55 protein-coding genes (2 of these 55 cut by a window edge) are annotated in these 54,824 nt (G+C 68.7%); 35 read left to right on the forward strand and 20 right to left on the reverse strand.

The window, feature by feature from the left end; genetic code table 11:
* The 3 genes from GT347_RS05265 to GT347_RS05275 all read right to left on the reverse strand — a co-directional run.
* Positions 1-1,884, reverse strand: the 5' portion of a protein-coding gene (locus tag GT347_RS05265) for an ATP-binding protein (RefSeq protein ID WP_160550963.1). The gene continues 468 nt to the left of window position 1, outside the view; only the first 1,884 of its 2,352 coding nucleotides appear in the window; its start codon is at positions 1,882-1,884; its stop codon lies beyond the left edge, outside the window.
* A 132-nt stretch (positions 1,885-2,016) separates the two neighbouring features.
* Positions 2,017-3,294, reverse strand: a complete 1,278-nt coding sequence (locus GT347_RS05270) for a D-amino acid dehydrogenase (protein WP_160550964.1) — start codon at positions 3,292-3,294, stop codon at positions 2,017-2,019.
* 100 nt (positions 3,295-3,394) lie between these two features.
* Positions 3,395-4,321 carry a LysR family transcriptional regulator gene (locus tag GT347_RS05275; protein WP_160550965.1) on the reverse strand — a complete coding sequence of 309 codons (927 nt, stop codon included), beginning with the start codon at positions 4,319-4,321 and terminating at the stop codon, positions 3,395-3,397.
* Positions 4,322-4,495: 174 nt separating this feature from the next.
* Here GT347_RS05275 and GT347_RS05280 point away from each other — a divergent pair, with 174 nt between their 5' ends.
* The gene (locus GT347_RS05280; RefSeq protein WP_160550966.1) at positions 4,496-5,407 is read left to right on the forward strand and encodes a Bug family tripartite tricarboxylate transporter substrate binding protein; all 912 of its coding nucleotides are present in this window, start codon (positions 4,496-4,498) and stop codon (positions 5,405-5,407) included.
* Between the two features lie 59 nt (positions 5,408-5,466).
* On the forward strand, positions 5,467-6,366 hold the full coding sequence (locus GT347_RS05285; RefSeq protein ID WP_160550967.1) for a LysR substrate-binding domain-containing protein: 900 nt from the start codon (positions 5,467-5,469) through the stop codon (positions 6,364-6,366).
* Between the two features lie 4 nt (positions 6,367-6,370).
* Here GT347_RS05285 and GT347_RS05290 read toward each other — a convergent pair whose 3' ends face one another.
* The 4 genes from GT347_RS05290 to GT347_RS05305 form a co-directional block, all read right to left on the reverse strand.
* Entirely contained in the window at positions 6,371-7,267 is an 897-nt protein-coding gene (locus GT347_RS05290) for an NAD(P)-dependent oxidoreductase (RefSeq protein ID WP_160550968.1), read from the reverse strand.
* A gap of 41 nt (positions 7,268-7,308) precedes the next feature.
* A complete protein-coding gene (locus GT347_RS05295; protein WP_160550969.1) occupies positions 7,309-8,307 on the reverse strand; it encodes a Bug family tripartite tricarboxylate transporter substrate binding protein in 999 nt (332 codons plus the stop codon).
* 26 nt (positions 8,308-8,333) lie between these two features.
* Positions 8,334-9,812, reverse strand: a complete 1,479-nt coding sequence (locus GT347_RS05300; RefSeq protein ID WP_160550970.1) for an aldehyde dehydrogenase — start codon at positions 9,810-9,812, stop codon at positions 8,334-8,336.
* Positions 9,813-9,906: 94 nt separating this feature from the next.
* Positions 9,907-11,013, reverse strand: coding sequence for a flavin reductase (locus GT347_RS05305; RefSeq protein ID WP_160550971.1), 1,107 nt, complete (start codon positions 11,011-11,013; stop codon positions 9,907-9,909).
* Between the two features lie 285 nt (positions 11,014-11,298).
* Between GT347_RS05305 and GT347_RS05310 the strand changes: the two genes are divergently transcribed.
* The 17 genes from GT347_RS05310 to GT347_RS05390 all read left to right on the forward strand — a co-directional run bounded on the left by GT347_RS05310 (position 11,299) and on the right by GT347_RS05390 (position 27,869).
* Positions 11,299-12,660, forward strand: coding sequence for an LLM class flavin-dependent oxidoreductase (locus tag GT347_RS05310; protein ID WP_160550972.1), 1,362 nt, complete (start codon positions 11,299-11,301; stop codon positions 12,658-12,660).
* On the forward strand, positions 12,660-14,042 hold the full coding sequence (locus GT347_RS05315; RefSeq protein WP_229722717.1) for an acyclic terpene utilization AtuA family protein: 1,383 nt from the start codon (positions 12,660-12,662) through the stop codon (positions 14,040-14,042). The genes GT347_RS05310 and GT347_RS05315 overlap by 1 nt, the downstream gene beginning before the upstream one ends.
* On the forward strand, positions 14,039-14,350 hold the full coding sequence (locus tag GT347_RS05320) for a DUF4387 domain-containing protein (protein ID WP_160550973.1): 312 nt from the start codon (positions 14,039-14,041) through the stop codon (positions 14,348-14,350). The genes GT347_RS05315 and GT347_RS05320 overlap by 4 nt, the downstream gene beginning before the upstream one ends.
* Before the next feature lie 10 nt (positions 14,351-14,360).
* Positions 14,361-15,332 carry a Bug family tripartite tricarboxylate transporter substrate binding protein gene (locus GT347_RS05325; RefSeq protein ID WP_160550974.1) on the forward strand — a complete coding sequence of 324 codons (972 nt, stop codon included), beginning with the start codon at positions 14,361-14,363 and terminating at the stop codon, positions 15,330-15,332.
* Between the two features lie 34 nt (positions 15,333-15,366).
* Positions 15,367-16,776, forward strand: a complete 1,410-nt coding sequence (locus GT347_RS05330) for an MmgE/PrpD family protein (RefSeq protein WP_160550975.1) — start codon at positions 15,367-15,369, stop codon at positions 16,774-16,776.
* A 70-nt stretch (positions 16,777-16,846) separates the two neighbouring features.
* Positions 16,847-17,800, forward strand: coding sequence for a LysR family transcriptional regulator (locus GT347_RS05335; RefSeq protein ID WP_229722719.1), 954 nt, complete (start codon positions 16,847-16,849; stop codon positions 17,798-17,800).
* A 150-nt stretch (positions 17,801-17,950) separates the two neighbouring features.
* Positions 17,951-18,607 (forward strand): helix-turn-helix domain-containing protein, encoded by a 657-nt coding sequence (locus GT347_RS05340; RefSeq protein WP_160550976.1) that lies wholly within the window; start codon positions 17,951-17,953, stop codon positions 18,605-18,607.
* 61 nt (positions 18,608-18,668) lie between these two features.
* A complete protein-coding gene (locus GT347_RS05345) occupies positions 18,669-19,424 on the forward strand; it encodes an ABC transporter substrate-binding protein (RefSeq protein WP_160550977.1) in 756 nt (251 codons plus the stop codon).
* 47 nt (positions 19,425-19,471) lie between these two features.
* Positions 19,472-20,125 (forward strand): amino acid ABC transporter permease, encoded by a 654-nt coding sequence (locus GT347_RS05350; protein ID WP_160550978.1) that lies wholly within the window; start codon positions 19,472-19,474, stop codon positions 20,123-20,125.
* The gene (locus GT347_RS05355) at positions 20,122-20,853 is read left to right on the forward strand and encodes an amino acid ABC transporter ATP-binding protein (protein WP_160550979.1); all 732 of its coding nucleotides are present in this window, start codon (positions 20,122-20,124) and stop codon (positions 20,851-20,853) included. Before GT347_RS05350 ends, GT347_RS05355 begins: the two co-directional genes overlap by 4 nt.
* Positions 20,854-20,864: 11 nt before the next feature.
* Positions 20,865-22,160, forward strand: coding sequence for an NAD(P)/FAD-dependent oxidoreductase (locus GT347_RS05360; RefSeq protein WP_160550980.1), 1,296 nt, complete (start codon positions 20,865-20,867; stop codon positions 22,158-22,160).
* A 136-nt stretch (positions 22,161-22,296) separates the two neighbouring features.
* Positions 22,297-23,472, forward strand: coding sequence for an ABC transporter substrate-binding protein (locus GT347_RS05365; RefSeq protein WP_160550981.1), 1,176 nt, complete (start codon positions 22,297-22,299; stop codon positions 23,470-23,472).
* Positions 23,473-23,489: 17 nt separating this feature from the next.
* Positions 23,490-24,359, forward strand: coding sequence for a branched-chain amino acid ABC transporter permease (locus GT347_RS05370; RefSeq protein WP_160550982.1), 870 nt, complete (start codon positions 23,490-23,492; stop codon positions 24,357-24,359).
* Between the two features lies 1 nt (position 24,360).
* Positions 24,361-25,338 carry a branched-chain amino acid ABC transporter permease gene (locus GT347_RS05375; RefSeq protein ID WP_160550983.1) on the forward strand — a complete coding sequence of 326 codons (978 nt, stop codon included), beginning with the start codon at positions 24,361-24,363 and terminating at the stop codon, positions 25,336-25,338.
* Positions 25,335-26,114: an ABC transporter ATP-binding protein gene (locus GT347_RS05380; protein WP_160550984.1), complete on the forward strand. Its 780-nt coding sequence runs from the start codon at positions 25,335-25,337 to the stop codon at positions 26,112-26,114. Before GT347_RS05375 ends, GT347_RS05380 begins: the two co-directional genes overlap by 4 nt.
* On the forward strand, positions 26,101-26,808 hold the full coding sequence (locus GT347_RS05385) for an ABC transporter ATP-binding protein (RefSeq protein ID WP_160550985.1): 708 nt from the start codon (positions 26,101-26,103) through the stop codon (positions 26,806-26,808). The genes GT347_RS05380 and GT347_RS05385 overlap by 14 nt, the downstream gene beginning before the upstream one ends.
* A 2-nt stretch (positions 26,809-26,810) precedes the next feature.
* On the forward strand, positions 26,811-27,869 hold the full coding sequence (locus GT347_RS05390) for an amidohydrolase family protein (protein ID WP_160550986.1): 1,059 nt from the start codon (positions 26,811-26,813) through the stop codon (positions 27,867-27,869).
* Here the strand turns inward: GT347_RS05390 and GT347_RS05395 are convergent.
* Positions 27,830-28,585: an IclR family transcriptional regulator gene (locus tag GT347_RS05395; RefSeq protein ID WP_160550987.1), complete on the reverse strand. Its 756-nt coding sequence runs from the start codon at positions 28,583-28,585 to the stop codon at positions 27,830-27,832. The genes GT347_RS05390 and GT347_RS05395 overlap by 40 nt on opposite strands.
* Positions 28,586-28,723: 138 nt before the next feature.
* Between GT347_RS05395 and GT347_RS05400 the strand changes: the two genes are divergently transcribed.
* Genes GT347_RS05400 through GT347_RS05430 form a run of 7 tightly spaced genes read left to right on the forward strand, consistent with a single transcriptional unit; the run spans position 28,724 to position 36,665 of the window.
* A complete protein-coding gene (locus tag GT347_RS05400; RefSeq protein ID WP_160550988.1) occupies positions 28,724-29,956 on the forward strand; it encodes a CaiB/BaiF CoA transferase family protein in 1,233 nt (410 codons plus the stop codon).
* Complete coding sequence (locus GT347_RS05405) at positions 29,953-30,819, forward strand: HpcH/HpaI aldolase/citrate lyase family protein (protein WP_160550989.1); 867 nt, start codon at positions 29,953-29,955, stop codon at positions 30,817-30,819. Before GT347_RS05400 ends, GT347_RS05405 begins: the two co-directional genes overlap by 4 nt.
* Position 30,820: 1 nt before the next feature.
* On the forward strand, positions 30,821-32,089 hold the full coding sequence (locus GT347_RS05410; protein WP_160550990.1) for an acetyl-CoA hydrolase/transferase family protein: 1,269 nt from the start codon (positions 30,821-30,823) through the stop codon (positions 32,087-32,089).
* Positions 32,086-32,859: an enoyl-CoA hydratase/isomerase family protein gene (locus tag GT347_RS05415; protein ID WP_160550991.1), complete on the forward strand. Its 774-nt coding sequence runs from the start codon at positions 32,086-32,088 to the stop codon at positions 32,857-32,859. Before GT347_RS05410 ends, GT347_RS05415 begins: the two co-directional genes overlap by 4 nt.
* Before the next feature lie 40 nt (positions 32,860-32,899).
* Entirely contained in the window at positions 32,900-34,072 is a 1,173-nt protein-coding gene (locus GT347_RS05420) for an acyl-CoA dehydrogenase family protein (RefSeq protein WP_160550992.1), read from the forward strand.
* Between the two features lie 23 nt (positions 34,073-34,095).
* Entirely contained in the window at positions 34,096-35,106 is a 1,011-nt protein-coding gene (locus tag GT347_RS05425) for a Bug family tripartite tricarboxylate transporter substrate binding protein (RefSeq protein ID WP_160550993.1), read from the forward strand.
* Positions 35,107-35,135: 29 nt separating this feature from the next.
* Positions 35,136-36,665: a class I adenylate-forming enzyme family protein gene (locus GT347_RS05430; RefSeq protein ID WP_160550994.1), complete on the forward strand. Its 1,530-nt coding sequence runs from the start codon at positions 35,136-35,138 to the stop codon at positions 36,663-36,665.
* A 12-nt stretch (positions 36,666-36,677) separates the two neighbouring features.
* Here the strand turns inward: GT347_RS05430 and GT347_RS05435 are convergent, their stop codons facing one another.
* The gene (locus tag GT347_RS05435; protein ID WP_160550995.1) at positions 36,678-37,490 is read right to left on the reverse strand and encodes a GntR family transcriptional regulator; all 813 of its coding nucleotides are present in this window, start codon (positions 37,488-37,490) and stop codon (positions 36,678-36,680) included.
* A 258-nt stretch (positions 37,491-37,748) separates the two neighbouring features.
* Here GT347_RS05435 and GT347_RS05440 point away from each other — a divergent pair, with 258 nt between their 5' ends.
* Genes GT347_RS05440 through GT347_RS05450 form a run of 3 tightly spaced genes read left to right on the forward strand, consistent with a single transcriptional unit; the run spans position 37,749 to position 40,176 of the window.
* Positions 37,749-38,264, forward strand: a complete 516-nt coding sequence (locus GT347_RS05440) for a cupin domain-containing protein (RefSeq protein WP_160550996.1) — start codon at positions 37,749-37,751, stop codon at positions 38,262-38,264.
* Positions 38,265-38,282: 18 nt separating this feature from the next.
* Entirely contained in the window at positions 38,283-39,248 is a 966-nt protein-coding gene (locus GT347_RS05445; protein ID WP_160550997.1) for a Bug family tripartite tricarboxylate transporter substrate binding protein, read from the forward strand.
* A gap of 13 nt (positions 39,249-39,261) precedes the next feature.
* Complete coding sequence (locus tag GT347_RS05450; RefSeq protein ID WP_160550998.1) at positions 39,262-40,176, forward strand: amidohydrolase family protein; 915 nt, start codon at positions 39,262-39,264, stop codon at positions 40,174-40,176.
* 144 nt (positions 40,177-40,320) lie between these two features.
* Here GT347_RS05450 and GT347_RS05455 read toward each other — a convergent pair whose 3' ends face one another.
* From GT347_RS05455 to GT347_RS05470, 4 genes are all read right to left on the reverse strand, one after another.
* Positions 40,321-41,286 carry a ferritin-like domain-containing protein gene (locus GT347_RS05455; RefSeq protein WP_160550999.1) on the reverse strand — a complete coding sequence of 322 codons (966 nt, stop codon included), beginning with the start codon at positions 41,284-41,286 and terminating at the stop codon, positions 40,321-40,323.
* 252 nt (positions 41,287-41,538) lie between these two features.
* Positions 41,539-43,059, reverse strand: coding sequence for an FAD-dependent monooxygenase (locus GT347_RS05460; protein ID WP_160555229.1), 1,521 nt, complete (start codon positions 43,057-43,059; stop codon positions 41,539-41,541).
* Between the two features lie 225 nt (positions 43,060-43,284).
* Positions 43,285-43,992 carry an SDR family NAD(P)-dependent oxidoreductase gene (locus GT347_RS05465; protein ID WP_160551000.1) on the reverse strand — a complete coding sequence of 236 codons (708 nt, stop codon included), beginning with the start codon at positions 43,990-43,992 and terminating at the stop codon, positions 43,285-43,287.
* Between the two features lie 13 nt (positions 43,993-44,005).
* Positions 44,006-44,767, reverse strand: coding sequence for an SDR family NAD(P)-dependent oxidoreductase (locus tag GT347_RS05470; protein WP_195812400.1), 762 nt, complete (start codon positions 44,765-44,767; stop codon positions 44,006-44,008).
* A gap of 106 nt (positions 44,768-44,873) precedes the next feature.
* Between GT347_RS05470 and GT347_RS05475 the strand changes: the two genes are divergently transcribed.
* The gene (locus GT347_RS05475; RefSeq protein ID WP_160551001.1) at positions 44,874-45,785 is read left to right on the forward strand and encodes a LysR family transcriptional regulator; all 912 of its coding nucleotides are present in this window, start codon (positions 44,874-44,876) and stop codon (positions 45,783-45,785) included.
* A 157-nt stretch (positions 45,786-45,942) separates the two neighbouring features.
* Here the strand turns inward: GT347_RS05475 and GT347_RS27410 are convergent, their stop codons facing one another.
* The 3 genes from GT347_RS27410 to GT347_RS05485 all read right to left on the reverse strand — a co-directional run bounded on the left by GT347_RS27410 (position 45,943) and on the right by GT347_RS05485 (position 47,529).
* Positions 45,943-46,593, reverse strand: coding sequence for an MFS transporter (locus tag GT347_RS27410; RefSeq protein ID WP_229722964.1), 651 nt, complete (start codon positions 46,591-46,593; stop codon positions 45,943-45,945).
* Positions 46,565-46,888: an MFS transporter gene (locus GT347_RS27415; protein ID WP_229722886.1), complete on the reverse strand. Its 324-nt coding sequence runs from the start codon at positions 46,886-46,888 to the stop codon at positions 46,565-46,567. Before GT347_RS27415 ends, GT347_RS27410 begins: the two co-directional genes overlap by 29 nt.
* 101 nt (positions 46,889-46,989) lie before the next feature.
* On the reverse strand, positions 46,990-47,529 hold the full coding sequence (locus GT347_RS05485; RefSeq protein WP_160551002.1) for a GNAT family N-acetyltransferase: 540 nt from the start codon (positions 47,527-47,529) through the stop codon (positions 46,990-46,992).
* A 69-nt stretch (positions 47,530-47,598) separates the two neighbouring features.
* On the opposite strand from GT347_RS05485, the gene GT347_RS05490 reads away from it, so the two are divergent.
* Entirely contained in the window at positions 47,599-48,489 is an 891-nt protein-coding gene (locus tag GT347_RS05490) for a LysR family transcriptional regulator (RefSeq protein ID WP_160551003.1), read from the forward strand.
* 133 nt (positions 48,490-48,622) lie between these two features.
* Here GT347_RS05490 and GT347_RS05495 read toward each other — a convergent pair whose 3' ends face one another.
* On the reverse strand, positions 48,623-49,561 hold the full coding sequence (locus GT347_RS05495; protein ID WP_160551004.1) for a GlxA family transcriptional regulator: 939 nt from the start codon (positions 49,559-49,561) through the stop codon (positions 48,623-48,625).
* 173 nt (positions 49,562-49,734) lie between these two features.
* Between GT347_RS05495 and GT347_RS05500 the strand changes: the two genes are divergently transcribed.
* On the forward strand, positions 49,735-50,535 hold the full coding sequence (locus GT347_RS05500; protein ID WP_160551005.1) for an SDR family NAD(P)-dependent oxidoreductase: 801 nt from the start codon (positions 49,735-49,737) through the stop codon (positions 50,533-50,535).
* 32 nt (positions 50,536-50,567) lie between these two features.
* On the forward strand, positions 50,568-50,963 hold the full coding sequence (locus GT347_RS05505) for a tautomerase family protein (protein WP_160551006.1): 396 nt from the start codon (positions 50,568-50,570) through the stop codon (positions 50,961-50,963).
* 264 nt (positions 50,964-51,227) lie between these two features.
* On the opposite strand, the gene GT347_RS05510 is transcribed toward GT347_RS05505, so the two are convergent.
* Positions 51,228-52,121: a LysR family transcriptional regulator gene (locus GT347_RS05510; protein WP_160551007.1), complete on the reverse strand. Its 894-nt coding sequence runs from the start codon at positions 52,119-52,121 to the stop codon at positions 51,228-51,230.
* A 259-nt stretch (positions 52,122-52,380) separates the two neighbouring features.
* Between GT347_RS05510 and GT347_RS05515 the strand changes: the two genes are divergently transcribed.
* Both GT347_RS05515 and GT347_RS05520 read left to right on the forward strand, forming a co-directional pair.
* Entirely contained in the window at positions 52,381-53,151 is a 771-nt protein-coding gene (locus GT347_RS05515; protein ID WP_160551008.1) for an enoyl-CoA hydratase/isomerase family protein, read from the forward strand.
* A 30-nt stretch (positions 53,152-53,181) separates the two neighbouring features.
* The gene (locus tag GT347_RS05520; RefSeq protein WP_160551009.1) at positions 53,182-53,868 is read left to right on the forward strand and encodes a peroxiredoxin-like family protein; all 687 of its coding nucleotides are present in this window, start codon (positions 53,182-53,184) and stop codon (positions 53,866-53,868) included.
* Between the two features lie 41 nt (positions 53,869-53,909).
* Here the strand turns inward: GT347_RS05520 and sugE are convergent, their stop codons facing one another.
* Both sugE and GT347_RS05530 read right to left on the reverse strand, forming a co-directional pair.
* On the reverse strand, positions 53,910-54,230 hold the full coding sequence (sugE, locus tag GT347_RS05525) for a quaternary ammonium compound efflux SMR transporter SugE (RefSeq protein WP_160551010.1): 321 nt from the start codon (positions 54,228-54,230) through the stop codon (positions 53,910-53,912).
* A gap of 198 nt (positions 54,231-54,428) precedes the next feature.
* Positions 54,429-54,824, reverse strand: the 3' end of a protein-coding gene (locus GT347_RS05530; RefSeq protein WP_160551011.1) for a LysR family transcriptional regulator. It continues 510 nt past the right edge of the window; only the last 396 of its 906 coding nucleotides appear in the window; the start codon falls outside the window, past its right edge; the stop codon is at positions 54,429-54,431.

Genomic DNA, 54,824 nt, shown 5'->3' on the forward strand with positions numbered 1-54,824 from the left:
ATTACGCAGCGGGCCGGCGAACTGGGTGTGGATACGCAGGCCGTGGTCGTCGATGGCCAGCTGCGGCGGCTCCTTGCCCAGCTCGTGCGCCAGGGCGGGCAGCGAATCGGTCACGCCCTGCAGCAGCTGGGCCAGGCGTTCGGTGCCGGCGGCGCGCAGGGTCTCGCGCACCTCGTGCACCGCATCGCCCAGGGCCGGCTGGCCGGCGGCTTCGCCGCTGTCCAGGCGTTCCAGCATGGCCTGCACATCGTGGCGGGCGACCATCACGAACTTCTCGGCATCGCCGCGCCGGCCGGGGCCGGTGCGGCCCAGCTTCACCGCGTTGATCTGGGTGTATTCCTCCAGCACCGAGCGCACGGCGGCGATGTCCAGCAGCAGCTCCTCGGTGGACCACTGGGCCTGGCCGCTGCGCAGCGCGTCGTAATGCTGCTCGCTGTGATGCACCACGTCGGTCAGCTGGCGCAGGCCGTAGGTGCGGGCATTGCCCTTGATGGTGTGCATGTTGCGGAACAGCAGCTTGACCGTGTCGCCGCGCTCGTGCGCCTGGGCCCGGTGGGCATGGTCGATGGCGGCTTCGTTCTCGGCCAGGAAGCTGGTCGAGCCTTCGATGAAGGCATGGAACTTCTCGTGCTGCACCGCCAGGATCTCGCCGATGATTTCCAGCTCGCGCTTCTGCGCGCTGGCCGCGCGCGCCAGGGCCCGCAGCTCGGTCACGTCGCGCAGGCAGAGCATCAGGCGCTGGATGTTGCCGTGTTCGTCGGTGATCGGCGCCCAGCTCAGGTCCAGGATCTTGCGGCGGCCGTCGGCCATGGCCAGACTGACCTCGGCCGGCAGCAGGTGGGCGTTGAACTCGAAGTTCATCTCGTCCTCGCCGATGCAGGCCTGCAGCGCCGCCTCGATCTGCGAGAGCGCGTCGGCGCCCAGTTCGGTCTGCTCGAACACCAGGGTCATCACCGGGCGGCGGGCGATGTCTTCGGTCTCCAGGATGGCGCGCAGGTGGTCCGAATACTCGGGATGCACCAGGCCTTCGGCCTCCACCGTCAGGATGCCCTGCGGGATGTACTGCAGCATGGCGTGGATGTCGGCCGCCTTCTGCTTGACCAGGGCGGTGCTCTCCTCGATCTTCTCGACCATGGCGTTGAAGGCCAGCATGGAGCGGCCGATCTCGTCACGGCGCGTCACCGACAGGCGGTGGGTGAAGTCCTGGCTGGTGGCGATCTCGGTCATCTTGCCTTCCATCTCGGCGATGGGAAACACGATCTGGCGATACAGCAGCCAGCCGATCACGCCCAGGCCCAGCACGGCCAGCAGGCTGATCGCGGTGAGGGTGGCGCTGGTGCTGGTCAGGCGCTGGTTGAGGCTGGCGATGGCGGCATCCTTGCTGCGGCGCTTCTCCACCTGCACCGCCTCGATCATCTGGCCCTGCTCGCGCAGGTACTGCTCCACCGTCGCGCCCATGTTGGCCTCGGCCATCTCCTTCTGGCCGGCGAGCTTGAACTTGGCGGTGTCGTTGATCGAGTCGAAGTAGTTGCGCAGGCTTTCCTGGGCTTCCTTGATCAGGCCGCGCTGGGCATCGCTGTCGGCCTGCTGCAGCTGGTCGGCGAAGAGCTTCTGCAGCACCTCTTTCTTGCCGTTGAGTTCGCCGAGCAGCTGCTGGGTGGTGTCGGCATCGGGCGCCGCCACCAGGCCCAGGGCGGCGATCTGCACTTCCTGCAGCCGCACCATGAGTTCGGTGGACTTGAGGGTGCTCGGCACGACCTGTTCGGTGACCACCCGCACTTCGGCGGAGTTGCTGCGGGACTGGTAGACGGCGTAGCCGCCGATCAGGGCGAGGGCCCCGAAGACGAGGGCGATGAGCAGGATGATGCGCTGGCGGATATTCATGGCGGGACAATCGTGGAGCCGGGCGCCCGGGTGGGTCCGGGCGTGGCGCGATTGTTCAAGCCCAAAAAGTCGGCCTCATTACCGACTTGTAAATCGGGATTTCCCTAGGCCGCCAGCCTCACGCTCCGCTGCTCAAAAAGCATCGGCCAGCCGGCGTGCGGTGCCGAAAGCCAGCGTCAGGCCGAGCGCGCCATGGCCGACGTTGAGGAAGAGGTTTTCGACGCCGCCGGACCGGCCGACGATGGGCAGCGAGGTCGGCGTGGCCGGCCGCAGCCCCGCCCAGGGCACGGCGGCGCCGATGTCCACCGCGCCGCCGAAGGCCTCCTGCGTGCAGGCCTGGAGCTGTTCGATGCGGCGCGGATCGACGGCGCCGTCCCGCGCGCCGATCTCCACGAAACCGGCCACCCGCAGGCGGTCGCCGATGCGGGCATAGACCACCTTGCGTTTGGCATCGGTCACGCTGACCGAGGGCACGGCCGCCGGGTCCCGCACCGGCACGGTGATGCTGTAGCCCTTCAGGGGATAGACCGGCACCCGCAGTCCAGCGCTGGCCGCCAGGGCGGCGCTGCCGGCGCCGCCGGCCAGCACCAGCGCATCCACCGGGCGATCGCCCGCCGAGCTGAGCAGGCGCGACACCCGCGCGCCTTCGCGGCGCAGGCCATGCACCGTCACGCCGTATTCGAAGACCACGCCGCGGGAACGCAGCACCTCTTCGGTGTTGCGGCACAAGGCCAGGCCATCGATGGCGCATTCGTCGGGCGTGTAGATCGATCCGGCCACCGCACCGCGGAACGAAGCCAGTGCCGGCTCGTGGGCCAGGAATCCATCGCCGGGCAGGGCCGATTGCAAAGGCCCGTGCGGCGCCTGCAGCTCGGCCTGGCGGCGGCCCGCGTCGAACGAAGACTGCGTGGCGTACAGCACCAGTTTGCCGCTGCGCGAGAAGGACAGCGCCTCGGCCGAGGCGCCGGCGATCCATTGCTCCGTCTCCTGACGGCTCAACGCGCCCAGCGCCAGCAGCTCCAGGGTGGAGCGCTGTGCGACCGGGGCGCTGCAGGCACGCAGGAACTCCCACATCCAGCGCCATTGCCGCACATCGGCCCGGGGCGTGATGTGCAGGGGGCCGTGGCGGCTCAACATCAGGCCCGGCACGTCGAAGGGCAGGCCGGGCTGCGCCAGCGGCGCCACATAGCCGTAGCTCAGCTGGCAGCCATTGCCGCCGCTGGCGCCCTGCCCGGCGGCAGCGGCCCGGTCGATGACCGTGACCTGGTGGCCGGCGCGGCTCAGGGCGGCGGCCGAGGCCAGGCCGACGATGCCGGCGCCGATGACCGTCACCTGCCGGGGCCTGGCGGAGGCAGTGGTGGCGGACCAGTAGTCGGCGGTCGGCGGCGCCGAATCCGGGAAGCTCGTCATGGCGCGTGCGGCTCGTGCGGTGGATGCGGCCCCATGGCCGAGCACCGCAGTATTGGGGCTGGGCGGCCCGGGCGCTACTGAAGAAAAGCGGGTCGACCATTCATTTTGGAATGGCCGCAGCGGCGGGCTCCTGCCGCAGCCGCCCGCCCACTGCCTCCAGGAACAGCACCAGCGCCTCCGAACGCTGCGCCGTGGCCTCCTGCAGGGCCACCACCGCCACCGAAACTTCCGGCGTCACCGGCCGGATGCGCAGGGCCGAGCCCATCGCCGCGGCGGTGAACTCATCGACCAGGGCGAAGCCCAGGCCCTGCGCCGCCAGCGCGCAGGCCACGGCGTAGGTGCGGGTTTCCAGGGCGGCGATGGGTTCGGGCGCATCGTCCGTGGCGTCGGTGGCCACCCAGGCTTCGCGGATGCGCTGGGCGAACGGGTCGCTGCCGCCGATGCCGATCCAGCGCGCGCGGTCGAGCGTCGCCAGGACCACCGCGGCTTCCGCCTCGCCCTGCGCCGCCGGAGCGCCGGCTTCCAGGTGCACCGCCCGCGCCGCCCCGATGGTGGTGCTGCGCAGCCGGCTGCTCACCGGCTGCTCGAAGACCAGGGCGATGTCGATGTCCAGGCTCAGGCACTGCTCGGCCAGTTCCACGCCGTTGCCGGTGGTGATGTCCACCGACACCCCCGGGCAACGCTGCCGGAAGTCGGCGATGGCCCCCGGCATCAGGCCGATGCCCAGGCTCGGCAGGCAGCCGATGCGCAGATGGCCGCCCGGCGTGCGGCGCAGGTTGCGGGCCATTCGCTGCACCGTGTCGGCCTGGGCGAACAGCAGCGAGGTCTGGCCGAACAGCTGCTCGGCCTCGCGTGTGGCGATCAGCCGTCCGCGCACCCGCTCGAACAGGGTCAGGCCCAGCGCATGCTCGGCCTGCGCCAGGGCCTTGCTGGCGGCGGACTGCGAAAGATGCAGCCATTCGGCGGCGCCGCTGACCGAGCCGGTGCGCATCACGGCGTGGAAGATCTCGATGTTTCGCAGGCGCATGGCGGTCGGGTCAAAGACAAGCGTAAGGGTTTGCCGACTTTAAAGCCGGTGCCACTACACTCTGTTTGGGCACGTGTTCATGACCTTGGTGGGCATGGCCTGAAAGAGGAATCCATGCACCCGTTTCCGCCGAGTCGGCGCGCTGCCATCGCGGCTTTGCTGAGTCCTGCCTGCATGTCGGTGAGCGCGCAGCCGGCGCTGCGGCAGGTGCGCCCGACCGAACTCATCGTGCCCGCGGGCCGGGGCGGGCCGCTGGACGTCACCGCCAACATCCTGGCCGAGGCCATGGGCCGGCAATGGCGCCAGCGGGTGTCGCTGCAGCACACGGCGGGCGCGGTGCCCGGTGCGCTGGCGGTGGCGCGCAGCAATCCGGACGGCAGCCGCATCGGACTGGCCTCGCCGGCGCTGTGCATCAACGCCGCCCTGCGCGATTCGCTGCCCTACTCCACCCTGGCCGACCTGGCGCCAGTCTGCCAGCTGGGCAATTTCGAGTACGGCATCTTCGTCAACCCGGCGCTGCCGGTGCGTGACGTGGCGGAGTTGATCGCCTATGTGCAGCGCGCCAGGCAGCCGGTGCGTTACGCCAGCCCGGGCGTGGGCACGGGATCGCATCTGGCGGCGGAATCCCTGGCGCATGAAGCCGGCCTGAAGCTGGAGCATGTGCCCTTCCCCACTAACGGCGCGGCCGAGAAGGCGGTGGCCGACGGCCAGATCGGCATCCTGTTCAACGGCCTGGTCGCCTCGGTCTCCGAGACCCGCAAGCTGCCGGTGCGCCTGGTCGCCCTGATGGGCGAACGCCGGGTGGCCGATGCGGCCGGCGTCTCCTCGGTGGCGCAGGTGCTGCCCGGTTTCGAATTCACCGGCACGCTGGGCGTGATCGCGCCGCGCGGCCTGCCCTTCGGCCTGCTCAGGCGCCTGGGGCAGGACATCACCGAGATGGTCAACGAGCCCGGCATCCGCCGCCGCCTGGCCGAGGTCGGCACGGAGGTGGTCGCCTCCTCGCCGGACGAATACGAAAGCCGGCTGCGGGCCGACATCGCGCGCTGGCGCCTGGTGGGCCGCATCACCCAGGTGCGGCTGCGCTGAGGCATGTTCGCGGGTTCTGCCGATCCGGCCTTCGCCGGCTCCGGCGTACCCTGCTGCCCATGGACCTCAAGCAACTGCGCTATTTCGTCGCCGTGGCCGAAGAACTCAACTTCAGCCGCGCGGCCGACCGGCTGCACATCTCCCAGCCGCCGCTGTCCCAGCAGATCAAGGTGCTGGAAGAAGAAATGGGCGTGCAGCTGCTCGCCCGCAATTCGCGCGGCGTGCGGCTGACCGATGCGGGCGCGGTCTTCCTGCGCGAGAGCCGGCTGCTGCTGGAGCAGTTCGGCGCCGCCATCCAGGCCACCCGCCATGCCAGCCGCAGCAATGCCGGCACCATCCGCCTGGGCGTGGCCACCTCGGGCCTGTTCAGCGTGATCCCCGGGCTGATGGCGCAGATGCGGGCCGACTTCCCCCATGTGGAGCTGCGGGTGCGCGACATGCAGTCCGACGAGCAGGTGCTGGCCGTGGCCCAGGGCGCGCTGGACCTGGGCATCGTGCATGTGAAGCCCGAACGCATGAACGTGGGCCGGCAGGCGCTCTACAGCGAGCCCTTCGCCCTGGTGCTGCCGGCGGACCATGCCGGCGCGAGCGGGCCGATGCGGCCGCTGGCGCACTGGGCCGAGGAGCCCATGGTCGCCCTGTCACGGGAGCATGCGCCCACCGTGTTCGACGCGGTCATCGCCTGCTGCTCGGCCGCGGGTTTCAGCCCCGACATCCGGCATACCGCACGCAATCCGATGACCATCTTCCAGATGGTGCGCAGCGGCTTCGGCATCGCCCTGGTGCCGCGCAGCTACCGGGAGAGCGCCTATCCGGGTGTCGTCTTCCGCGAGCTCGAAAGCAGCGCAGGCCAGGTAAGGCTGGAGATCATCTGGAGCGAACGCAATGCCTCGGAGCTGGCGCAGAAGATCGTGCGCGAGCTGGTGCCGCGCCTGGCCGCGGCGCTGCAGGCGCGCTGAGGCCTCAAGCAGGCTGCGCAGCCACACGGCCGTCCACCAGCCGGATCATGGCGGGGTGGTAGTTCTTGGAGAAACCCGCGTCCCGCGTCCGGCACAGCAGCCCGTGGGTGTACTGCGCGATATGCGGCTCGAAGCCGCCCTCGGCCGCCAGGGCCAGGGCCAGCGAGGCATCCTTGATCGCATAGTCCACCGGGAAGACCTTCTCCGGAAAGCTGTCCGGCACCAGCGACTTCATGCCGTGGTTGCGCAGCGCGAAGCTGTCGGCCGAGCCCTGGGACAGGGCCTCGAACAGCTCCTTGCCGTCCATGCCGGCGCGCCGGCCGATGGTGAGCACCTCCGACAGCGCGTTCACCGTCATGAACACCATGATGTTGTTGAGGATCTTCACGATCTGGCCGCAGCCGGTGCCTCCGCAGTGCAGCACATCGCTGCCCATGCAGCCCAGCAGGGGGCGCAGGCGTTCGAACTGGTCCGCGCTGCCGCCCACCGTGATGAACAGCGTGCCGCTGGCCGCCGCCGCCGCGGTGCGGGCCACCGGCGCATCGACGAACTCGATGCCGGCCGCGGCGAGCTTGCTGGCCAGGGCGCGGCTGCGGGCCACCTCGCTGGTGCTCATGTCCACGATCATCCGGGGCGCGGGCGAGGCCTGCATCAGGGTGGCGCATACCGTCTCGACCTGGGCGATGGACGGCAGGGACAGGAAGACGATGTCCGAGGCCTGCGCCAGCGCTTCGAGCGAGGGCTCGGCGATGCCGCCCTTGGCCGCGAGGCGCTCGACCGGCGCGGCGCTCTGGTCGTACACATGCACCGGCAGGCCCGACTTGCCGATCAGGTTGGCGCACATGGGCTCGCCCATCACGCCGAGGCCTACGAATCCGATGTTTTCGATCTGGGTGGTCATGGATCTGGTTTCCTTTGAAAGGGATGGAAGGACGGGTCCGCTCACTCGTTCAGGCGGATCTGCGCGGCACTGACCAGCTCCTGGTCCAGCGCCGCCTCGCGTGCGATGAAGGTGCTGAATTCCGAGGGCGAGGACGCCACCGTCTGGAAGAACATGGAGGACAGGCGCGACACCACGGCCGGCGCCTGCATCACCGCCTTGAACTCGCTGTTGAGCCGGCCGACGATGTCCGCGGGCGTGCCGGCCGGTGTCCAGATGCCGTACCAGCTGGGCATGTCGAAATCGGGAAAACCGCTCTCGGCCACCGTCGGCAGCTCCGGCAGCTGCGGCAGCCGCTTGGGTGTGGTCACCGCCAGCGCCCGCAGGCTGCCGCCCTTGACCTGCGGATAGGCCGATGCCATGGGCTCGACCATGGCCGCCACATGCATGCCGATCAGGTCGTTGATCGCCGGCGCGCCGCCCTTGTAGGGCACGATGGGCATGTCGACCCTGGCCTTGACTTTCAGCAGCTCGGCCGCCAGGTGCCCCGCCGCGCCATAGGCCGCCGTGGCCCACTGCACCTCGCCCGGCCGCTGGCGGGCATCGGCCAGCAGCTGCTGCAGGGTGGTGTAGGGGCTGTGGGCCGACACGATCACCAGCTGCGGCAGGGCGCCGAGATAGGTGACCGGCGTGAAATCCTTCTGCGTGTCGTAGGTGGTGGTGCCCACCATGATCAGCGGGTTGACCACCTGCAGCGAGGCATTGAGCAGCAGCGTGTAGCCGTCCGGCGCCGAGCGTTTCACATGCTGCGCGCCCAGCACGCTGTTGGCGCCCGGCCGGTTCTCGATGACGACCGGCTGGCCCAACTGCGCCTGCAGCTGCGGCGCGATGACACGGGCCACCGTGTCCACCGAGCCGCCCGGCGGAAAGGGCACGACCAGCTTGATCGCCCGGTTGGGATACGCCTGCGCCCAGGCATTGGCGCCGCTGGCCGCCGCGGCCAGGCCGGCGCCGGCCAGCAGCAGGCCGCGCCGGCCTGGCGGGAAGAGAGTCTTTCGCATGTCTTGTCTCCGGTGGTGGCTGTTGTTCAGCTCTTGATGGCGAAGGGATCGCGCTCGGCATCCGAGTAATCGATCATCACGTTGCGGGTCGTCATGTACTCCAGCAGCCCGGCCTCGCCGCGCTCCCGGCCTATGCCCGATTCCTTGAAGCCGCCGAAGGGCGCCTGCGCGGCCACCGCCCGGTAGGTGTTGACCCAGACGCTGCCGGCCTGCATCGCGCCGCTGACCCGCATCACCCGGCCGATGTCCCGGGACCAGATGCCGGCCGCCAGCCCGTAGCGGCTGTCGTTGGCCATGGCGACGGCCTCGGCCTCGGTATCGAAGGGGATGGCGGCCAGCACCGGGCCGAAGATCTCCTCCTGCGCCAGGTGGCTGCGGTTGTCCACGTCGGCGAAGACGGTGGGCTGCACGAAGTAGCCGCTGTCCAGGCCCGGCCCGGTGGCGCGGGCGCCGCCGGTCATCAGCCGGGCGCCGGAGGCCCTGGCGCCCTCGATGGCGGAGAGGATGCGGCGGAACTGCGGCTCGTTGGCCACCGTGCCCATCTCGGTCTGCGGATCGACCGGATCGCCCATACGGATCTTCGCGGCCCGCTCGGCCACCCGCTGCACCACCTCCTCGTACACCGGCCGCTGCACCAGCAGGCGCGAGCCGGCCACGCAGGTCTGGCCGGTGGCGCCGAAGATGCCGGCCAGGGCGCCGACCACCGCCTTGTCGAGGTCGGCGTCGTCGAAGACGATGTTGGGCGACTTGCCGCCCAGCTCCAGCGTCACCGGCACCAGCCGGCGGCCGGCCGCCGCGGCGATCTCCCGGCCCACGCCCGGGCTGCCGGTGAAACTCACCCGCATCACCCCGGGCGCCTCCACCAGCGCGCGGCCGGCATCGGCACCGCCGGTGATCACGTTGAAGACGCCGGGCGGAAAGCCCGCCTCCTCGACCAGCGCCGCGAATTCCAGCGTGGACACGGACGCATGCTCCGAAGGCTTCACCACCACGCAGTTGCCCGCCGCCAGGGCCGGCGCCAGCTTGTTGGCCAGCAGCGCCAGCGGCGAGTTCCAGGCGGTGATCAGCGCCACCACGCCGTAGGGCTCGCGCACCAGGTAGTCGAGCACCTGGGCCTGGTCCAGCGGGATCTGCTGGCCGAAAAGCTTGTCGGCATAACCGGCGAAGAAACGCAGCTGGCGGCCCACCCATTTCATCTGCGGCTGGGTCTCGCGCACGATCTTGCCGTTGTCGCTGCTCTCCAGAATGGACATGCGCTCGGCGGCGGCCTCGATCAGCTGCGCCAGCTTCAGCATCAGCGCCGCGCGGGCGATGCCGGGGGTGTGGCGCCAGGTGTCCCGATAGGCGCGCTGCGCGGCCTCCACGGCGGCGGCCACGTCGGCTGCATCGGCATCGGGTATTTCCGCCCACACCTGGCCGGTGTAGGGGTTCACGCTGGGCAGCATGCGGCCGGACAGGGGCGCGACATATCGGCCGGCTATATACAGCTGGTACTTGCGGGTCATCGAGTCTCCTTTTTCTTCAAACTGCCGGTCTGCGCCGGAGCGGCACAGACTCTAGGAGCGGCGCCGCGGCCGCGTCCAATACGAAAAACGTCTTTCAACTATTCGAAAGACAGGGGGGCTGGGCCGCCGCCTGCTCCGGCTTCCAGCCCAGGCGCAGGGACAGCATGCGGGCCGCCGCCGCGAGCGCCGCCGGCACCGCGCCGTCCCAGTCCGCGGGCAGGCGCTCGGCCTCGCAGGTGGTGGACAGGGCCAGCACCATCTGCCCGGCCGCACCGAACACCGGCGCGCTGAAGGCATTGACGGTGACCTGGTGCCGCTGCGAGGGCGCAGCGCCCACCGAACGGGCGATGCCGTGCTGGCGCGCCTCTTGCAGCCGCTGTTCGAAGCAGCCCTGGTCGGCATTGGCCGCGGCGGCGCGTGCGCCCAGTTCACGCTCCACCGCCGCCTGCACCGTCTGGCCGCACATGAAGGCGGCGAAGGCCAGGCCGGTGGCCGACTGGGTCAGGCTCACCAGCACGCCGGTCTGCAGATAGGGGCTGACCGGATGGCTCGACGGCTCCCAGCGCACGATGGTCGGCCCGTGGCTGCCCCACACCGCCAGGCCCAGGGTGCGCTGGCCGATGTCCTCGCAGATCTGCGGCATGGCCGCCGCGGCCAGGCGTGCGGCCTCTACCGCCGGCAGCGTGGTCACCCCGGCCTGCGCGCCCACATGGCCGCCCAGGTCGTGCGCGAAGGTGACCATGTAGCGCCCGTCGCCGAAGGCCAGCGACTTGCGCGGCAGCCGTTCGATGTGTTCCACCTGGCCGATGAAGACGATATGGTCGCCGCCCGGATAGGCCGCCACCTTGCGGCATTCCAGCGTGGCCGCACAGCCCTCGATCACCGGCACGCCGCCCAGCCCCGTGCGCACCGCGATCTCGGCGAACTTGTCGCCGCCGGATTTGGCGAAACGGTTGGCCACATGCACCTGGTCGTCGGCCATGATGTTGACCACGAAACGCTCCGCATCGCGGAAGGCCGCATGGCTGCTCGATGTGAGCGCCTGGCTCCAGAGGATCAGCGGCGGATCCAGCGAGACCGAGCTGAAGGAATTGGCGGTGACGCCGTAGGGCACGCCCTCCGCATCCACCGTGGTGACCACCGTCACCCCGGTGGGAAAGGCGCCCAGCGCCTGGCGCAGTTGCCGGCTGTCGAAGTTCATGCGGCCACCTCCGCCGCATCGCAATGGCAAAAGCAAAAGAGATCCACGAGCACTCCATCCATGAACGATGGGCCAGTGTCGAAGCCCCGCGTTCCACGGACAAATCGCCAGATGCAATGGACTCATGGAGCAAACCAATAAATCGCGGCGGCGGCCTGCGGATCGATTCATTGGCGGCGGCTATAGCTTCATTGCAGACCGGAAATTGCCCCCGGCGCCCCGATTGGCAAACATGCCGCACCTGCCCAGAACGGCATGGACCCTTGCCCAAACGAAAGCCGACCGATGACCCAAGCACAACGTCAGATGACGCTCATCGCCTTCATGCAGGCGCAGAACTGCACCAACTACGCAGGCTCCTGGCGCCACCCGGCCAGCATGACCGACTACCTCTCGCCGGAGTACTACCAGCGCGTGGCCCGCACCCTGGAGGAAGGCAAGTTCGACATGGCCTTCTTCGATGACCGCCTGGCCATGCCCGACATCTACGGCCACAGCCACGAGGAGACGGTGCGCAGCGGCGTGCGCGCCATCAAGCTGGAGCCCACCTCGGTGCTGATGGCCATGGCCATGGTCACCAGCCGGCTCGGCCTGGGCGCCACCTACTCCACCACCTATTACGAGCCCTTCCACGTGGCCCGGCTCTTCGCCACCCTGGACCTGATGACCAAGGGCCGCGTGGCCTGGAACGTGGTCACCTCGATGAACGATTCCGAGGCCGCCAATTTCGGCCAGGACGAACACCTGGAACACGACCTGCGCTACGACCGCGCCGACGAGTTCATGGAAGTCGTCATGGGCCACTGGGACACCTGGCAGGAAGGCGCCATCCTGGCCGACAAGGAGAGCGGCACCTTCGCCGATCCCGCCAAGGTGCACCGGCTGGACCACCAGGGCCGCTTCTTCAGCTCGCGCGGCCCGCTGTCGGTGCCACGTTCGCAGCAGGGCCATCCGGTCATCCTGCAGGCCGGCCAGAGCGGGCGCGGCCTGGCCTTCGCCTCGCGCTGGGCCGAGCTGGTGTTCGCCAAGTACCCGACGCTGGAGAACGGCAGGAAGCAGTACAAGGCGCTCAAGGACGGCATCGCCAATGCCGGCCGCGACCCCGCCTCGGTACGCATCGCGCCGGAGCTGAAGATCATCGTCGCCGAGACCGAGAGCCTGGCCCGCGAGAAGCGCGACGAGATCGCCAGCACCTCGCGCCCCATCGACGGCCTGACCATGATCGGCGAGACGCTCAACATCGACTTCTCCGGCCGCCCCTACGACGAGCCCTTCACCGATGCCGAGCTGGCCGCCGTCTCCTGGCAGAGCCTGCGCGACAAGGTGGTGCAGGTCAGCGGCAAGAAGAACCCCTCGGTGCGCGACTTCGTCGAATCCTCCGGCCGCGGCACGCTCAACGACGGGCCCTGTTTCGTCGGCACCGGCAAGCAGGTGGCCGACCAGATGGAGGAATGGTTCAAGACCGCCTGCGACGGCTTCGTGCTCTCCGGCACCACCGTGCCCGGCACCTACGAGGACATCGTGCGCCTGGTCGTGCCCGAGCTGCAGAAGCGCGGCCTGTTCCGCAAGGAATACCAGGGCACGACCCTGCGCGACACGCTGGGCGTGCCACGGCCGAATGCCGGCGACTGGAAGAAGGTGGCGTGATGACGGGGCCGAAGAAGACGGTGACCATGATGTCGGCCAGCGGCATCCTGGGCTATGGCTTTCCCGAGGCCTCGCTGGAGGCCGCCCTGGCCCGCAAGCCCGACATGATCGGCGTGGACGGCGGCAGCTCCGACCCCGGCCCGCACTACCTGGGTTCGGGCAAGACACTCAACTCGCGCCTGGCGATGAAACGCGACCTCTCGCTGCTGCTGCGCGGCGCGATCCGCAACGGCATCCCGATGATGGTCGGCACCTGCGGCGGCGCGGGCGGAAAGCCGCATCTGGAAGCCTGCGCGGACATCATCCGCGAGGTGGCGCGCGAGCACGGGCTGAGCTTCAGGATGGCGCTGATCCACGCCGAGCAGGACGCTGCATTCATCGTCGAGCAGCTCGAAGCCGGCAAGGTGCGCCCGCTCAACAATGCGCCGCAGATAGGCGCAGAGGACATCCGCGGCGCGGAACGCATCGTCGGCATGATGGGCCCCGAGCCCTACCGGGCGGCGCTCGCCGCCGGGGCCCAGGTGATCCTGGGCGGACGCGGCACCGATCCCGCGCCCTGGGTGGCCCTGGCCATGCACCACGGCCTGCCGCCGGCGCCCGCCTGGTACGCCGGCAAGATGCTGGAGTGCGCCTGCAACGCGGCCATCCCCAAGAAACACGACTGCCTGCTGGTGACCGTGGGCGAGGACTTCGTCGAGGCCGAGCCGCTGAACCCGGAGCTGCGCTGCACGCCGCTGTCGGTGGCGGTGCAGGCCCTGCACGAGAACGCCAGCCCGGTGATCCGCCATGAGCCCGGCGGCATCGTGGATTCCACCGACTGCCGCATCGAGGCGGTCACCGAGCGCATCGTGCGCATCACCGGCATGCGCTGGAAACCCATGCCCTACAGCATCAAGCTCGAAGGCGCGCGGATGGTGGGCTACAGCGCCATCGCCATCGCCGCCACGCGCGATCCGGGGCTGATCGGGCAGATCGACAGCTTTCTGGACTTCGTGCGCGGCTCCACCGCCACCAAGGTCACGGCGCTGGGCATCTCGCCGGCCGACTACCAGCTGGTCATCCGCGCCTATGGCCGCGACGGCGTGATGGGCGCCTGGGAGCCGCACGCCGAGCTGGCGCCGGTGGAGCTGGCGCTGATCGCGGAGGTGGTCGCCAAAAACCAGGAGACGGCCAACGCCGCCCTCTCGCTGGCGCGGGTGACGCTGCTGCATTCGGACTTCCCCGGCCGCATGTGCCGCGAGGGAAACATGGCCTTCCCCTTCTCGCCCTCGGACATCGAACGCGGCGCGATCTACGAATTCATGCTGCAGCACGTGGTCGAGATCGAAGACCCGCTGCGCATGTTCCCCATCAGCTACGAAGACGTCGGAGCAAGCGCATGACCCGCCTGAAGGACATCGCCAAGGCCTGCAAGAGCAAGAACGCCGGGCCCTTCCACATCACGCTGGACATCATGTTCGACCAGCCCGCGCTGTTCGAGCGGGTGCGCGCCTCGGGCGTGGTCAGCGCGGAACTCATCGCCCGCCTGTACGGCGTGCCGGTGGGCGAGGTGCTGTTCACCGAATACCCGCCGGCCCTGGCCTGGAAGGCGACCATCCCGCGCCGCATCGCCTCCGGCGCGGTGGGCGACACCGACGTCTACGGCGCGCAGCAGCATGCGCCGCTGCTGGACATCGAGATACCGGACTGAAGGCCGCGCCATGACCCTGCATCGCAGAACCCTGTGCGCCGCCTCCCTCGGCCTGCTGGCCGCCCGCCCGTCCTGGGCGCAGGATGGCTACCCCAGCAAGCCGATCCGCATCGTCGTGCCCTTCGCCCCCGGCGGCGGCACCGACTTCTCGGCCCGCGTCTTCAGCGCCAAACTCGGCGAACGGCTCGGACAGCCGGTCACCGTGGAGAACCGCCCCGGCGCCGCCTCCACCCTGGGCACCGCCTATGCGGTGAAGTCGCCGCCGGACGGCTACACCCTGCTGGTCATCTCCGGCAGCTATGTGGTCAACCCCAGCCTCTACAAGCTGGGCTTCGATCCGGTCAACGACGTGGAGCCCATCATCCAGCTGACCGAAAGCGGCTATGTGCTGGTGATCAACCCCAGGGTGCCGGCGCAGAACCTGGCCGATCTGCTGGAGCTGATGCGCCGGCGCCCGGGCGAGCTGACCTATGCCTCCAGCGGCCAGGGCGGCCATCTGCAGGTGGTGACCGAATACATGCTGGGCCTGGCCAGGGTGCAGGCCAAACACATCCCCTACCGCGGCACCGGCCCGGCCGTGGCCGATGTGCTGGCCGGCACGGTGGACATGATGTTCGGCGGCACCGAAGCCCTGATGCAGTACGTGGCCGCCGGCAAGCTGCGCGCCATCGCCGTCGGCACACCGAAGCGGCTGGCCGCGTATCCGGACCTGCCGACGGTGGCGGAAGCGGGAGTTCCCGGATACGAGGTCGTGGCCTGGCACGGCATGCTGGCGCCCAAGGGCACGCCGCCGCAGATCGTCGCCCTGCTCAACCGCCACATGAACGCGGTGGTGCACGACAAGGCGATCAACGAAAAGATCGCGCCCCAGGGCGTGGACGGCGCGGGCGGCACACCCGAACAGTTCCGCGCCCTGCTCAAGACCGAGATCGAACGCTACGCCCAGGTGGTGCGCGACGCCCACATCAAGGCCGGCGAATGACACACCCTGCTGGAACCCAAGGAGACCGGACACCATGAAGAACGAGACAGCCCAGCTGGCCGCGGCCACGCCCAATATCGCCGCCGCCATCGCCCGCTTCGCGGCCGCGCTGCAGCCGGCGGACATCCCGGCCGAGGTCTGGAGCAAGTCGGTGCACCACATCATGGATGCCGTCGGCCTGGCTTTCGCCTCCCACCATTTCCCCTTCGCCGCGCCAGGCCTGGCCGGCATCGCCGCGGCCGGATCGCCCGGCGCCGCCACCGTCGTCGGCAGCCCGCTGCGCCTGGCGCCGCGCGACGCCGCCCTGGCCAACGGCTACCTGATGCATGCGCTGGATTTCGACGACACCCATCCCGGCGCCATCGTCCATCCCACCGTGGCCTGCCTGCCCACCGCGCTGGCGCTGTGCGAGGACCTGGACCTGAACTGGGGCCAGCTCGTCGCCGCCTACGTGGCCGGCATGGAGACCAGCATCCGCATCGGCCGGGCGGTCAAGGGGGGCTTCCACCATGCGGGCTTCCATGCGACCGGGCTGGTCTCGCATTTCAGCGCGGCGGTGATCGCCGGCAAGCTGATGGGCCTGGACGCCGCCCAGCTCACCGGCGCGCAGGGCATCGCGGCCAGCACGGCTTCGGGCGTGCAGGTCTTCCTGGAGACCGGCGCCTGGACCAAACGCCTGCATCCCGGCTGGGGCGCCATGGCCGGCATCACCGCCGCCACGCTGGTGCGCCACGGCTTCGATGCGCCGGTGCGACCCTACGAGGGCCGCTTCGGTTTCTTCGAGACCCATATGCAGACGCATATGCAGGGCGTGGACCTGGCCTCCATGGCCGCCGGCCTGGGCAGCGAGTGGACGCTGCTGGACACCGCCATCAAGCCCTACCCGGTCTGCCATTTCATCCACGGCGCCGCCGAGGCCGCGCTGCAGCTGCACGGCACGCTGCAGCCCGGCGAGCAGATCCGCCACATCCGCATCGAACTGCCCGCCGACACCCTGCCCATCGTCGCCGAGCCGCATGCCGCCAAGGCGGTGCCGCGCACCGACTACGAAGCCAAGTTCAGCGCCCACTTCGTGGTGGCCACCTGCCTGCTGCGCGGCCGTTTCGGCCTGGCCGAGCTGGAGGCGGCGAGCCTGGCCGATCCGGAGATCCTGGCCCTGTGCCAGCAAGTGGAATGCGTGGCCGAAGAGGGTTCGACCTTCCCCAAGCACTTCTCCGGCGCGGTGACCTTGACCCTGGCCTCGGGCGAGACGCGCAGCTGCCGCATCCCGGTCAACCTCGGCAGCGGCGAGCGGGCGCTGGGCCGGGACGACATCGTCGCCAAGTTCCGCGGCACCGCCGGCGTGCGCCTGTCGCCCAAACGCACCGACGCCGTGCTGCAGGCCCTGCTCACGGCCACGCCCGCGACGCCGGTGCGCGCGATTACCGCCGTGCTGGGGGCCTAGTCAAGCGTGAATACGACGCCCCGCGGACGGCGTGGTCGCGGCATTTCGCGGGAGCGGCTGGATTAAGCTCATGGCGAGTGTCTTTCCCGATTCCGCCAATGCCGAGGGTGCCGTGAACCCATTGCCGCAGCTGCGCTTCCACCTGCCCGAGCTGGAGACTTTTCTGGTGGTGCTGGAGGAGCGCAGTTTCAGCCGGGCGGCCGAGCGCCTGTGCATCTCGCAGCCCTCGGTGTCCAACCGGGTCAAGCGGCTGGAGAACGTGCTGCGGGTCAAGCTCATCACCCGCACCACCCGCAGCGTGGAAGCGACCACCGACGGCACCCTGCTGCGCGTGGCGGCCGAGGAAGCGCTGGCCGGGCTGTACGCGGTGCTGCAGCAGTTCCGCGACCGCTCGGAGGCGGCGCGCAACCGGGTGGTGATCGCGGCCACGCCGATGATCGCGGCCACCTTCATGCCGCACATCATCCATTCCTATTCGGCGACCTTTCCGGATGTGCAGGTGGTGCTGCGCGACATGCCTTTCGAGACCTTGCTCAAGACCATAGGCGACGGCTCGGCGGACATCGGCGTGACCGCGCTGGACGGCGACTACGACAACCTGCTGTTCCAGCCCCTGGCCGAGGAGCCGGTGGTGCTGGTCGTCACCGCCCGGCATCCGCTGGCCCGCCAGCGGGAGGTGTCGCTGGAGACGGTGCTGCCCTATCGCATGATCTTCCTGGAGCGCTACACCGGCCTGCGGGAGCGGCTGTCCTCGGCCTTCTCGGGCTTCGGCGCGGCCTTCGAGGCTTCCACCGCCGCCACCCTGCCGGCCCTGATGGGGCTGATCGACACCGGCAGCTGCGTGACCTTCCTGCCCCGCTCCATGGCGCAGACCAATGCGCGGGAATCGCGCGCCATCGTGGAGCTGTCGGACTTCTGCGCGGTGCGCAGCTACGGCAGCATCGTCGCCCGCAAGGCGGTGCTGACCACCGCCGTGCAGAGTTTCCGCGACCATCTGCACAGAGACTTTCAGCCGCTCTTCTAGGCGCGCGGCCCGTCGCGGCCATCCTGCCCGCCGCACCATCGGCGTGCGTGTTCCGGCTTCGACAGGGCAAGGGTGTACCCCGATGGCTGGCCTGGTAATTGCTGTGCAAATTACACAGCCAGATAAGTTTCACACCAGACCACCGCCTTCGTGAAAAGCAACCCCCAGCCACCCTCCGTCGACATCGGCGCCCCCGCGGCCCAGCCGCGGCGCATCCATTCGGTGGTGGACCTGTGGCTGGGCGAACAGCTGCGCCACCAGCGCAAGACCCTGGGCCTGCCGCTGCAGCAGCTGGCCGACAAGTGCGGCATCTCGGTCAGCCTGCTCAGCCAGATCGAGCGCGGCCTGCGCTCCATCTCCATGCGCACCCTGGTGGCCCTGGCCGCCGAGCTGCGGCTGCCGATGGAGACCCTGATCCGCAACAGCCAGCACGGCCAGGCGGATGCCGACGACGAGCAGGCCGGCGGCTTCGTGGTGCGCGCCGGCCAGCACCAGCGCGTCGACCTGGGCAACAAGGGCATCCACAAGGAGAACCTCACGCCGCCGGCCGCCAGCGGCGGAGTCGAGCTCTACCGCGCCACCATCGAGCCCGGCGGCTCCACCGGCGACGCCCTGTATTTCACCCAGCAGGGCGAGCAGATCGGCCATGTCATCCAGGGCCAGCTCGAACTCTTCGTGCGCGACCGGCTGTACCAGCTGCGGGTCGGCGACAGCTTCTGCTACGACGCCACCGCGCCGCGCCGCTGGCGCAACCCCGGCAACACCCCCACGGTGGTGCTGTGGGCCATCACCCGCCTGGCCCGGTGAACCCGTTTTTTCCCCGTCCCGCTCCACCCTGTCTTTCATCCACCCCCAAAAGGAACGCACCATGAAACTTCCCGTGATCGTCGCTTCCCTGATCGCCGCCTTCGCGCTGTCCGTCGCCGCGCCGGCCTCCGCCCAGCCCGTGCTCAAGGTGGCGTCCACGCCCACCGGCAGCCCCTTCACCTTCCTCGACACCAAGACCAACACCATCGACGGCGTGATGGTCGACATCGTCAACGCGGTCGGCAAGGAAGCCGGCTTCGGCGTGCAGATCGAGCCGATGCAGTTCTCGGCGCTGATCGCCTCGCTCACCTCCAAGCGGGTGGACCTGATCTCGGCGGCCATGTTCATCACGCCCACCCGCCTGGAAGTGGTGGACTTCTCGCAGCCCATCTACAGCTACGGCGAAGGCATCGTGGTGCCGGTCGGCGACAAGACCGCCTATGTCAACCTGGCCGACCTCAAGGGCAAGCGCATCGGCGTGCAGGTGGGCACCGCCTTCGTCGATCCGGTGCAAAAGAGCGGCCTGTTCAGCGAAGTCAAGCTCTACGACACCACCGCCGACCTGATGCGCGACGCCAACGCCGGCCGCATCGACGCCGGCATGCTCGACTACCCGATCGCCGCCTTCGCGGTCGGCCGCGGCACCTTCCCCAACCTGCGCATGGTCACCACCTTCAAGCCGACCATGGTCAACAGCATCGGCATCGCCGCGCGCAAGGGCGAGACCGAGACCATGGACAAGGTCAATGCCGCCGTCACCAAACTCAAGGCCAACGGCGCCATCGACGCCATCCTGAAGAAGTGGGGCCTGATCTGATCCGCGCCGCCGCAGCAGCAGCGCAACGCGCCTGAGGAAAAGCCTCCATGCTCCAGTTCTTCCACCATGCGCAGGAATTCCTGCCGATCCTGCTCAAGGGCGCCTGGCTCACCATCCTGGTGACGCTGGGCTCGCTGGCCCTGTCCACGGTGCTCGGCCTGGTCTGGGCGGTGATGCGGGTCTCGGGAATCCCCTTCCTGATGTACCTGAGCGCCTGCATCATCAACCTGCTGCGCGGGCTGCCGATCATCGTGCTGCTCTTCGTGCTGTATTTCGTGATGCCGGACATCGGCATCTCGCTGTCGGCACTGCAGGCCGGCATCCTGGGCCTGGGCATCGCCTACTCGGCCTACCAGGCGGAGAACTTCCGCGCCGGCATCGAGGCGGTGGACCACGGCCAGATCGAGGCGGCGCGCGCCATGGGCATGGGCTGGGGGCTGATGATGCGGCGGGTGATCCTGCCGCAGGCGGTCAAGATCGTGCTGCCGCCCTACGGCAACATCATGATCATGATGCTCAAGGACTCCTCGCAGGCCTCCACCATCACCGTGGCCGAACTGGCGCTGCAGGGCCGGCTGATCGCCACCTCCACCTTCCAGAACGCCACCGTGTTCACCCTGGTCGCGCTGATCTACCTGGTCATGTGCGTGCCGCTGATCCTGCTGGTGCGCCACCTGGAAAAACGAGGGAGCAAGAAATGATCGAGATCCGCGGACTGCAGAAGTCCTACGGCCAGAACCAGGTGCTCAAAGGCATAGACGCCACCGTGTCCAAGGGCGAGGTGGTCTGCATCGTCGGGCCCTCGGGCTCGGGCAAGTCGACCATCCTGCGCTGCATCAACGGCCTGGAGAGCTACAACGGCGGCAGCATCACCATCCATGGCCAGAAGGTGGACAACCAGTCGCCCACCATCAAGGCGATACGCACCGAAGTGGCCATGGTGTTCCAGCGCTTCAACCTGTTCCCGCACCGCACCGTGCTGGAGAACGTGACCGAGGGCCCGATCTTCGTCAAGGGCGAGGACCGGGCCACCGCCACCGCCCGCGCCCGCGAGCTGCTGGCCAGCGTGGGCCTGGCCGACAAGGAGAACGCCCATCCGCCGCAGCTCTCCGGCGGCCAGCAGCAGCGGGTGGCCATCGCCCGCGCGCTGGCCATGCAGCCCGAGGCCATCCTGTTCGACGAACCCACCTCGGCGCTGGACCCCGAACTGGTCGGCGATGTGCTGGGCGTGATGCGGAAACTCGCCGAGGCCGGCATGACCATGGTGGTCGTCACCCACGAGATGCAGTTCGCCCGCGAGGTGGCCGACCGGGTGATGTTCATCGACCGCGGCGTCATCGTCGAACAGGGGCCTGCCCGCGAGGTCCTGAACAACCCGCAGAACCCGCGCACGCAGGATTTCCTGCGGCGTGTCCTTCATCCGATGTGAGGCCTGACGGCATGTCCCAAGCATTCTTCCCCCTGAGCCCCTCGCTCTGGGCCGCCACCGCCGCCCCGGCGCCCGAAACCGTTGCGCTGCAGGAGGACAAGAAAGCCGACGTGGTCATCGTCGGCGCCGGCTTCTGCGGCCTGAGCACCGCCCTGCACCTGGCCGAGCGCGGCGTGCGGGTGGTGGTGCTGGAGGCCGAGGAGATCGGCTTCGGCGGCTCCGGCCGCAACGGCGGCCAGGTGATCCCCGGCCTGAAGTACGACCCCAGCGAGCTGCTCGCCAAGTTCGGCCCCGAGAAGGGCCAGCGCCTGGTCGACTTCGCCGGCAGCACCGCCGACGCGGTGTTCGACCTGATCGCCAAACACAAGATGGACGTGCCCCATGTGCGCCAGGGCTGGATCCAGGGCTCGCACAACCCCGAGGCCCTGAAGATGGCCGAGCGCCGCAGCCGCGACTGGAGCGCCCAGGGCGTGGCCGCGCGCCTGCTCGACAAGGCCGAGACCGCCCGCCTGCTGGGCACCGACAAATACCTGGGCGGCTGGGAAGACCCGCGCGGCGGCGGCGTGCAGCCGCTGAGTTATGTGCGTGGACTGGCGCGCGCGGCGATGGCCGCCGGCGTCGTCATCCACACCCGCAGCCCGGTCAAGCAGCTGGCGCAGGTGAAAGGCGGCTGGCAGGCCGTGACCGCCGGCGGCGCCCGGGTGAGCGCCGAGCGGGTGGTGCTGTGCACCAACGGCTATACCGACGGGCTCTGGCCGCAGTTGAAGAAGACCATCATCAACGCCAACTCCTTCCAGATCGCCACCGAGCCGCTGCCCGAATCGGTGCGCCGCGCCATCCTGCCGGGCGGCCAGGTGTCCTCCGATGCGCGCAACCTGCTGCTGTACTACCGCATCGACCACACCGGCCGGCTGCTGATGGGCGGACGCGGCTCCTTCGCCGAGCCGGACCCGGCCGACCGGGGCGCCTGGGCGCACCTCGAAGGTGCCGTGGCCAAGCTGTTCCCGCAGGCGGCGAAGGTGCCCATCGCCTACCGCTGGTGCGGCCATGTCGCCGTCACCCGCGACTACCTGCCGCACCTGCACGAGCCGGCGCCGGGCCTCTTGATCGACATCGGCTGCATGGGCCGCGGCGTGGGCCTGCAGACCCGCATGGGCCAGGCGCTGGCGGCCTATGTGGCGACCGGCGACAAGACCGCCCTGCCGGTGGCGCCGTCGGTCATCAAGCCCTTTCCCTTCTTCGGGCTGCGGCTGGCCTATGTCTCGGCGGTGATCGCCTGGTACCGCATGACCGACGGCGGCGTCTGAGCCGGGCGCGGCCCTGCCGCGCTTATTGCCGGGCTGAATAAATGCATACGCATAAGCCATTTCTGTTGTGCATCGGCGGCCAACAGAATGCTCCGGAGCGCCTCCCGACAGGCGCCCAACACCCCGGAGACAAAACATGCGAAAAGCCACCCGTGCCGCCCTGGCAGCCCTGCCCCTGGCCTTCCTGGCAAGCCAGGCCTGGGCCCAGCAGGAAACCCTGAAGATCGGCGCCATCGTCACCCTCTCCGGCCCCGGCGCTGCCTGGGGCCAGGCGATGAAGAACGCGGCCGAGCTGGCCGCCGACAAGGCCAACGGCGCGGGCGGCCTGGAGGTGGGCGGCAGGAAGTACAAGGTCGAGGTCGTCGCCTACGACGACAAGTACCAGGCCGGCGAGGCCGTCACCGTGGCCAACCGGCTGGTGTTCGAGGACAAGGTCAAGTTCATCATCGGCCCCACCGGCTCCGCCCCCACGCTGGCGGTGCAGCCCACCACCGAGAAGAACGGCGTGATGACCAGCACCCTGGGCTTCACCGACAAGGCCCTGGCCGCCGCCAAGCCGCTGAGCTTCCGCCCGGTGATCACCACCATGGAATTCGCCGAACCGCAGATCGCCTGGATGATCAGGAACCAGGGCGTGAAGAAGGCCGGCGGCCTGTTCCCCAACGACGAGTCCGGCCAGGTCATCGCACGCGACCTGGACGCGGCCTACAAACGCCACGGCGGCGAGCTGGCCGCCAAGGAATTCTTCGAGCGCGAACGGGTGGACTTCACCCCCCTGCTCACCCGCATGCTGGCGCGCGGCATCGACACCATCGAACTCGACGGCAACTCGCCCGCCACCGCCGGCCTGATCACCAAGCAGGCGCGGGAACTGGGCTTCAAGGGCAAGATCGTGCGCACCGGCGGCCCCGCCACGGCCGAGCTGGTGACGGTGGCCGGCAAGGACGCCGCCGAGGGCATGATCGTGCACGCCGCCATAGACCCCAGCCTGCCCTCTACCCGCGCATATCTCGACCAGTACACCGCCAAGTACAAGGTGGCGCCCAACGGCTTCAGCCCGGCTTTCTACGACTTCGCCACCATGCTGTTCGAGGCCATGCGCCGCGCCGGCACCACCACCGACGCCACGAAGGTGGCCGGCGAGATGGAAAAGATGCGCGACTTCCCCGGCGTGCTCGGCAAGCTCAACTGGACCGGCAAGGCCAGCTACGGCATAGACCGGCAGATGGCCGTGCCCTTCTATGTCGCCGAGATCAAGGGCGGCACCGAGACCATCCTGGCCCGCTGCACCGTCGCCGACGGCTGCAAGTAAGCACCGGCGCGCGCGACATGGACTGGCACCTGCTGCTGGGCCAGGCGACCGTCAACGGACTGGTCGTCGGCCTGCTCTACCTGCTGATGGCCGTGGGTTTCACCCTGGTCTTCGGCGTGATGCGCATGGTGAACTTCGCCCACGGCGAGTTCTACATGCTGGGCGCCTTCTGCGCCTACTACCTGACGGTGAAGGCCGGCCTGCCCTTCCTGGTCGCGGTGGCGGCCAGCTTCGTGCTGGTGGGCCTGGGCGGCTGCCTGATCGAGGCGGTGATCCTGAAGCCCTTCCGCCACGACGAACTCAACGGGATGATCGTCACCATCGGCCTGGCGCTGATCGTGCAGAACCTGGCGCTGATCGCCTTCGGGCCGGATCCGGTGTCGTTGCCCTCGATCACCTCCGGCTCCTCCAGCGTGCTGGGGGTGAACGTGCCCAACTCGCGGCTCTACGTGGTGGGCTGCGCGGTGGCGGTGCTGGCCCTGCTCTACGGCTTTCTCAAGCATTCGCGCGCCGGGCGTGGCCTGCGCGCGGTGGTGGAAGACCCGCAGACGGCTTCCATCCAGGGCGTGCGGGCGCGGCTCTACTACCCGCTGGGCTTCGGCATCGGCGTGGGCCTGGCGGCAGTGGGCGGGGCGCTGATGGCGCCGCTGTTCTCGGTCTCGCCCTTCATGGGGCAGGCGCCGCTGCTGAAGGCCTTCATGGTGGTGATCCTGGGCGGTCTGGGCAGCATCCCCGGAGCGGCCATCGCCGGCCTGCTGCTGGGGCTGCTGGAGAGCTATTCCTCGCTGTTCCTCAGCAGCAGCACCGGCGACATGCTGATCTTCGTGCTGGTGGTGCTGGGCATGCTGGCCTTTCCGCGCGGCGTGATCGGCCGGGGGGAGGCCTGAGATGAACACCTCCACCCTGAAGGCCGCAGCCATGCCCGCCACGCCCCGTACCCTGCCGCTGAAGATCGTGCTCGGCCTGGCGCTGGCGGCCCTGGCGCTCTGGCCCTGGAGCGCCGGGCAGTTCGTGCTGCACCTGGCGGCGCTGGCCTGCATCAACATCGTGATCGTCAACGGGCTGTCCATCATCGAGCGCTCGGGGCAGCTGTCCTTCGGGCATTCGGCGCCGGTGGCCATGGGGGCCTACGGGGCGGTGCTGCTGTCAGCGCAACTGGGGCTGGGCAGCCTCTCCTCGCTGGCGCTGGCGCTCGTGGCCTGCGCCGTCGTCTCGGGCGCGATCGGCTGGGTGATCCTGCGGCTGCGCGGGGTGTACTTCGTGCTGGTCACCTTCGCCTTCGCCGAGCTGGTGCGCCTGGTGCTGCTGGATGCGGCGCCGGTCACCGGCGGGGCCAACGGCATCGCCAATATCGCGCCGCTGGAGATCGCCGGCTTCGCCTTCGATACCCGCGAGCGTTTCTACGGCCTGGCGCTGGCCACGGCGGCGGCCTCGGTGGCGCTGATGGTGTGGCTGTTCCGCCGCCCACTCGGCCAGGCCATCGTGGCGGTGGCGGCCAACCCGGCGCTGGCCGAATCCACCGGCCTGAACGTGAGCCGGCTGCAGCTGGTGGCCTATGTGCTGGGCTGCACCCTGGCGGCGCTGGGCGGGGCATTGACGGCGCGCTACATCGGCTTCATCTCACCGGAGTCCTTCAACACCGGCACTTCGGTGGCCTTCATCACCATGCTGGTGATCGGCGGGCGACGTTCGCTCTTCGGGCCGATGCTGGGCGCGCTGGTGCTCACGCCGCTGCCCGAGCTGTTCCGCGGCGCGGTGCAGACGCAGCAGATCTTCTACGGCGCGGCGCTGATCCTGATCCTGCGTTTCCTGCCCGGCGGCATCGCCGGCCTGCTGCGGCTGACCGGCCGGGGAGGTGCACGATGAGCGCCCTGCTCCAGGTCCAACAGTTGACCAAGCTCTTCGGCGGGCTGGCCGCCGTGCGCGATCTCTCCTTCGAAGTGGAAAAAGGCAGCATCGTCGGCCTGATAGGCCCCAACGGCGCCGGCAAGACCACCGCCTTCAGCACCATCGGCGGCGCGCTCTCGGCCAGCCGCGGACGGGTGGTGTTCGACGGGGTGGACATCACCGGCAAACGCCCCAGCGCCATCGCCGGGCTGGGGCTGGGGCGCACCTTCCAGTCCACCATGTCCTTCGCCGGCGAGACGGTGGCGCGCAACATCGAATGCGCCCTGCTCTCGCGCATCCAGGGCTCGGCACCGCAGCGGCTGATGGGGCGCCGCCGCGCGCTGCTGCCGCACGGCGAGATCGGCCGCGAGGTGGACCGCATCGTCGAGATAGTGAAGCTGCAGGAGTGGCGCGATGTGCCCGCCGGCTCGCTGGCCTACGGGCTGCAGAAGAAGCTGGGCATCGCGATCGCGCTGGCGGCCAGCCCCTCGATGCTGCTGATGGACGAGCCGGCTGCCGGCCTCAACCACGAGGAATGCAGGGAGCTGACCCGCCTGCTGCGCCAGCTGCGCGAGGAGCTGGGCCTGACGCTGCTGCTGGTGGAGCACCACATGGCCATCGTGATGGAGGTCTGCCAGCACATCGTGGTGATGGTGCAGGGCGAGAAGATCGCCGAAGGCAGCCCGGAAGCGATACGCGCCGATCCGGCGGTCGTCGAAGCCTACCTGGGAGCGCCCGACTATGCACATGCTTGAAGTGGAGGGCGTGAGTGTCCATTACGGGCTGCTCCAGGCCGTGTCCTCGGTGGCCTTCTCGGTCGCGAAGGGCGAAGTGGTGGCGCTGATCGGCTCCAACGGCGCGGGCAAGAGCAGCACCCTGAAGGCGGTGGCCGGTATCGTGGCCAGCCGCGGTTCGATCCGGCTGGAAGGCGAGCCGGTGGAGCGCCTGGGGCCGGAGCAGCGGGTGCAGCGCGGCATCGCGCTATCGCCCGAAGGCCGGCGCCTCTTCGGCCGCATGACGGTGCTGGAGAACCTGCAGGTCGGCGCGCACACCATCAAGTCGGCGGCCGAGCGCTCGGAAACGCTGAAATGGATCTACGGCCTGTTCCCGCGGGTGCACGAACGCCGGGCGCAGCTGGCCGGATCGCTCTCCGGCGGCGAGCAGCAGATGGTGGCCATAGGCCGCGCGCTGATGGCCCGGCCGCGCCTGCTGATGCTGGACGAGCCCTCGCTCGGCATCGCGCCCAAGGTGGTGGCCGAGATCGCCGATGCGATCCGCAAGCTCAACGCTGGCGGCATGAGCATCGTGCTGGTGGAGCAGAACGCGCGGCTGGCGCTGCGCCTGGCGCACCAGGCCTATGCGCTGGAGCGCGGCGAGGTGGTGAAGTCCGGCAAGGGCGCGGAGCTGCTCGACGATCCTTTTGTCCGCAAGGCCTATCTGGGGGTATGAAGATGGCGGTCACACACGATGCCGGCTTGCTGCAGGTGGAGCAGCGCAGGCCCGATCCCGAATGGCTGGCGCGCGGCCTGGAGGCGGCGCTGGAGCCGGAGCTGCCGGTGCTGGATGCGCACCACCATTTCTCGGAACACTGGGGCGGCTACCTGCCGCAGGACCTGCTGGCCGACGGCCAGGGCCACGACATCCGCGCCACCGTCTATGTGCAGTGCGGCTGGCACTACCGCAGCGACGGTCCCGAGGCGCTGCGGCCGGTGGGCGAGACCGAGGCGGTGGTCGCCTGCTCGCGCCAGGCCAATGCCGGCCAGGACCGTACCCGGGTGGCCGCGGCCATCGTGGGATATGCCGACCTGCGCCTGGGCGAAGCCGCCGATGCGGTGCTGGCCGCCCAGGTGGCGGCGGGCGATGGGCGCTTTCGCGGCATCCGCAACAGCGGCGCCTTCGATCCGGAGTTCCGCCACGGCGTGCTGGCCCGGCCGATGGAGCACCTGTATGCGGACGCCGCCTTCCGCGCGGGATATGCCTGCCTGGCGCGGCACGGCCTGTCCTTCGACGCCTGGGTCTACCACCCGCAGCTGCGCGATGTGCTGGAGCTGGCGCAGGCCTTTCCGGACACACCGCTCATCCTCGACCATGTGGGCGGCCTGCTGGGCGTGGCCCGCTACCGCGACGATCCACGGATGGCGCAGGCCGAATGGCTGCCCTGGATACGCCGGCTGGCCGAATGCCCGAACGTGTCGGTCAAGCTCGGCGGGCTGGGCACGGCCGTCTTCGGCTTCGACTTCAGCGAGCGCGCACGGCCGCCCTCCTCGCAAGAACTGGCCGAGGCCTGGCGGCCGGCCATCGAGCCGGTGATCGAGTCCTTCGGCGCCGGCCGCTGTTTCTTCGAAAGCAACTTCCCGGTGGACCGCAGCGTCGCGCCTTACGGCGTGGTGTGGAACGCCCTCAAGCGCCTGGCAGCCGGCGCCAGCGCCGACGACAAACGCCTGCTGTTCCACGACACGGCGTCGCGCGTCTACCGGATCGGCTCTTTGGCGGAGGCCCCGGCCAAGTAAGCGCCGGCCAGCCTGGTCATGATGGCGGCCACCTCCTCGATGCGGCCCTGCAGCCGGTAGGTCGGCCCGCCCACCAGCACCGCCAGCTGCCGGTGCGGCAGGCCCAGGGGGATGGCCACGCCGCCCAGCTCCTGGGTGTATTCGGCCTGCCCCAGGAACCAGCCGCGCTGGCTGGAGCGGGCGATCTCCTGCTCCACCGCTTCGGCCGACATCAGCGTGGTGTCGGTATAGCGCCGGAACTCGGCCTTGCGCAGGATGGTGGCCCGCTCCTGCGGCTGCATCTGCGACAGCAGCGCGCGGCCGGTGGCGGTGACATGCATGGGGATCTGCTTGCCGCTGCGTGCGGTGTAGCGGATCGCATGGGGCGACTCCACCGCGTCGATGAACAGCGCGAACGCGCCGCTGGCCGCGGCCAGCGCGGCCGTCTCGCCGGTCTGTTCGACCAGGGCCTGCAGCAGTTCGTGCAGCCAGGCGGGGATGGGCTGGGCCTGCTCGATGCGGCCGATCAGCACCGCCCATTGCGGCGTGGGGTAGTAACCCTCGCGCGCCCGGGGCTCGTAGAGGAAACCCCGGGCCGCCAGCGTGCCCAGCAGGTTGAAGGCGCTCGACCTCGGCCAGTCGAAATGCCGGGCGATCTCGGCCAGCGTGGCCGGCCTGCGGTACTCGGCGAAGAACTCGATCAGGTCCAGGACGTTGGCGGCTTGTTTGACGTTCACGAGGCGTTTGGATCAGGCGGTGTGTCGGAGGGCGAAATGGATTGTCGCGCCCCCGGCGGTGATAACACCTAGGCCGCGCCGTTGTTTATTCATTCCTGTGTACGTATGATTTGTTCATGCACAGGAATGATATTTGACATGGGCCCGCTTGCTTCGATCAAGGTCATCGACATGACCTCCGTCCTGATGGGCCCCTTCGCCTCCCAGGCGCTGGGCGACATGGGCGCCGACGTGGTGAAGATCGAATCCCCGCAGGGCGACCTGGTGCGGCAGATCGGCCCGATGCGCCACGAGGGCATGGGGCCGGTCTTCCTCAACGCCAACCGCAACAAGCGCAGCGTCGTGCTGGACCTGAAGCAGCCCGCCGGCCTGGCCGCGCTGCACCGCCTGATCGCCGATGCCGACGTGCTGATGTACAACCTGCGCCCCCAGGCCATGGCCCGCCTGGGGCTGGCCTACGAGCAGGTGGCGGCGCTGAACCCCCGCATCGTCTACGCCGGCCTGTTCGGCTTCGGCCAGGACGGCCCCTATGCCGCCCGGCCGGCCTACGACGACCTGATCCAGGGCGCCTGCGGCCTGCCCTTCCTGGTGGCCCAGGCCTCGGGCGGCATTCCGCGTTATGTGCCGACCGCCATGGCAGACCGCGTCGTCGGGCTGACCGCCGTCGGCGCCATCCTGGCGGCGGTGCTGGCCTGCCAGCGCACGGGGCGCGGCGACCGGGTGGATATCCCGATGTTCGAGACCATGGTCGGCTTCGTGCTCGGCGACCACCTCGGCGGCCTGAGCTTCGAGCCGCCGCTGGACGGCGGCGGCTACGCCCGCCAGCTCTCGCCGGAACGCCGGCCCTACCGCACGCAGGACGGCTACATCTGCGCCCTGGTCTACAACGACAAGCAGTGGAGCGGCTTCCTGCGCGAGATCGGCCAGGAGGCGCTGATGCGCGAGGACCCGCGCTTCGCCTCCTACGCCGGCCGCTCGCGCAACATCGACTACGTCTACGGCGAACTGGCCCGCATCTTCGAGGGCAGGACCACCGCCGAATGGACCGCCCTGCTGCAGCGCGCCGACGTGCCCTTCATGCCCATGCACGACCTGCAGAGCGTGCTGCAGGACCCGCACCTGCAGGCCACAGGCTTCTTCTCGACGGTGGAGCATCCCAGCGAAGGGACTCTGCGCGGCATGCGTGCCCCGGCGCAGTGGCGCAACCATGTGCCCGGCCCCGCCCGCCCTGCGCCGCGCCAGGGCGAACACACGGTGGAGGTGCTGCGCCAGGCCGGCTTCGGCCCGCAAGAAATCGAGGCCCTGCTGGCCGATGGCATCGCCGTCGCGGCGGACGAGCCCGCCAGCGCCGAAGGAGGCCGCGCCCCATGATCCGCTCCCTTTTCTTCGCTCCGGCCAACCGGCCCGAGCTGGTCGCCAAGTTCGTGCGTTTCCAGGCCGATTGCAGTGTCGTCGACCTGGAAGACGGCACCCCGCCCGCCGAGAAGGCATCGGCCCGGGACCGGCTGCAGGAGACGGTGCGGCAGGCCCGCGCCGCCGGCCTGCACAAGACGCTGGCGGTGCGTGTCAACGTGCCCGATTCGCCGCACTACCTGGCCGACCTGGAGGCCGCCTTCGCCTGCGACATCGACTGCGTGGTGATCCCCAAGCTGGAGCAGGTGGAGCAGGCCTTCCCGGCCGCGCACTGGATACGCCAGCTCGACGCCGCCCAGCCGCGCGCCAGGCCGCGTTTCATCGTCGGCGGCATCGAATCGGTGCGCGGCGTGCTGAACGCCGTGAAGCTGTGCGACGAGACACCCGCGCTCGGCGCGGTGTATTTCGGCGCGGAGGACTTCGCCGCCGACATCGGCGGCCGGCGCAGCCGCGGCGGCGCGGAAGTGGCCACCGCCCGCTCCTGGGTGGTGATGGCCGCCCGCGCGGCCGATCGCATCGCCCTCGACCAGGCCGTGCTCGACATCCGCGACGACACGCTCTACCTGCAGGACGCCGCGGCCGGCCGCGACCTGGGCTACCAGGGCAAGATCTGCGTGGCGCCGGCCCAGGTGGCGCTGGCCCACCAGGCCTTCTCGCCCACCGATGCCGAACGCGACTACGCCCGCCGCCTGGTGGACGCCTACGGCGCGGCCACCGCACGCGGCATAGGCACCATCGATTTCGAAGGCCGCATGGTGGATGGCCCGCTGCTCAAACGCTCGCTGGCGGTGCTGGCGGCTCCCGCGGCCGGGGAACACTGAGATGGCCCGCACCTTGGATCTCGGCGCACTCGACCTGGGCGAATGGGTACGCCCGGGCGACGGCATCGTCTTCGGCCAGGGCACCGGCGAGCCGCTCAGCCTGACCGAACGCCTGGTGGAACAGCGACAGCACTACAGCGGCGCCACCGTCTTCTTCGGCACCTGCTTCTCGCACACCTTCCAGGCCGGACACACCGACCACCTGCGGTTTCGCGGCATCAGCGGCATAGGCACCATGCGCAGGCTGGTGACGGCGGGCGCGCTCGATCCGATCCCCGCCCATGTCTCGGCCGTGGCCGGCCTGATCGCATCCGGCGCCGTGGCCTGCGACGTGGTGATGCTGCTGGTGAGCCCCGCCAACGAGCATGGCGAACACAGCTTCGGCCTGGTCAACGACTACCTGCGCAGCGCCATCGCCCGGGCGCGGGTGGTGATCGCCGAGGTCAGCAGCCAGGTGCCCTGGACACCCTGCGACCGGCCGCTGAAGGCCGACGAGATCACCGTCGCCGTGTTCACCGACCGCGCGCCGCTGGAACTGCCGGCCGCGCCCTTCGGCGAGCTGGAGCGCAGCATCGCCCGCCACATCGCGGAGCTGATCCCCGACCGCGCCACGCTGCAGATGGGCATAGGCGGCGTGCCGGAGGCCATCGTCGCCCTGCTGTCGGACCGCCGCGGGCTGGGCGTGCATTCCGGCATGGTCGGCGACTCGCTGGTCGAGCTGATGGAAAGCGGCGCGGTCACCAATGCCCACAAGGGGCTGGACGAAGGCGTGACCATCACCGGCGTGCTCTTCGGCACACCCCGGCTGTACCGCTTCGCCCACCGCAATACCGCCATCCGCCTGTGCCCCACCCGCCATACCCACCACGCAGCCACGCTGGCCCGGGTGCGCAGGCTGGTGGCGGTGAACTCGGCGCTGGAGATCGACCTCACCGGCCAGGTCAACGCCGAGGCGATCGGCGCCGACTACATCGGCGCGGTCGGCGGCCAGGTGGATTTCGTGCGCGGCGCGGCGCTGTCCGAAGGCGGCGTCTCCATCATGGCGCTGACGGCCACCGGCAAGCGCGGCGACAGCAAACTCGTCGCCCGGCTCTCCGGCCCGGTGACCACCGCACGCAGCGACGTGGATGTGGTCGCCACCGAATTCGGCGTGGCCCATCTGCGCGGCCTGGGCCTGCGCCAGCGGGTGCGCGCCCTGGCCGCCATCGCCGCGCCGCAACACCGCGAGCGCCTGCTGGCCGAGGCGCGGCAAGTCTGGGGAGAGCCATGAACCTGAGCGACGAGATCCGCTACGAGCTGCTCGAGGGCCGCATCGCCCTGGTCACCATCGACCGGCCGGCCCAGCGCAACGCCATCAACCGCGGCGTGGTGGCCGGCCTGCGCGAGGCCTGGCGCCGCATCGGGGACGACGATTCGGTGCGGGTGGCCATCCTCACCGGCAGCGGCGACAAGGCCTTCTGCGCCGGCATGGACCTGAAGGAGGCCGCCGCCCTGCAGCTCAAGGTGCCGCCGCGCGACATGCTGCCGGTGCTGGGCGAGGTGGACTTCATCGACAAGCCGGTGATCGCCGCGGTCAACGGCGGCGCCTATGCCGGCGGCTGGCTGTTCGCGCAGATGTGCGACCTGTGCATCGCCGCCGAGCATGCCCTCTTCGGTATCACCGAGGCCCGGGTCGGCCGCGGCATGCCCTGGGCCGCGCCGCTCATCCACATGCTGCCGCAGCGCATCGTGATGGAGCTGCTGCTGACCGGCAAGCCGATGACGGCCCAGCGCCTGCAGGGCCTGGGCTATGTCAACGAGGTGGTGCCGGCCGCGCAGCTGCAGGAACGCGCGCTGCAGATGGCGCGCGACATCGCCGACAACGCGCCGCTGACGGTGAAGGCGGCGCGCGAGCTGGTCTACCTCTCCACCGAGATGGGCCGCTCGGCCGCGCTGCGGGCAGCGCGGCATGTCTTCGAGGGGGTCTACCTCAGCGAGGACGCGCAGGAAGGCCCGCGCGCCTTCGCCGAGAAACGCCCGCCCCGCTGGACCGGCCGCTGAGCGGCACCCAGCCTTTCCCCGCAACCGAACGACCGCAGACATGAACTTCGAACTGAGCCCCGAACAGGAGTCGATCCGCGCAGCGGTGAAGGACCTGTGCGCCCGTTTCCCCGAGTCCTACTGGCGCGAGCGCGACACCGACGGCGTCTTCCCCCACGCCTTCTACCGCGCCATGGGCGAGGCCGGCTGGCTGGGCATCGCCATCCCCGAGGCCTATGGCGGCGCCGGGCTCGGCGTGCAGGAAGCCGCGCTGATGATGCAGACCGTGGCCGAATCCGGCGCCTGCCTCAGCGGCTGCTCGGCGGTGCACATCAATGTCTTCGGCCTGATGCCGGTGGCCGTCTTCGGCACCGAGGAGCAGAAGCAGCGCATGCTGCCGCCGATGGCGCGCGGCGAAGTGAAGTCCTGCTTCGCCGTCACCGAGCCCGACGCCGGCCTCAACACCACCCGCCTGAAGACCCGCGCGGTGCGCCAGGGCGACAAGTACGTGGTGCATGGCCAGAAGGTCTGGATCTCCACCGCGCAGGTGGCCGACAAGATGCTGCTGCTGGCCCGCACCACGCCCGAGGACGAACTGCCGCCGGACCGCAAGTCGCACGGCCTGTCGCTCTTCTATACCGACCTCGACCGCAGCCGGGTCGACGTGCGCCTGATCGAGAAGATGGGCCGCAAATGCGTGGACAGCAACGAGCTCTTCATCGACGGCCTGGAGATTCCCGTGCAGGACCGCATCGGCGAGGAAGGCAAGGGCTTCAAGTACATCCTGCACGGCATGAACCCCGAGCGCATCCTGCTGGCGGCCGAGGCCGTCGGCGTGGGCCGCATCGCGCTGGAGAAGGCCGCCGCCTATGCCCGGGAGCGGGTGGTGTTCGACCGCCCGATCGGCAGGAACCAGTCGATCCAGCATCCGCTGGCGCGCAACTGGGTGGAACTGCAAGCGGCCGAGCTGCTGACCCGGCAGGCCGCCTGGCTCTACGACAACGGCCGGGACTGCGGGGCCGAGGCCAATGCGGCCAAGTACTTCGCCGCGGAGGCCGGCTTCAAGGCCTGCGAACGCGCCATCCTGACGCACGGCGGCATGGGCTACTCGAAGGAGTTCCATGTCGAGCGCTACCTGCGCGAAATCATGATCACCCGCATCGCGCCGGTGAGCGCCGAGCTGATCCTGAGCCATATCGCCGAACGGGTCCTGGGCCAGCCCAAGTCCTACTGACCACCACAAGACAGGAGACATCCATGAGCCGCTACCCAGATCCCGGACGGGGCCGCCGCGCCGCCGTGCGCACCTTGGCCCGCATCGGCGCGCTGTGCTGCCTTGCCGGCGCCGCCGCGGGCGCTTCCGCGCAGGCCTGGCCGACCCGGCCGATACGGCTGATCGTGCCGGCCGCCCCCGGCGGCAGCGCCGATCCGCTGGCCCGCCTGGCGGCCGAGGAGCTGGGGCGCACGCTGCAGCAATCGGTCATCGTCGAGAACCGGCCCGGCGCCAACGGCAACCTGGGCTCGGCCTTCGTGGTGAAGTCGCCGGCCGATGGCTACACGCTGCTGTTCGGCTGGTCGGGCACCGTCGTCACCGCCGCCACCCTGTACCAGTCCAAGCCCTACAACCCGCAGCGCGACCTGGATGCCATCGTCACCATCGGCTCGGTGCCCAACGTGATCCTGGTGCACCCCTCGATTCCCGCCAGCACCATCCCGGAGCTGACGGCCTACGCCCGGCAGAACCCCGGCCAGCTCAACTTCGGCTCTACCGGCAGCGGCAGCTCCTACCACCTCTCGGGCGAGCTCTACAACAAGACGCAGGGCGTCTCGATGGTGCATGTGCCCTACACCTCGCCCGGCGCGGTACTGACCGACCTGATGGCCGGCCGGCTGCAACTGGCGTTTCCCGGGGTGGTGGCGGCCGCACCCTTCGTGCACGATGGCAAGCTGCGCGCCCTGGCCGTCATGTCGGACAAACGCTCCAGCGTGCTGCCCGAGGTGCCGACCACGGCCGAGGCGGGTTTCCCGGCCCTGACATCGGACACCTGGTTCGGCCTGTTCGCACCGAAGAACACGCCGCCGGAGGTCCGCGCCAGGATCAACGAAGCCATCAACAACGCGCTGAAGGACCCGGGTTTTCGCGGCCGGCTGACCACCCTGGGCTACACCCCGCTGGGCGGCACGCAGGAACAGTTCGCGCAGACCCTGGGAGAAGACATCAGGAAGTGGGGCGAAGTCGTGCGTTTCTCCGGCGCCAAGATCGACTGAGACCCACGGGCATCGAACGGAGACCGTGCATGAACATCGCCGAATGGCTGGCCCGGACGGCCGCCGCCGCGCCCGACGCGCCCGCCCTGCTGGTCGGCACCGAGCCGGCCGGCAGCTACCGGGACTTCGCCGCCCGGGCCGCCGCCGTCGCCGCCTGGCTGGTGCGGGAAAAGGCCTTCAGACCCGGCGACCGCGCTGCCTTCTTCATGGGCAACCGCGTCGAGTACCTGTGGCTGATGTATGGCGTGTGGTTCGCCGGCGGCGTGGTGGTGCCGGTCAATGCCAAGCTGCACTGGAAGGAAGTGGGCACCATCGTCGAGGACAGCCAGGCGGCCGTGCTGTTCGTGGAGGACGCCTCGCCGGCCCCCCTGCCCGCCGCTTGCGGCACCCACATCGTGCAGCTGGATGAGCTGGCCGCGCTCGCCGATGCCGTCGGCGAGCGGCCAGCGGCGCCAGTACCACGCCTCGACAGCGACCTCGCCTGGCTCTTCTACACCTCCGGCACCACCGGCAGACCCAAGGGCGTGATGCTGTCCCACGGCAACCTGGTGGCGATGTCGCTGAGCTACCTGGCGGACGTGGACGAGGTGAGCGCGGCCGATGCCACGCTCTACGCTGCGCCGATCTCGCATGGCGCGGGCCTCTACAACTTCGTGCATGTGCTGCGCGGCGCGCGCCATGTGCTGCCGCCCTCCGGCGGTTTCGATGCCGACGAGGTGCTGGCGCTGGCGCGCGGCTGCGGCCGCCTGTCCCTGTTCGCCGCGCCCACCATGGTGCGGCGGCTGACCGACGCGGCGCGGCGCAAGGGCGATGCGGCCGAGGGCCTGCGCACCCTGGTCTACGGCGGCGGCCCGATGTACCTGGCGGACATCGAAGAGGCGCTGGAAGTCTTCGGCCCGCGTTTCGTGCAGATCTACGGACAGGGCGAATCGCCGATGTGCATCACCGCCCTGTCCCGCGACTGCATCGGCGGGCAGGGCCATCCCCGCTGGCGCGAGCGGCTGGGCAGCGTCGGCCGGGCGCAGAGCTGCGTGGAGGTGGCGGTGGTGGATACCGCCGGCCAGCCCCTGGCCGCCGGCGCCATCGGCGAGATCGTGGTGCGCGGCGCCACTGTCATGGCCGGCTACTGGCGCAACCCCGCCGGCACCGCGGCCGCCCTGCGCGAGGGCTGGCTGTGGACCGGCGACCTGGGCACGCTCGACAGCGAGGGCTTTCTCACGTTGATCGACCGGTCCAAGGACGTGATCATCTCCGGCGGCTCCAACATCTACCCGCGCGAGGTGGAGGAATGCCTGCTGCTGCACCCCGGCGTGCACGAGGCCTGCGCCATCGGCGAGCCCGACCGGGAATGGGGCGAGAACGTGGTGGCCTTCGTCGTGGCGCGGCCCGGCCATGCCCTCGACGATGGCCTGCTGGAGGCGCATTGCCTCGCCCATATGGCCCGCTTCAAGCGGCCCAAGCGCTACCGCTTCGTCGCCGAACTGCCGAAGAATCACAACGGCAAGATCGTCAAGGCCGAGCTGCGGGCCGGCATGGCCGCAGCCCCTTCTGCGGCCTGAGCCGCCGCCGCCTCAAGCCCGTTGCAGCTTCATGGTGAAGCGGAACTTCTCGGCCGGATAGAGGTTGACCGACACCTCCGCCACCTGCCCCCGGCTGGTGCGGTAGACGCGCCGCACCTCGACCACGCTGGCGCCGGCTTCGAGCTGCAGGCCGGCATGCACATGGGCCGGCACCGGGCACACCCGCAGCGTCTGCTCCACCTCGACCAGGCGCTCGCCGAACATGTCCTCGATCAGCTGCCAGATCGGTCCACGCTGGCGGTTCATCAGGCGTTCGACACCGGCGTATTCGCGGGCCACGAAGACCTCGGTCCAGCAGATCGGCTGATCGCCCTGCGCCGGGTCCTGGTCCTGGTGGTAGCGAAAGCCCTGCAGCTGCAGCCAGGGTCCCGGGGCGGGCAACTCCAGGGCGGGATCGCGGCCGTCGATCAGCTCGCTGCGCTCCACCACATAGCGGCTTTCGGTGGCATAGGCGATCAGCTCGTCGATCGAGGCCACCCGGTGCACATTGAAGTGGGTGGCCGGCGGTGGCGGCATCACCGTGGTGCCGGAGCCCTGGCGCGAGGACACCAGGCCGTCCACCCGCAGCTGCCGCAGGGCCTCGCGCACCGTGTGGCGGCTGACGGCGAATTTGCCGGCCAGCTCGTCCTCGGTCGGCAGCTGGGTGCCCACCCGGTAGACGCCACGCAGGATGTCGGCCCGCAGCGACTGCACCAGCTGGCGCCAGAGCGGCTCGCCCACGCTTCGCGTGAGCTGGGCCGGGGCGCGGGCGCGCGGGGTTTTCCTGGCGGGTGCCGGTGGGGTGGAGGGGGCGGGTCTGGGCATGGGCGGATTCTGCATGAGGCGCCGCACAGGTCCGCGGCCGACGTGTCGGGCGGAATCCGGCCTTTCATTTGTACGTATGACTGCGTCGATTGCCGCCAGAAACCGTCACAAGCCGGTGCAACGAAATTCCATCCCTTGACCTTCCCGTCGTTCGGTCGGGGTTATCCCGGAAGTGGCATCCAGCTTGTCTGGCTAACATTCCTCTTGTCCGTACAACCCAGATGGCCGCCAGCAAGGGCCGATGCCGAGGACCCCGCCATGAACCATCCCGCCGATCTCCCCTCGCTTGCCACCCGGCATTGCTTTTCCATGCGAAACCTGCCGCTGCTCGACGGCGGCGCCACCATGGAGCTGCTGGGCCTTTCGCCCATGCTGTGGGCGCATTCCAAGGTCTATTCGACCGGCGGCGAGAACGCGCTGCACTGCCACGACACCGAGGACCATGTCTTCCTCATCCTGCAGGGCGAGGCGAGTTTCCATTTCGGCGACGGCAGCTCGGCCGAGGTGAAGGCCTTCGAGGGTGTGATGGTTCCGCACGGCACGCTCTACCGCTTCCATGCCCATGAGGCGGCCGGCAACCTGGTGATGTTCCGGGTGGGCGCCGCGCTGGTGAAGGACTCCTCCGACCTGCATCCCAAATTCAACATCCCCAAGGAGGCCCTGCAGAACCGCAGCGACAGCAGCGGCCGCGCGGCGCCAGGCGATGCCAAGGCCAACGGCGTGGCCGCGCAGCCCACCGTGTTCCGCCCGGGCGCCTTCTTCGCACCCGACTAAAAAGAGGAGACAGCCGCCATGCACCGTAGAACCCTGCTGCGCGCCAGCGCCCTGGCCGCCGCCACCTCGGCCGCTGGCCTGGCGCGGGCACAGAACTATCCCTCGCGCCCCATCACCCTGATCGTGCCCTACGCCGCCGGCGGCAATGCGGACTTCGTCGCCCGGCTCTTCGCCGACGCGCTGGGCCGCAACATCGGCCAGGCGGTGGTGGTGGACAACAAGGCCGGCGGCGGCGGCGCCATCGGCGCGATGCAGGTGATCGGCTCGCGGCCGGACGGCCACACCCTGCTGTTCTCGGCCACCAGCGTGTTCTCGGTCACGCCGCATCTGGTGAAGGTGGGCTACGGGCTGCACAGCGCCCGCCCGGTCTGCCTGGTCAGCAAGACACCGATGGTGCTGGTGGTGCGCAAGTCCAGCAAGTACAAGACCCTGGCCGACCTGCTGCAGGGCGCCAAGGCCTCGCCCGGCGGCATTCCCATGGGCTACGGCGGCCTGGGCACACCCAACCACCTGGCCATGCTGATGCTGGAGGGCATCGCCGGGGTGCAGTTCAACGGCGTGCCCTACAAGGGCTCCGGCCCCATGCTGCAGGACATGCTGGCCGGCCAGATCGAGCTGGCGGCGGACCAGTACTCCACCTCGCGCCCCTACATCGAATCCGGCGACCTGCTGCCGCTGGCCGTCTTCGGCCAGCGCATGGCCGCCCTGCCCGACGTGCCGTCGATCTCCTCGATCGGCAAGGAGCCCTACGACGTGTCCACCTTCCTCGGCCTGGCCGCGCCGCTGGCCACGCCCGACGCGGTGGTCGCCACCGTGCAGAAGGCCGCCGCCAAGGCGCTGGAGGACGCGGGTTTCGTGGCCAGCATGGCCAAGCTCGGCGCCGCGGTGCAGCCGGGCCAGGCGGCCGACTACGAACGCCTGCTGCAGGGCGAGAACGAATTCATCCGCCAGATGGTGGCGGCCGGCCGCATCCGGCCGGAATGAAAGGACGACGGACATGAGCATCGCCACCGGCCGCAGCCTTTCCGAGCCCGATCCGCCGCCGGATCCGCAGCCCCATCCGCCGCGCGGCTTCACCCTGCCGCGCGGCGCGACGGATTGCCATGCCCATGTGGTCGGGCCGGAGGGCTACATCCCCCAGCGCAGCTACACGCCCCATCCGGCGCCGGCCGAGGCCTATCTGCGCATGCTCGATGCGACCGGCATGGACCGCGGCGTGCTGGTGCAGGTCAGCGTGCACGGCAGCGACAACCGCCTGCTGATGGAGACGCTGAAGCAGCATCCCCGGCGCCTGCGCGGCATCGCCGTGGCACCGCACGACCTGCCCGAGGCCGGTTGGCGGGCGCTGAAGGAGTCCGGCGTGGTCGGACTGCGCCTGAACACCACCACCGGAGGCGGCGTGGGCACGGCGGCGCTGGAGCAGTACGAGGCGATCTGCCTGGAGCTGGGCTGGCACCTGCAGTTCCTGGTGGAGGCGGCGCAGATCCCCGCGCTGGCACCGCGCATCGCCCGCCTGCGGGTGCCGGCGGTGTTCGACCACATGGGTTATGTGCGGCCTTCTATGGCCGGCGGCGAGGCGGCCCGCACCCTGCTGCAGCTGGTGCGCGACGGGGCCTGGGCCAAGCTCTCGGGCGGCTTCCGCATCTCGCAATCGCCGGCGCCCTACCACGACACCGTGGCCTTCGCCGCCGCCCTGGCCGAGGCCGGGCCCGGGCGCTGCGTGTGGGGTTCGGACTGGCCGCATGTGAGTTTCGGCGGCGTGATGCCCAACCCGGGCGACCTGCTGGACTTGCTGGCACAGGCGGTGCCGGACGAGGCGGCCCGGCAGGCGGTGCTGGTGGACAACCCGGCGCGGCTCTATGGCTTCGAGCTTGCTGGGACGGCGCAAGCGGCCGATGCGGCCTCGCCATGAATGGCGAGGCCTGGGCGCCAAGGCGTCGTGTTCAGAAGGTCAAGCAGTAGCCGATGGCTTGCGCAACGGCGCAGCCAGCAGCCGACAGCACCACTGCGAGGCCGACGCCCCGTCGCACGAACAGCGCTTTGGTTGCCGCGCGGGTCATGCGAAAGCGCTGCTCAGAACCAGGCTGCCGTTGAGCCCCGCAGGGAAGAAGCCTCCGCTGTTCACCGCGCCCGGATTCAGGTAGACGATGTTGAGCACGTCGCCCGGGCTGCGGCTGTAGGCGATGCCATTGGCATCCAGGGGCACGATGTTCGACGCGCCCGACGCGTCGGGCGCAATCCCCTGGTCGTCGTCGATGGAGTTGTCGAGGGAGTCTCGCGCGTCGGAAATCTTTCCGGCCGCCGTCTGTGCGTCCACGCCCTTCGAGTACAGCACCGTCCGGACCAGGCCGGCATGGTAGGCCTCGGCAGCCAGGATGCCGGCTGCCGCTTCGAGGTAGGTCTTGTTGCTGATGAGCGGCGATGCGCCCTTGTACGCCGTCACACCCACGTCCTCGAAGATGAAGGCCCCGAGGAGGAAGTTGATGTCGTTGGCGTAAGGATTGAAGGCGGTGCCGGCAGCGACCAGGCCAGCGGCTTGCGCGGCCTTGGAGAAGGCCCCGTTCGGATTGGTACCGCCGATGTCGATGCTGGGCATGGCCACCGCGGAACTGCCGAGTGCGGACCGCAGAAACAGCACATGGGCCAATTCGTCGGCTGCGATCTCCTTGGCATAAGCGGCGACCAGGGGGTCGCTGAAGGGCACCGCCGCGCCAGCGGTCACCGTACCCCGGGTTCCGGCGCCCGTGGTGGCCGAATCGGGCAGGCCCGCGCCCGTCGTGGCGTAGAGGTAGAACTGCGCTTCGAGGTATTCCAGATTCAAGGCGAAGTTGAGGATTTCCGGGTCGGTCGGACCATCGGCCGCCACGGAGTTGCCTCCGCCTCCGCCACACGCGGTGAGAATCGCGCCGCCAGCTACGCCGGCAGCGAAACCACTGGTCTTGCGAAAGAACATCCTGCGTTCCTTGAGTTTGTCGGAACGGCGCTTCAGCATGGACAGGGGGGAATCGGGAAAGTCAATCATGGTCTCTCCAATGGAAGGATGAGAAGCACATAGAAGGGCCCAGGCGGGTTGAAACCTGGGAACAAGAGGACAAGCGACACAAGCTTTGCCGCAGCGCTACGGCTCTTCATGTGGCTATGCATCCTCATAGTGTTGTGTACGGCCCGGCGCGGCGTGTGGATGCGGGTCGTGTGTAGGACTGGACGCCGAACGTCATTTCCCCCATCCCCGCTGATCGGCCCTCACCCGCTCCTGACGATCGAGTGCTGGGCATCAGATCGCCCGACCTTCACCGAACCACCGGATGCAAATGCTGTCGAGCTCAGCCTCGTCCGGCCTGCCATCGCTGGCCCATGCCACCACGCCATCCGGCCGGACCAGCACCGCGGCCAGCCCCAGGCTGCCTGTCGCATCCGCAGTCAGATACATAAGCGGCCCAGGCCAGCGACGTGCGAATACGCGCAAGGGTGCGCCAGCGCCGAAGTCCAACAGAAGGCCCTTGCCACTCCGGAGCTGCTGTCCCACTCGCGTACCGTCGTCGAGGGTGAAATCCGGCACGCTGCGCCCGACCAGCGGGTGGCCGGTGCCGAGTGGGTATCGCAGCCCCGTGCCCCAGACGCGTTCCGCGAAATAGGTCGCGCCGTCCGGCGTCTCGATGAGGTCGCGCAGGATGGCTTCCAGCGCGCGCGAGCTTGCGCTGGGCCGCATCACACCCACCTGCGCGCGCGACCAGTCGAGCACTTGCGCGCCCACCCGGTGCCGCTCCGCGAAGTAGGAGTCGAGCAACGCTTCCGGCATGTGGCCCCGTTGGACCGACGCGAGTTTCCAGCCGAGGTTCATCGCATCGCCCAGGCCCAGGTTCAGGCCCTGGCCGCCCAGCGGCGAATGGATATGGGCGGCATCACCGGCCAGCAGCACCCGGCCGCTGCGATACGCCGTGGCCTGACTGGCGCGGTCCGTCCAGCTCGTCGCCTGACGGAGCGCGTTCACGACGAGATCGGTGCCCGAAATGCGCCGCAGGACCGCCTGCACATGGTCGAGCGTGATGGGCCGCGAGCGATGGAAAGCGCCCCCGTCGAAATCGACCATGGCGATGACGCCGGGCGCCTGGTGGTTGTACATGCCCGAGGGCGTGTAGTGGCGGCCGGGCGGCAGCCGGTCGGGGTCGGCCAGTTCGACTTCGACCGAATAACCGGTGAACTCGGGATCGGTGCCGGGAAATTCGAATCCGCCGAGCTTGCGCACGGTGCTGCGCCCGCCGTCGCATCCGACCAGCCAGCACGCCCTGAAGGTTTCGCCCGCCGTGTGGATGGTCACCGCGTGGTCCGACTGCTCGAACGAGGTGACCCCGATACCACGCCGCAGGGCCACTCCGGTGGCCGCCGCGCGGGCGGCCAGCACGGTCTCGATCTGCTCCATCGTCGTGGCCATGCCGCTGGCTGCCGGGCCCGGGAGGCGATACACCCACCGCGATTCGTCGATGTGTTCCGCGAAGAACGGGATGCCGGCGAAGTGGCCACCCGGACGGCGCGCCTGCCGGCCCGCTTGCGCGGCCGGCACGAGCGGGGACTGGGCGGTCAACGCGTCCAGCAATCCGCGCCGGTAGAAGGCCTCGACGCTCGGGACCGAAAGCCCGCGCATGCCGAAAGGCAGGCGCTTCAGCGGCGCAGCCGGGTCTTCGGCCTGCTCCAGCACCAGGACGGAGAGATGGAAAAGACGAAGCTCGCAGGCCAGGAAAAGGCCGACCGGACCGGCGCCGGCGATGACGACGTCATAGGGAGGAATATCGTGCATGAACTGCTCCATGTGATCGTTCGACCGGAGCAGCTCGCGACATGAGAACCACACGGACGAACGACGGATGCCTTGCGGCATCCGCTATTCGTCGTGGGGTTCTCCGGGCAAGCGGAAAACAGAGCTTCCCTGAAGGGAAAGGGCCCGGGCTTACCAAACCGGGCCTGCCTTTTTCGACATCGAAATTCTAGTGCCAGGGCTGCCGGCGCCATCGGCGTCACCGTTTCACCAGGGCAAGGCGGCGCCCTGGTAATCCAGGTACCGGTTGTCGCCGCTTCCCGCGTGGCGTTCGACCACCTGCAGGATGCCCTCGACACTGGGCTCCACTTCGATCTCCGCCTCGACCGTTCCGTCCAGCGTGCCCATGGCGGTGCGAACCCATCCGGGATGGATGCTCAGCACCGTCAGCCCGCTCGCCGCGTTTTCCGCATGCAGGCCGCGCGCGAGCATGTTGAGCGCGACCTTGCTGGCGCGATAGAGCTCCAGCCCGCCTTCGCGGTTCAGGCCGATGCTGGCGCGGTGCGAGGACATGAAGGCCAGCGTTCCGCGCGGCTTCAGGTGCGCTTCGAGCAGCTGCCGCGCCAGGCGGATCGGACCGAAGGTGTTGGTCATCATGAGGTTCGCCACCTCCTGCGGCGTCACCTCCCGGCTGCTCTGGTGCAAGGGGCCCCAGATGCCTGCGTTCATGAAGATCACGTCGAAGCGGCGCGAGCCCAGTTGCTGCTTCAGGGAGGCGACCTGCGCCGCTTCCGTCACATCGACGGTGCCGGTCTCCAGCCGGGCACGATCGGCTTCACCGGCCCTGCGCAGGGCATCGAGCTCGCCGCCCTCGCGCGCCGTGCCGAAGACATGCCAGCCCCTGGCGAAGAACTTGTGGGCCATGCCCAGGCCAAGGCCGCGCTCGGCGGCCACGATGAGGATCGATTTGTCCATGGGTTTTCCTGGTTCAGAGTGCGGTGAAGCCGCCGTCCACCATCACGACGGCGCCCGTCATGAAGCTCGACGCGGGCGAAGCAAGAAAGGCGACCACCTCGGCGATCTCGTGCGGCTGCGCGACGCGGCCCAGCGGATGCACCGATCCGTAGCCCGCCAGCGTGGCCCGGCTGTCGTCGACGATGTCTTTGAGGATGTCGGTCTCGACCACACCCGGCGCGACCACGTTGGCGCGAATGCCGGCCGCGCCCTGCTCCACCGCCAGAACCCTGGTCAGCTGTGCGATGGCGCCCTTGGAGGCGGCGTAGGCCGCGGTGTCGGGCATGCCCACCGAGGCCACGATGGAGGCCAGGTTGACGATGGAGCCGCCCGGCGCCCGCATGTGCCGCAGCGCTTCGCGGCAATGCAGGAAACAGCCTCTCGCATTGACACCCATGAGCAGGTCCCAATCCTGGACGCTGGTGGCGCCGATGGGCTTGTTGAGGGTCTGGCCGGCGTTGTTGACCAGGACGTCCAGCCTCCCGAAACGCTGCAGGGCCAGGGCCATGGTGTCGATGGCGGTCTGCTCCAGCGACACATCGCCGACGAAGCTCGCGACCCGGGGCCCTTCGAGCAGCCGGACCGCCGGGTTGCGGTCGCTGGCGACCACCTGCGCACCCCTTGCCAGAAGCAGCTCCACGCATGCCCGCCCGATGCCGCGCGCGGCGCCGGTCACCACGGCCACACGGCCCTGCAGGCTCCAGCTGCGAGGCATCGCCACGCCGGTTTCGTCCATTGTTTTCTCCATGAGTCGGCTTCGATCGAAGCAAGGCATCAACTGTCGACTCCTTAGGAGAATTCCGGAATATCCCGATTTCTTCATTGGCCATTAAGCTGACCTTATGAATGAAGCCACCTTACCCACCGGAACCGAGATCGCGCAGCTGCGCACTTTCGTCGTCATCGCCGACACCCTGAGTTTTGCCAGGGCCGCCGAGCGCCTGGGTGTGACGCCTTCGGCCTTGAGCCAGACCCTCCGTGCCCTAGAAGCGCAGGTCGGCGCCCGCCTGCTCCACCGCACGACCCGCAGTGTTTCGCTGACCGAGGCGGGCACCAGACTGCTCGCCAACGCGGCGCCCGCGTTGAAAGAGCTGGGCAGCGCGTTGCAGGCCGCCAAGGAGCACCACAAGCACATCCGCGGGGTGCTGCGCATCCACTGTTTCAGGGTGGCGGTGGACCTCTTCATCACGCCGGTCCTGCGTGCCTTCCACGAGGCCTATCCGGAGGTGGTGCTCGACCTCGTCATCGACGACCATGTGGTCGACATCGTGGCCGACGGCTTCGATGCCGCCATTCGCGTCGGCGAGGTGATCGAGAAGGACATGGTCGCGATACGGCTCGGGCCGGACCTGCGGCAAGTCGCGCTCGCATCGCCGCAATATCTGGCCCGCCATGGCTGCCCCGCAACCCCGCGCGACCTGGCTGACCACGCCTGCATAGGCTGGCGCTGGCCGGGCCAGGATTTGCCCTACCGATGGGAGTTCATGGACGGCACGCAGGCGCTGGATGTCGTGGTTCGTGGACCTCTCATCGCCAACAGCCGCGACTTCTGCGTGCGTGCCGCCGCCGAAGGGATTGGCATCGCCTTCGCCATAGAAGAAGCCGCAGCCGAGGAAATCAGGAGAGGGCAACTGCTGGTATTACTGGAGGGCTGGTCAGCGCCATTTCCGGGCTTTCACCTCTGCTTTCCGTCACGCAGGCAAATGGCTCCGGCGTTGCGTGCGTTCATCGACGCTTTGCGTCACGAATCTTGATCCGGCACCGGGACTTGGCGACTGCAAGATGCCGAGCTGAAGACAGCGGCACCTTGCTAACAGCGATATCCGCTTTGCGGCGGACGCAGACGTCCAGGAGAAACCGTTCCGCGTCATTTTTACCTCTGTCCTTCGCTCAGGCGCTGGAATCGAAGAATCATCCAAGGTCCTGCGAGAGCCCCCAGTCCGGCACTGCTCCATGCCAACGCCCACCCAGTCCCTGCCTGCGAAAATGTGACTGCCCCCAATCCGAGGCGAGCCCGAATACCCAGGGGCTGACAGCCCCGGCACCGAAGCCCATGACGGAGCGCACCGAGAAGGCAGCACCAAGCCGGCTGGCTGGCACCACATCGGCCAGCGCCGTCGAATGGACGGATGAATCGGCAATAGCGCACAGGCTGTACCACGCGCCGAAGCCAGCAAGTAGCCACAGGGGCACTTTTTCCATCCAGCCAAAGCTGAAGGAGCAGAGCAGGCTCGCGCAACTCGCCAGCAGCATGACCGGTGCTCGACCAAACCGGTCCGAGGCCGCGCCGCCCAGCAGGCTGCCCGCCATGCTCACGAGATGCGCGCCGGCAGCCAGGCCAATGCCCTGCGCGGTCGACATGCCCCCGCCCTTTGCGGCGAATGCCATGAAGGCAGGCAGCCACGCCCATAGGGCCATCAACTCCCAGCAGTGTGCGGCGTAGGCGGCGCTACCGGTCATGGCGGGCTTGTCTTGCAGGGTGTCGCGCAATGCCTGTATCACCGGGTAGGCCTGCGTGGCGCGCTGTGGCTCGTCAGGGCGCATTCGGGACAGCGCCGCCACGGCCACGTCGAGCCGGAGCCGCGTTCATGGCCAGCAACTGCAGCCCGGGGCTATAGCACCCGCCGGCGCACAGGCCTGTCAGGGCGTAGAGCAAGCTCGCCCTTAACAGATCACGCGCACCGGCAGCAAACAGCAGGGCCGATAACGCGGTCAGTACGCAGCATGCCAGAAACACACGCCGAGGCCCGACGCGGTCCGCAATGAAGCCGACGCCGAACAGTGAAACCAGGTAACCCAGGTGCCACGCGCTCTGCACCAGTGCCGCGTTGGATGCTGACAGGCCCCAATCAACCATTACGCGGGGCAGTACCCCCGCCCACGCCACCGCGATGGTGGCCTGGAACAGCCTGGTGACGCAGAGCAAAGGCAGCCAACCCGGCTGAGAGGTCGCTGCACTCACGGCTGGCGCAAGTCGCACTGCATCAGCACGGTATCGACACTCCTGCCGAATTTCTGTCCCACCTGCTCGAAGACGCCCGCTTTGCGGAAGCCAAGGTGCTCATGGAGCCGGATGGAGCCGGTGGTCTCTTCGTCACGCACGATGACGGCCACCGTCTGCCGCAGACCGAGCTCTCGGCATGCAGCCATTAGCGCCGCAAGAAGTTGCGGCCCGAGCCCTCGGCCTTGGTGCTGCGGATGGACATAGATGGAGGTCTCCACCGTGCCGCTGTAGCCGACGCGGTTCCGGTAGCGGCCGGCATAGGCGTAACCCAGCACCTCATGGCCATCCGCGGCGACCAGCCATGGCAAGCCTTCGCGTCGCAAGGCGTCGTGGCGTCTGTGCATTTCTTCAAGGCTCGGTGGCATCTCCTCCATGGTGCAGATGGCCGTCCGCACGTAGTGGGCATAGATGGCGTGAATGGCCGGGATATGCGACGTGCGTGCCTCAACAATGGTCGCGGCGGCGGGCTTCTCAAGGGCGGATGAACATTCCATGGCGCGATGGTGTTTCAGCGCATGAAATAAAAGAAGTTGCCACTGCTTCTTCGATGTATAAGAAAAAGTATGAGTCTGCCGTTCACCCTCGACCAACTGGAAGTCTTCACCTTGGTACTGGACACCGGCAGCTTCTCGGCGGCCGCGCAGCATTTGGGTGTCAGCCAGCCGGCGGTCAGCGCTCAGGTGCGCGCACTGGAGCGCAAGATGGGCACCCGGCTGCTGGAGCGCGTGGGCCGCACGGTCGGCCCGACGCCCTCTGGCGTCACCCTGGCAGGCCATGCCCGCGCATTATTAGAAGCCGGTCGCCAGACAACCGAGGCCGTGGCGAATCACGGTGAAGGAGTCAGCGGTACTGTGCGTCTAGGCACTGGCGCGACGGCATGTCTGCACCTGCTGCCCCGCATCCTCCAACGCATCCGCCGCGACCATCCTGCGCTGCACGTGGCGGTGTCCACAGGGAACACGGATGACATCGTGCGCCGCGTCGAGCTGAACGCCTTGGACCTGGCCTTCGTGACCCTGCCCGTGTCCAGCCGCACCATGGCGGTGACACCGACGCTGCGAGACGATTTCGTCGTGGTGGCCTCCCTTGGGGCCGCCCGCTTGCCGGCGACGGTCAAGGCGACAGACCTCGCCGACATTCCGATGGTTCTATTCGAATCGGGCAGCAACACAAGGCTGCAGGTGGAATCTTGGCTGTTGGCCGCCGGCGTGCGCGTACGGCCGGCGATGGAGCTTGGCAGCATCGAGGCCATCAAGGAGATGGTTTATGCGGGCCTTGGCTGCAGCATCCTGCCCGTGATGGCCTTGCGCGGTGCAGACATGAAACGGCTGCAAAGCCGGGCGTTGCATCCTGCACTATCCCGGGAGCTCGGGCTGGTCATGCGACAAGACAAGCCGCTCAGCCGAGGCATGCAGGTGCTGGTGTCCGCGCTGAGTTCCAGCAAGAGTCGGTGACTGGTGCGAGCCCGTTGCTTCTTCGCTTGCGACGTCCGTTATCGCTGCAAAGCGGACTCGTGCGAATTCACGGGGAGGCCGTGATTCAAGCCATGTCTAGGCATTTACGTGGGCAGCATGATTGACTGCGTCACTAGACTCGAACTGCGGAGACACGGTGCATGGCCTGAGGCGACTGCCCGAACGCCCGCAGGAATGACTGGCGCATCCGTTCACGGTCACCAAATCCGGTTTCACGCGCGATGACTTCCAGCGGGTGATGGCTGGTCTCCATCATCAACCGTGCCGCCTCCACCCGCAGCCGTTCGACCGCCTTGGCCGGGCTCTGCCCGGTTTCCTCCTTGAAGACCCGGCTGAACTGACGCGGGCTCAGGCGTGCGGCATCGGCAAGTACCTCGACGGACAGATCGCTCGCGAGGTTTTCCTTTACGTACGCCAGCGCGGTCTGGACGCGGTCCGAGCGGGCATCGAGTTCCAGCAGCGTCGAAAACTGCGACTGTCCACCACCCCGCCGCTGGTAGATGACCAGTTTGCGCGCGACCGAAAGGGCCACGTCGCGTCCCAGATCGCGCTCCACCACCGCCAGAGCGAGGTCCAGGCCGGCGCTCATGCCGGCCGATGTCCAGACCTGGCCGTCGGTCACGAATATCCGGTCCTCGTCCAGTTGGACCTGCGGATAGCGCTTCTGGAAGGCCCGGGCATGGAACCAGTGCGTCGTGGCCTTCTTGCCGTCCAGGACGCCTGCCTCGGCCAGCACGAAGGCACCGGTGCAGATGGAGGCGATGCGCCGCGACTGGTCTGCCGATGCCCGCACATAGTCGATGGTGGCCGCAGACGGCATGCGGCAGTCGTTGTCGCCGCTGACGATCAGCGTGTCGAACACCCGGTCACTCCATGGCTCGGTGTGCACGGCGAATCCTTGCGACGAAGGCACACCGCCGCCTGTTTCCGAGACCAGCACGAAGTCATAGGCTGGCTCGCCGTTGACCAGGTTGGCGTATTCGAATGCCGTGGCCACGGCCAACGCCAGGGACTGAAAGCCGGGGAAGACGAGTAATGCGACGCTGTGCATGGCGGGCTCCGGAACAAACGGGATACGCCGCTTCAGCGGCGTGCGGTCATTGTGCCGCAGCGGACGAAAAACGTGTCCTAAAACATTGGATATATGGCATTGAGGAAATTCCTTGCTGTTGCGACGATGCCGGACATGCGCTGACCTTCGCCGGCGCTTTCAAGGAAAACGACATGACCACTTCATCCAGCCTGGGCCGAGCCCTCGTCACCGGCGCCTCCACCGGCATCGGTGCTGTTTACGCCGACCGTCTCGCCCGCCGGGGCTATGACCTGATACTGGTCGCCCGCAACGCCGAGCGGCTGGGCCAACTGGCCCAGAAACTTTCCCGCGAGACCGGGCGCAGCGTCACCCCAGTCGTGGCGGACCTGACCGACAGGGCCGACCTCGCCCGCGTGGAGGCGATCCTGAAGACCGACGCGTCCATCACGATGCTGGTCAACAACGCAGGCGTCGGCTCGGTGGCGTCCATCCTGCAGGCGGACGTGGAGGCCATGGACGGCATGTTGGCGCTCAACGTCACCGCGCTCACCCGGCTGACTTACGCCGCCGCGCCGGCTTTTGTGGCGCGAGGGGCCGGAACCATCGTCAACATCGCTTCGGTGGTGGGCGTGGCCGTCGAACTGCTCAACGGGGTCTACGGCGCATCCAAGGCCTATGTGCTGGCCTTTGGCCATTCGCTGCAGCGCGACTTGGCTGACAAGGGCGTACGCATCCAAACGGTGATGCCCGGTGCCACCGCGACCGAGTTCTGGGATGTGGCTGGCTATGCGCCGCAGAAGGAGTCGCCCATCACCATGTCGGCCGCGCACCTCGTGGACGCGGCGCTGGCCGCCCTGGATGCGGGCGAGCTGGTAACGATTCCAGGCCTGCACGACGAAGCCGCCTGGATGCAATGGGAGGCAGACCGCCGCGCCCTCACACCGCGCTTCGCCAACGCCACACCGGCGCCACGCTACGGCGTGCCGGCCTGAGCCGATACTGCCGCACGACTCCGGAGCCCACCATGCCCTACCTGCAACTCGACCTGAACGAGCACTACCCGACCGCCACCAAACAGCGCCTGGCCGAGGCCATGTGCCGCACCTATGCGGACATGATGTCGGTGGATGTGCGCCGCATCAGCGTCGCTTTCCGCGAGCTGGGCGAAGGCGGCGTCTGGCGCATGCCGGACCCGAACGCTCCTGCCGTGCCGGTGGCGCTCATGATGCTGGACATCCGCAAGGGGCGGACGCCCGAGTTGCGCATGGCGCTGGCCCAGGCCCTATGCGCCCTGTGCATCGAGCACCTGGGCCTGCGCGAGGACCGCCTGAACGTCGACTTCACGCAGCACACGGGCGACGAGATGTACCACCCCACACTGGGAGGCTACAGCCCCGATTGGACGGCGGAGGAACGCTGACACAACATTTTTCGGGTAGCCATCGCCATCTCCACGGTGCTGCTGACGCTTGTCGCGATGGGTGCTGGATGTGGCTCGAGTCGCGCGTCGCCGAACAGCATCGGTGACCGCTAAGGACGTCCGCCATGCAGCGATAGCCGTCAGTGCGGCGCGGCGGCCGTTCCAACCAGTTTTTTCGCCGCCCTGGCTGCGGCATGCATAAGGCCCGCTTCCGCTGCATGGCGGACATGACCCAGGGGGCAGCACAAGGCGAAAAGTGCTACGTCAACCCCCGCAAGATCGCTCGGCCAGCCCCATTTCGACGAAGCCCGCGAACGCTCTTGCCTTTGCACTGGCCATGCGCCCGGTCGGGAAAACGGCCCACAGGTCGACGGCCGGAAGCGACCAGTCCGCCAGCAGGCGCAGCACCCGGCCATCGGCCAGTTCCGGGGTGAACATCCAGTCCGATGCGATGGCCAGGCCGATGCCGGCCAGCACTGCCGCCCGGATGCCTTCGGCGGCGCTCAGCCGCACCCGGCCCCTGAGCACCACCGAGGTCTCCGTGCCATCGCGCCTGAAGCTCCAGGCCTGCGTCGGCTGGCTGACCAGCAATGTTTCGTGGCCGACGAGCTCAGCCGGCGTGGCGGGCAAGCCCGCACGCGCAAGGTAGGCCGGGGTCGCCACGACCGAACGAGCGGACTGTCCGAGCCGCCGGGCCACGGCGCCCGATTCGGCCAGCTTGCCCATGCGCAATGACAGGTCGATGCCTTCCGCGATCAGGTCGATTTGCCGGTCATCGAGCACCAAGTCCACCGACAGCTCAGGGTGCTCAGCCAGGAAAAGCGGCAACCTCGGTATGACATGCAGCCGCGCGAACGTGGGTGCAGCCGAGATGCGCAGTTGCCCGGTCAGGGCCTTGCCCGCACCACGCGCCGCAAGCTCCGCTTCATCGGCCTCCTGCAGGGCGATCTTGGCCCGTTCGTAGAAGCGCTGCCCGGCTTCGGTCGGCGTCAGCTGCTTGGTGGAACGCATCAGCAGCCGCACCTGGATTTCGTCTTCCAGCTGCGCCACCGTCTTCGACACCGCCGGCTGTCCCACGTGCAGCAGCCGAGCCGCGGCCGAGAAAGAGCCCGCCTCCACCACCCGCACAAAAGTCTTCATGGCCTGAAAACGGTCCATATTTATTCCAAATGGGAATCACGAATATGCCTGCAGTCTATCTTCCATTCCCTTCATCACAGAGGAACACTGCATCCATCGCAACCCAGACGAACAAGCCAAATGAATCAGGTCTACGCCTTCGGCCATGCCGGCTTTCTTCAAGCGCCTCTCGGCGGTGCCGCAACCGGTCAGCGCGCCGTCGCCCGCGTCACGGCCCTGGCCACCCACTGAACTCCCGTCCCGTCTCTCTTCATTCACCCACCTTTAGGAAATCACCATGACCCGCTTCGACACCTACCGCAACGCCTTCAGCAACGCCCGCCTCAGCCGCAGCCCCAGCGGCGTGCTGGAAGTGGCCTTCCACACCGACGGCGACAAGCTGGTCTTCAACGGCCATACGCATGAACAGTTCGTCGAGCTGTTCCACCAGATCGGCTCCGACCCCGACAACCGCGCCGTGATCCTGACCGGCTCGGGCGACGCCTTCATGGACACCATCAGCCCCGAGGGCTTCGACTTCTTCACCCCGCGCGGCTACGACAAGATCTACCGCGAGGGCAAGAAGGTGCTGATGAACATCCTCGACATCGAGGTGCCGGTCATCGCCGCGCTCAACGGGCCGGTGCTGCTGCACTCCGAATACGTGCTGCTGGCCGACATCGTGCTGGCCGCGCCCACCACCGTGTTCCAGGACAAGCCGCACTTCGACTTCGGCATCGTGCCCGGCGACGGCGTCAACCTGCTCTGGCCTGAAGTGATCGGCAGCGTGCGGGGGCGGTACTTCATCCTGACCCGCCAGCAACTAGACGCGCAGACGGCGAAGGAATACGGCGCCGTCAACGAAGTCGTGCCGGCCGAGCAGTTGCTGCCGCGTGCCCGGGAGATCGCCGAAAGCCTGGCCGCCCTGCCCCCGCTGACCGGCCGCTACACCCGCATCGCCCTCACGCAGAAGCTGCGCCGCATCGTCGATGAAGGCGCCGGCTACGGGCTGGCACTCGAAGGCATCAGCGCCGCCGAGGTCGCCCGTTCCATGCCGGCTGCCGCCTGAACCGTCTTGATCATCCACGAAGGAATCACCATGACGCTCCAAGCCAGACTCGACGCTTTCAAGGCCGACTTCGAAGCCGGCAAGCCGCCCTACAACGTGCCGTATTCGGTCATCGAGACGATGCACCGCGCGACCGCCGAACTCATCGCATCGGGCGCCGCACAGCGCGCCTTGAAGGCGGGTGATATGGCACCGGTTTTCAGCCTGCCGGATGCGGACGGGAACATGGTCTCGTCGGCCGCTTTGCTCAAGAACGGCCCACTGGTCATGAGCTTCTACCGCGGCGTGTGGTGCCCGTACTGCAACATGGAACTGCAAGCGCTGCAGGCGGCCCTGCCGGGCTTCCAGGAGGCCGGCGCCAGCCTCGTCGCCATCTCGCCGCAGACGGCACCGAACAGCCGCAAGTCGATGCGCCAGAACGCGCTGGCCTTCCCCATCCTGTCGGATGCACGTAATGACGTGGCGGCGAGTTTCGGCCTGCGCTTCGCGATGCAGGATTACCTGGTCGAGCTCTACAAGAGCCTCAAGAACGACCTGCCGGCCTTCAACGGCGACCCGAGCTGGACGCTGCCCATGCCGGCGCGTTTCGTCATCGGCCAGGACGGCGTGATCGCCTATGCGGAGGTCAACCCGGACTACACGCTGCGGCCCGATCCGTCCGAGCTGATGCCGGCGCTCGAAGCCCTCAAGGCGTCCACGGTCGGCTCGGCATCATGAGCCAGGCATCGGACTGGCCCGCGATAGCGGACATCGCCTCCCTATGTAGAGGAAACGAGCTTGAGGCCGATGATTCCGCCCCCGACCATGACCAGGCAAGCCAGCCGCGCGGCCGATGCGGAGTCGCCGAACAGGAAGATGCCAAGAATGGCAGTGCCGATGGCACCGATGCCGGTCCAGACCGCGTAAGCGGTGCCCACGGGCAGTTCACGCATCGCCACCCCGAGCAAGGAGATGCTCACGGCCATGGCGGCGATGGTCCCGACCGTCGGCCAGAGGCGAGTGAAACCGTGGGTGTACTTGAGGCCCACAGCCCAACCGATCTCACACAGGCCCGCAACAAGAAGAATGACCCAGGACATATCCGTCTCCCAAGGGCCGTCCCTCGCTGATGCTGAGGCGAGGTCGTCCTCGCATGTGAAGCCTAAGTCAGAGTCCCGAATCGACAAACGCGCACGTGAGAAGACCGGGCGTTTCCTGGGTGGTTCCGATGCAACGATTGCGGCTCTGGAGCCGTCCGTGCTGGGACTTGCGCGGTACGGCCGCGCCCAGGCTCCCGCTCAGGCGTGCACGTCCACATCCACCGATTCCAGCACCCGCCGCATCTCGTCGATGAAGAAACCTCCCAGCCGCGAGACGGGCTGCCGGTCCGACACCACCACATAGGCGGTCACCGGCGTCTGCGGCTCGAAGCGCTTGACCACCATGCCGGTGCGGCGGAAGGCCAGGGCGCTGAAGGGGTCGACCACCGACACGCCCACGCCGCTCTCCACCAGCAGGCAGGCGGTGTGGCAGTAGCGTGTCTCGGCGAGGTAGTCCACGGTCTCGCCGACCTTCAGGAAGGACTGGCGCACCGCCTTGCCGAAGGTGGTGTCCCGGTGCAGGGCCACGAAGGGAAAGCCGGCCAGGTCCTGCGGCCGGACCAGCTCCCGGCTGGCCAGCGCATGCTGCGGCGG

Origin of the sequence: Xylophilus rhododendri (assembly GCF_009906855.1) — a bacterium.
In the GTDB taxonomy this organism is placed as follows: Bacteria; Pseudomonadota; Gammaproteobacteria; order Burkholderiales; family Burkholderiaceae_C; genus Xylophilus; species Xylophilus rhododendri.

What these genes read in the sequence shown, in the direction of transcription:
- GT347_RS05435 (WP_160550995.1), bottom strand. Translation starts at nt 37,490, where the DNA reads ATGCCCAGACCCGCCCCCTCCACCCCACCGGCACCCGCCAGGAAAACC.
- GT347_RS05425 (WP_160550993.1), top strand. Translation starts at nt 34,096, where the DNA reads ATGAGCCGCTACCCAGATCCCGGACGGGGCCGCCGCGCCGCCGTGCGC.
- GT347_RS05440 (WP_160550996.1), top strand. Translation starts at nt 37,749, where the DNA reads ATGAACCATCCCGCCGATCTCCCCTCGCTTGCCACCCGGCATTGCTTT.
- GT347_RS05445 (WP_160550997.1), top strand. Translation starts at nt 38,283, where the DNA reads ATGCACCGTAGAACCCTGCTGCGCGCCAGCGCCCTGGCCGCCGCCACC.
- GT347_RS05515 (WP_160551008.1), top strand. Translation starts at nt 52,381, where the DNA reads ATGACCCGCTTCGACACCTACCGCAACGCCTTCAGCAACGCCCGCCTC.
- GT347_RS05390 (WP_160550986.1), top strand. Translation starts at nt 26,811, where the DNA reads ATGGCGGTCACACACGATGCCGGCTTGCTGCAGGTGGAGCAGCGCAGG.
- GT347_RS05310 (WP_160550972.1), top strand. Translation starts at nt 11,299, where the DNA reads ATGACCCAAGCACAACGTCAGATGACGCTCATCGCCTTCATGCAGGCG.
- GT347_RS05460 (WP_160555229.1), bottom strand. Translation starts at nt 43,059, where the DNA reads ATGCACGATATTCCTCCCTATGACGTCGTCATCGCCGGCGCCGGTCCG.
- GT347_RS05290 (WP_160550968.1), bottom strand. Translation starts at nt 7,267, where the DNA reads ATGACCACCCAGATCGAAAACATCGGATTCGTAGGCCTCGGCGTGATG.
- GT347_RS05350 (WP_160550978.1), top strand. Translation starts at nt 19,472, where the DNA reads ATGCTCCAGTTCTTCCACCATGCGCAGGAATTCCTGCCGATCCTGCTC.
- GT347_RS05450 (WP_160550998.1), top strand. Translation starts at nt 39,262, where the DNA reads ATGAGCATCGCCACCGGCCGCAGCCTTTCCGAGCCCGATCCGCCGCCG.
- GT347_RS05380 (WP_160550984.1), top strand. Translation starts at nt 25,335, where the DNA reads ATGAGCGCCCTGCTCCAGGTCCAACAGTTGACCAAGCTCTTCGGCGGG.
- GT347_RS05500 (WP_160551005.1), top strand. Translation starts at nt 49,735, where the DNA reads ATGACCACTTCATCCAGCCTGGGCCGAGCCCTCGTCACCGGCGCCTCC.
- GT347_RS05315 (WP_229722717.1), top strand. Translation starts at nt 12,660, where the DNA reads ATGACGGGGCCGAAGAAGACGGTGACCATGATGTCGGCCAGCGGCATC.
- GT347_RS05430 (WP_160550994.1), top strand. Translation starts at nt 35,136, where the DNA reads ATGAACATCGCCGAATGGCTGGCCCGGACGGCCGCCGCCGCGCCCGAC.
- GT347_RS05455 (WP_160550999.1), bottom strand. Translation starts at nt 41,286, where the DNA reads ATGATTGACTTTCCCGATTCCCCCCTGTCCATGCTGAAGCGCCGTTCC.
- GT347_RS05345 (WP_160550977.1), top strand. Translation starts at nt 18,669, where the DNA reads ATGAAACTTCCCGTGATCGTCGCTTCCCTGATCGCCGCCTTCGCGCTG.
- GT347_RS05420 (WP_160550992.1), top strand. Translation starts at nt 32,900, where the DNA reads ATGAACTTCGAACTGAGCCCCGAACAGGAGTCGATCCGCGCAGCGGTG.
- GT347_RS05490 (WP_160551003.1), top strand. Translation starts at nt 47,599, where the DNA reads ATGAGTCTGCCGTTCACCCTCGACCAACTGGAAGTCTTCACCTTGGTA.
- GT347_RS05405 (WP_160550989.1), top strand. Translation starts at nt 29,953, where the DNA reads ATGATCCGCTCCCTTTTCTTCGCTCCGGCCAACCGGCCCGAGCTGGTC.
- GT347_RS05400 (WP_160550988.1), top strand. Translation starts at nt 28,724, where the DNA reads ATGGGCCCGCTTGCTTCGATCAAGGTCATCGACATGACCTCCGTCCTG.
- GT347_RS05510 (WP_160551007.1), bottom strand. Translation starts at nt 52,121, where the DNA reads ATGGACCGTTTTCAGGCCATGAAGACTTTTGTGCGGGTGGTGGAGGCG.
- GT347_RS05325 (WP_160550974.1), top strand. Translation starts at nt 14,361, where the DNA reads ATGACCCTGCATCGCAGAACCCTGTGCGCCGCCTCCCTCGGCCTGCTG.
- GT347_RS05295 (WP_160550969.1), bottom strand. Translation starts at nt 8,307, where the DNA reads ATGCGAAAGACTCTCTTCCCGCCAGGCCGGCGCGGCCTGCTGCTGGCC.
- GT347_RS05385 (WP_160550985.1), top strand. Translation starts at nt 26,101, where the DNA reads ATGCACATGCTTGAAGTGGAGGGCGTGAGTGTCCATTACGGGCTGCTC.
- GT347_RS05365 (WP_160550981.1), top strand. Translation starts at nt 22,297, where the DNA reads ATGCGAAAAGCCACCCGTGCCGCCCTGGCAGCCCTGCCCCTGGCCTTC.
- GT347_RS05475 (WP_160551001.1), top strand. Translation starts at nt 44,874, where the DNA reads ATGAATGAAGCCACCTTACCCACCGGAACCGAGATCGCGCAGCTGCGC.
- GT347_RS05280 (WP_160550966.1), top strand. Translation starts at nt 4,496, where the DNA reads ATGTCGGTGAGCGCGCAGCCGGCGCTGCGGCAGGTGCGCCCGACCGAA.
- GT347_RS27415 (WP_229722886.1), bottom strand. Translation starts at nt 46,888, where the DNA reads ATGGTTGATTGGGGCCTGTCAGCATCCAACGCGGCACTGGTGCAGAGC.
- GT347_RS05270 (WP_160550964.1), bottom strand. Translation starts at nt 3,294, where the DNA reads ATGACGAGCTTCCCGGATTCGGCGCCGCCGACCGCCGACTACTGGTCC.
- sugE (WP_160551010.1), bottom strand. Translation starts at nt 54,230, where the DNA reads ATGTCCTGGGTCATTCTTCTTGTTGCGGGCCTGTGTGAGATCGGTTGG.
- GT347_RS05415 (WP_160550991.1), top strand. Translation starts at nt 32,086, where the DNA reads ATGAACCTGAGCGACGAGATCCGCTACGAGCTGCTCGAGGGCCGCATC.
- GT347_RS05470 (WP_195812400.1), bottom strand. Translation starts at nt 44,767, where the DNA reads ATGGACGAAACCGGCGTGGCGATGCCTCGCAGCTGGAGCCTGCAGGGC.
- GT347_RS05330 (WP_160550975.1), top strand. Translation starts at nt 15,367, where the DNA reads ATGAAGAACGAGACAGCCCAGCTGGCCGCGGCCACGCCCAATATCGCC.
- GT347_RS05375 (WP_160550983.1), top strand. Translation starts at nt 24,361, where the DNA reads ATGAACACCTCCACCCTGAAGGCCGCAGCCATGCCCGCCACGCCCCGT.
- GT347_RS05300 (WP_160550970.1), bottom strand. Translation starts at nt 9,812, where the DNA reads ATGACCCGCAAGTACCAGCTGTATATAGCCGGCCGATATGTCGCGCCC.
- GT347_RS05370 (WP_160550982.1), top strand. Translation starts at nt 23,490, where the DNA reads ATGGACTGGCACCTGCTGCTGGGCCAGGCGACCGTCAACGGACTGGTC.
- GT347_RS05360 (WP_160550980.1), top strand. Translation starts at nt 20,865, where the DNA reads ATGTCCCAAGCATTCTTCCCCCTGAGCCCCTCGCTCTGGGCCGCCACC.
- GT347_RS05335 (WP_229722719.1), top strand. Translation starts at nt 16,847, where the DNA reads ATGGCGAGTGTCTTTCCCGATTCCGCCAATGCCGAGGGTGCCGTGAAC.
- GT347_RS05495 (WP_160551004.1), bottom strand. Translation starts at nt 49,561, where the DNA reads ATGCACAGCGTCGCATTACTCGTCTTCCCCGGCTTTCAGTCCCTGGCG.
- GT347_RS05275 (WP_160550965.1), bottom strand. Translation starts at nt 4,321, where the DNA reads ATGCGCCTGCGAAACATCGAGATCTTCCACGCCGTGATGCGCACCGGC.
- GT347_RS05410 (WP_160550990.1), top strand. Translation starts at nt 30,821, where the DNA reads ATGGCCCGCACCTTGGATCTCGGCGCACTCGACCTGGGCGAATGGGTA.
- GT347_RS05305 (WP_160550971.1), bottom strand. Translation starts at nt 11,013, where the DNA reads ATGAACTTCGACAGCCGGCAACTGCGCCAGGCGCTGGGCGCCTTTCCC.
- GT347_RS05320 (WP_160550973.1), top strand. Translation starts at nt 14,039, where the DNA reads ATGACCCGCCTGAAGGACATCGCCAAGGCCTGCAAGAGCAAGAACGCC.
- GT347_RS05505 (WP_160551006.1), top strand. Translation starts at nt 50,568, where the DNA reads ATGCCCTACCTGCAACTCGACCTGAACGAGCACTACCCGACCGCCACC.
- GT347_RS05465 (WP_160551000.1), bottom strand. Translation starts at nt 43,992, where the DNA reads ATGGACAAATCGATCCTCATCGTGGCCGCCGAGCGCGGCCTTGGCCTG.
- GT347_RS05355 (WP_160550979.1), top strand. Translation starts at nt 20,122, where the DNA reads ATGATCGAGATCCGCGGACTGCAGAAGTCCTACGGCCAGAACCAGGTG.
- GT347_RS05485 (WP_160551002.1), bottom strand. Translation starts at nt 47,529, where the DNA reads ATGGAATGTTCATCCGCCCTTGAGAAGCCCGCCGCCGCGACCATTGTT.
- GT347_RS05520 (WP_160551009.1), top strand. Translation starts at nt 53,182, where the DNA reads ATGACGCTCCAAGCCAGACTCGACGCTTTCAAGGCCGACTTCGAAGCC.
- GT347_RS05285 (WP_160550967.1), top strand. Translation starts at nt 5,467, where the DNA reads ATGGACCTCAAGCAACTGCGCTATTTCGTCGCCGTGGCCGAAGAACTC.